Here is a 55086-nt window from a genome sequence, read left to right as displayed (position 1 = left end):
CGCCGCCGGCCACAAGGCTGCTTTCGACGCCCAGGTCATCCCCGGCGTGGCCTATACCCATCCGGAAGTGGCGTGGGTTGGCTACACCGAAGACCAGGCCAAGAAGGAAGGCCGCAAGGTCGAAACCGCCAAGTTCCCCTGGGCGGCCAGCGGTCGCGCCATCGCCAACGGCGCCGACTACGGCTTCACCAAGCTGATCTTCGATGCCGAAACGCACCGCGTCATCGGCGGCGCCATCGTCGGCCCGTCGGCCGGCGACATGATCGGCGAAGTCTGCCTGGCGATCGAGATGGGCTGCGACGCCGTCGACATCGGCAAGACCATCCACCCGCATCCCACCCTGGGCGAAACCGTCGGCATGGCCGCCGAAGTTGCCCACGGCTCCTGCACGGACGTTCCCGCGCCGCGCAAGAAGTAAGGTCCTCTGCGTTACGCTAAGTTGTTGTATTAGCGTTCGTCTTCGGCGACGGCTCACCCCGTCGCCTTTTTTTTGTGTTGTCGCGGCAACTGGACGTTTCACAGGGTTGAGCCAGCGAAAGCCACAGGTGATGAACCGTAATCATGCCTGCTGGCGTCGAACCACCCTGCAGGCAGAACATTCGTTCATGTGTTGACTGATAGACCGGATCGCCCGAGGCCGTTGGGATTAGCGCTTGAAGCATGCCATGTAGCGCTAACTCAGTGGCAAGCTGAGCATCGCTCAAGCATGTCGCCAACCCACCCGGCAGCGAGCAAATATTACGCACGTAGCCAACCATCATGGACCTGTCCACCGCCCAAGCATAATCGCCGTTTACGAAGCGGATCAAACCCGCTCGGCAATAAATGCTCGGTAAGGGATGGATGCTGTCGATCGGTTTGCATTCGATGAAGATGGCTGCTGGAACCGAATTGGCTGTCGGAATCTGGCCGCGCAGGGGGCGAAAGGCAAGATCGGGCTGTTTATCCAGATGCCGGCCATCAAAATTCCGCATGTTTCCCTCTCTGACAGAGGTTTCGAATTTCGATAATCCGGGAATAGCCGCTTCGCCGGCGGCATGAAACTCCCCAAGAATCATGTAAAGGCGCTCGGTAATTTCGTCCTCGGTTGCGGCACATATCGAGAAAGTGCCGGCCTGCACTTCTTGCTGCAAGAGCCGCCAGGCCATGGAGAGGGCATTCTGAACAACGACAAGCAGGGATGGAGCAATCTGTGCGGGAGAGTCTGGGGCTGCTGGTCGCGACCAGTTCCGGGTCATCAGGCCACTCATCGTTTGGCACGCTCCTCAAGCAAGGCTCCGTGCGCCCACAGGATATCGGAGGCCAGCAGTCTGGTCTGGGTGTGGGTCCAGTAGCGTCGCTGATCGAGCAGGCCGATGACAATCAGCGGCTGATGAGCGTCAACGACGGTGATACGGCTGACGGCAAGGTCGTCGGCATGCTTGATCCATGTGGGTGGCAAAGCCTCTGGCAGCGTGCATTGCCCGAGGCAGACAGCGATGAATTTCCAGGGAAGTCGGCTATCGCCCGCAAGTTGCTGGACATGGACCTGATATCCACTTGCAGCCAACACGCTGGATAGCTCCTCGGCCAGACGAGCGCGGAATTGCTCGGCGCAGTGCTGACTTACCGGGCTGGAAGCGAACTGTTTGATTGCAGGGAAAGGCGAACGCGTCGCGAGCGTGTCTCCGATGGTTTCCCGATCGTAATGGCCGAGACCATAGATCGCAGCAACCGTCTGATCCAGTTCAGCCCAATCGGGTTGGCGATCAAGCAGGGCGACCGCGCAGCGATCGATTTGCTCGCGGCAGCTTGCGTTGAAGCATTCCGGCGCGACAAACGGGAAACTATCGATATCGCGCAATTGTAAGGATTCACGCTCAACGCCAAATTTGGCGCTGGTCATTAGCGCCCAATATTCGAATAGCTGGCTGTGCATCAGCACAAGCAGGTACTTGGCCAGGAATTCGCCATCAGGGTGATTGGCGGCGGAGAAACCGTAATACGATTCCGAATAGGCGATGTTCGAAAGGCTGAGCAGTGCGCGACCTTGATTGCGGTCTGATTTGTATCCTTCGCGGACCAAAACTAATGGTGCCCGATAGATTTCCGGGCTCCGTGGCCATTGCAAGCCGCCAGGCTGGTAGGGCGTCAGCGTATCAGTCTGGACCACAAAAGGATGCCTCTCATAGCGGGCACCCAGCGTCGGGTAACCCTCAAGAAACGAGTCATCATCTGTTCGCTTGGCGACTTGATACCCCTGCCCACGTAGCAATCCGTGCTCGTGATTCCAGTATTCACCGAGGGAAGTCTTTGCCCGTTCGTGAATGCGCTGAACAATAGCGGCATCAAGCACGGAACCCCGATACAAGGTCTTGATCAGCGCCGCTTGTTTGGTAACCAGATCAAGTGCGATCGGCACAGCATCACTGGCATCAATCCGCATGCGTCCTTTTTCGCTGAGTCCGGGTTGATCGTCGGGGCTGACCAGAACGAACTGATCTCCAGCCTGAGGCACTTGATTGTCCGCAAACAGCAGACAGAAAGGCTGATCGACATTGGGCCAAACCCGGGTCTGACGAACGGATGCGCCATTCAGAATACCGGTGATGGACAAAGCCCGGAAAATCGCGCTACGGGCAGAAAATCCGGCTGGCGACATCTTGAACAGCCAACGCCCCGCCAAGGCCAGTGCGATACGTCCACCCGGCCTTGCCCAATCCATGGCCCCCCATATGAAGGGCAGGTCGGTCACCTGATCCGGATTTTTATAGGTACGGTAGAGATCGAGCAGACCCCGTTGTGCGGCGATGGCACGGCAGCGTTTTGTAAACGTCCGGTCTATCGCGGCATAGGCGGGCTTGAGGCTGGTCCAAGGTGGATTGCCGATGACCAGATCGAAGGCTGAACGATATTGCGCCGACACATGATCGCCCATGCTACCGGCCATGGGGCGGATAGAGCACGGATCGGCATCAGGATCGGCAACGTCAATCAAGACCTTGCCCTCCAGTTTGCTGAAAGTCAGTTCTTCGACCGGGGCTGGGTCGGGGTCGAGCTCCAGCGCGGTGAGATACAAGGCCAAGGCGGCAAGCATGCGCGCGTGGGCATTGATGTCAAAGCCGACCAATTGCTCATTCAATATGTGCCGCAAGGCAGCGCGTTCAGGGCGTCGCCCAGTTTCCGCAAAATACAGTTCTGCGAGCTTGCGGAAGCTCGCAACCAGAAAGACACCCGCGCCGCATGCCGGGTCGAGCACCCTTGCCGCCGCACCGGCCGGATGCCGATGGAAAGCTTCGTCAACCATGTATTCGGCAATATGCGCCGGGGTGTAATAGACGCTGGTATCGTGCCGAGTCTCTGCATCGAAGCGGCACATCAATTCTTCGTAAGTTTCGCTCAGGAGACCGATTGGCAGATGGTCAAAATCCAGGTCTCCCCAGTTCAGCGACCGTTGTGAAGCACCGGGAGCGCGCGGCATGTCCAGACCGAGGATGGCCTCAAGGGGACGACTGAGGCCTTGCCCAAGCTGCAGAAAAAGATAGCGAAAATATTCCCGGTAATTCTGCGTGGGCAGTTTCAGCAGGTCGCCATTGAAGGTCTGGTCCAGCCAGGCGTTGGTTTCAACCAGGCAATCTTCACTGGCGAAACACATCTCCAGTGATTGCGCACTGGGTGAAATGGCGCTCAGATGATGTTGCTTGATAATCCCGCGCCCTATCAGGTAGCGGAAAAACAGGGCTCGTCCGGTCAACGCGATGCTTTCGCTGGTCGACATGCCCATCTCTTTCAATTCCTGACTGGCGTCCGTCATCAGCCCGAAGAGCACGCTACGCAGCAGCAGTTCAGACGGCTGGGCCAGATTTTCACCGTAAGCGAGCCTGGCGAGGACACCGAGGGCATCGGCTTGGTCGGCGAAAAAGGAGACAGGCTTGGAATCCGGTACGGGACGGAGATCCGTTGCGTAGATATCCAGGCGACCGAGGCGCAGCACGCCAAGCCAAGCGGGGTCGCCACGCATGGCCAACTTGCGGCGTAGCTCGGCGATATAACGAGCGCTGTCGGCCAAGCCGCTCAGTCGTGCCACATCAACGACATAGAGCAGCGCTTGCGCTTTGTTTTCTATAACCGTGTCGACCATGGGAGATGAGCCACCGCGAATGAGGTCGACATAACGCAGCAGACGAGGATCGTCCTGGCGGTGCAGTTCGACACAATCAACCGGACGTGCGCCGAAGTCTCCGAGTCGGTCGAGGGTTGTTCTCATCTAGCTTGGACAAGCACATCAGCAACCAGCGGCAATTCGCGCTGGGGCGGAGCGATACCGAGGTATACATTGATACGGTTACGCTCTTCCGCCATATCCAGAACCCAACCAGGTTCGCAAATCGGCGCGGCATCAATTCTGCGCGTCATTCCGTCCTCAAGGCGAATGAAAACCCATTCCTCAGCACTTACAGCCTTTGGCTCAGACAGGTAACGATGAATACCGCCGGATAATCGCCCCAGCAATCGGCTCTTGACGCAAAAGCGATCTTCCAGCGTTTGCAGGACAGCCATGGCGAGCAAGTCGGCAATGTCGAAGCGACGCGCGCTCCGCTCCGCTCCGTAGTTTCAATCAGGGAAAAAGGAGGCAACTGAGTCCACGCATGGGCGCGCGATCGGCATAGACCACCCAGAGCGCTACACACATCCTTGACGGTAAAGGAAAGGGACCGAGCCATATCTGCCTAAAATTCCATTCAAATCTGTCAGAATTCTAAAGCAGTTTACATTACCCGTACAGCGTTCCATGTCAATGACAAATTTATCGTCGATACCAAGCGAGACCCCCGGAGCCCCCCCCTTGAGTGTGACAGTCAGGAATGGGAGCTCTTCAGAGCGTTTGTTCAACTCAACCATGAAGTTCAAAAATTGCACTCTGGAGAGGGTCTGGAGATAATACTTTTCCCCGGAGCCCAAAAACAACCATGACGCCTGTAGCACTGACCCCACGCCGCTCCGCCGCAGAGCAGCAGCGACTCGAAGCCACGCTGCGCGAGATGTTCGAACACCGCATCAGTTTCAACGAAGTGCTCGGCCTCAAGGTCGCTTCCTTCGATCCAGCCGCACCGCAACTGGTTTTCGACATGCGCCCCGAACTGGTCGGCCATTACCTCTACGGCCGGCTGCACGGCGGCGCCATTGCCGCCGTCCTCGATACCGTCGGCGGTTTTGCAGCCGTTGTCGGCATCGCCGAGAAGTTCGCCGGCGAATCCGCTGAGCAGGTGGCGCACCGCTTCGGCCGCATCGGCACCATCGACCTGCGTACCGACTTCCTGCATCAGGGCATCGGCAAGCAATTCACGGCCACCGGACGGATCACCCGCCTCGGCGGGCGCATCGCCTCGATCCAGATGACGCTGGAGAATGAAAGCGGGCTGCTGATCGCAACCGGCAGCGCCGCTTACGTGGTCAGTTAAATCAGCGCCACCGACTGCTCGCCGCGTTCATAGACGACGTTGGCACGGCCGACGATCAGCGGGTCGAGATTGCCGATCCGCGCCGTGTCCTTGTTCGCATACGGCAGTTTGTGCAGCACGTAGCGCAAGGCATTCAGGCGTGCGCGCTTCTTGCAGTTCGACTTGATCACCGTCCACGGCGAATCCGCCGTATCGGTGTGGAAGAACATCGCCTCCTTGGCCTTGGTGTAGTCGTGCCACTTGTCGAGCGAAGCCATGTCGATCGGCGACAGCTTCCACTGCTTGAGCGGGTGCACCTTGCGCTCGCGGAAACGGCGGCGCTGTTCCTCCTGGCTGACCGAGAACCAGAACTTGATCAGGTGGGTGCCGTTGCGTACCAGCATGCGTTCGAATTCCGGCGCCTGGCGGACGAATTCGCCGTACTCCTGGTCGGAACAGAAGCCCATGACCCGCTCGACGCCGGCCCGGTTGTACCAGGAACGGTCGAACAGCACGATCTCGCCATTGGTCGGCAGATGCTGCACGTAACGCTGGAAGTACCATTGGCCACGCTCGATCTCGGACGGCTTTTCCAGCGCGACGACGCGTGCCCCCCGTGGATTCAGGTGTTCCATGAAACGCTTGATGGTGCCCCCCTTACCTGCCGCGTCGCGGCCTTCGAACAGGATCACCACTTTCTGCCCGGTTTCCTTGACCCAGGCCTGCAACTTCAGCAACTCGACCTGCAGCCGGTATTTCTGGCGCTCGTAGTTGGCGCGCTGCATCAGGTTCTTGTACGGATAACCGCCTTCGCGCCAGTCCTTGGCCAGTTCCTCGTCCGGGTTGACGATGGCGTCATCGACCACGATACGCTGCTGCTTGAGCAGGCTCTTGAGCAGCGTCAGCGCTTCCTCGGCCGGCGAATTGGCGAGGATGTCGCGCATCGCCGCCATTTTGGCCTCCTGGGCCGCATCGACGGCATTGTGCACGGAAAAGCCCTCGATCCCGGCCGGCGTCTGCACCGGCGGCACGTCGCCGCTGGCGACCGCGCGTTGACGGGTGGCGCGGGTGCGCGTTGCCGGTGCTGCGGCCGTGGTGGTGGCCGTCTTCTTTTTCGCTGTAACCATGGATGCCCCTTGTCTTGATTGCCAAAGGGTCTATTTCACGCCTATGGGCGGCGCTTGTCTAGTCCAGCAATTCGACCGGAATCACCGCGCGCAGCACGGTCTGCGTTTCACCCTGGCGCAGGCGGTTGCTCAACCACCAGATTGCCCCCTTCTTGATGCTCCAGTCGGCTTCATGGCCGGCCAGCAGCAGCGAGGCCAAGCGCCCGAGCGAGGGCTGATGGCCGACGATCAGCACCGAACCACGCGCATCGGGCCAGCCCGATGCGGCGATCAGTTCCGACACGCAGGCATCGGGGCCGATCTTGCGCTGGGTTTCGAATGGCAGTTTGAGGGCCTGCGCTGTCTGCTGGGTGCGGATCGCCGGACTGACGACGATACGCAAATCCTTGGGCAGGTTTTCGTGCAGCCAGGACGCCATGCGCCTGGCCTGCTTTTCACCGCGTTCGGTCAAGCGGCGTTTCAGATCGTCTTCGCCATCCTCGGCTTCGGCATGGCGCCACAGCAACAGATCCATGGTCATCTCCGGAAAAGCCGGCATCATGCCAGCGCAATGTTACGTCGGCATTGCAACGGCAATCAGACGAACAGATCGGGCTGCGGCTCGCGCAAGCTGTCGCGACTCACCGTCAGGCGCACATTGACACCTTTGCGCCCGATGGCATCGACCACCATCCGCCCCGCCCTCGCCTCGGCGACGACGATCACGTTACGCGTCTGCGCCCGCGTCCTGCCGACGTAGAGCGCCAGACTGCCGGGTTGCGGATTCCACTTGATCATGGCTGCATCATAGCGAGGGCAAAACCCGCTGTCAGCCCCCCGGCACCGGGCGGGGAAGCTGCTAAAGCAAAAGCCCCCGACTGCGGGGCAATCAGGGGCTTCTGGCATTCTGGTGGCCAATCGCGGAATCGAACCACGGACACGCGGATTTTCAATCCGCTGCTCTACCAACTGAGCTAATTGGCCTAAAGAGCGCGCATTATAGCGATAGCCCCGGGGCTCTGCAAGGGCATTGCGCAGATTTTCAGGACTCCCGGCGTCAGGGACCGAGCGGCGGCGACTGCCGGTAGAGTTCGGCGTAGTCATCCGGTGGGTTCGGTGGCGGCAGCGGCGGGTACCAGGTGGCGAAGGCCACCCGGGCAACCGCCCCCTTGCCGCGCGGATTCGGGCGCAGCGTGGCACGGGCATCGTGCTGGTTGGCGATTTCCTGGACGATGGCCAGACCCAGGCCGCTGCCCTCGCCGGCCGCATCGTCGACGCGGTAGAAACGCTCGAACACCAGTTCCGCCTGTTCGGGCGAAATGCCCACCCCGTCATCCTCGACTTCAAGCAATACGGTCTTGCCGGTGTCGATGATGCGGCAGGTCACGTGGCCGCCGGGCGGCGTGTAGCGGATGGCGTTGTCGATCAGGTTCTTGGCCAGCTCGCGCAACAGGAAGGGATTGCCGGTGATCATGGCCTTGCCGGCCGACTCGAAACCCAGGTCGATGCTCTTTTCCAGGGCAACGATGACCCAGTCCTCGACCACCTCGCGAACCAGCAGCGCGAGGTCCGTCGGTTCGTGTTTCTGCTGGCCGATTTCACTGCCTTCGGTCCGCGCCAGCGTCAGCAACTGATTGACCAGGCGACCGGCCCGGTCGACGCCGGTGGCGATCTGGCGCAAGGCGTGGCGCAGGGCGGCCGGGTCGGTTTCGCGGACGGCAAACTGGGCCTGGGTCTTCAGCCCGGTCAAGGGCGTACGCATCTGGTGCGCAGCGTCAGCGACGAAACGCTGCTGCGCCTCGACGTTGCGCTTCATCCGCTCGAGCATTTCGTTGAACGCCTCGACCAGCGGCTCCAGTTCTTCCGGCACGCGGCGCGTGGCAATCGGTGACAGGTCGGCGGGGTCGCGGTCCTCGATGGTGTTGCGCAGCCGGGTCAGCGGCCGCAGGCCGCGCGACAGGCCGAACCAGACCAGCATGACGGCCAGCGGGATGATGATGAATTGCGGCAGGATCACGCTGGCGACGATGCGGTTGGCCAGCTGCGTGCGTTTCTCGGTTGTTTCGGCGACCTCGACCAGCACCCACTCCTCGACCGGAGCCTGCGGCTCGGCAATGAAGGAATAGGCGACACGAATATCCTGGCCCTTGTACTCCATGTCGCGGAAGTAGATTTCGCCGGGCACCATCTCGGCTTGCCCGGGGAATTCGGGCACCGGCAAATCGAGGTCGCCGGCAAGCAGTTTTTTATCCTGAGTCAGGACATGGAAATAGACGCTGTCGAGTTCGTCGGCCCGCAGCATGGCACGCGTTGTCGCGTGCAGGGAGAGCACCGGCTTGCCATCGACCAGTTGCACCTGCCGGCTGATGGTGGCGACGTGCTCGCGCAGTGACTGGTCGTAGGGAAAGTTGGCAACGTTATTGGCAAAGTAGTGCGTGAAGGCGATGCTCAGCGGCCAGACGAACAACAGGGGCGCGAGCATCCAGTCGAGAATCTCGCCGAACAGCGAACGCTCGGTTTCCGGCGACAGCGGGCCGCTGGCGCCGGGCGGGTTACTCGCCTTGCGGTCGTTCAAGGCAATAGCCCAGGCCACGCACGGTGGCAATCTTGACGCCGCCGGGCTCCAGCTTCTTGCGCAGGCGATGGACGTACACCTCGATCGCGTTGTGGCTCACTTCCTCGCCCCAGCCGCACAGGTGATCGACCAGTTGGTCCTTGCTGACCAGGCGCCCCATGCGCGACAGCAGCACTTCGAGCAGACCGACTTCGCGCGCCGACAACTCCAGCGGCGAACCGTCGATATTGGCTACCCGACCGACCTGATCGTAACTCAGCGAACCACACTGGATGGTTGGCGCTGTCCCGGCCGAGCGCCGCGTCAGGGCGCGGACCCGGGCTTCCAGTTCGGCCAGCTCGAACGGTTTGACCATGTAATCGTCAGCGCCCAGGTCCAGGCCCTTGACCCGGTCGTGGGTGCCGTCAAGTGCGGTCAGGATCAGCACAGGCAACTGCGAATTGCGCGAACGCAGTCGCTTGAGCACTTCCAGGCCGGACAGTTTGGGCAGGCCGAGATCGAGGATCAGCAGGTCGTATTCGACGGTCAGCAACGCGGTGTCGGCATCCAGGCCATTGGCTGCCCAATCCACCGCGTAGCCGGCCTGGCGCAGGGAACGGCTCAGACCGTCGGCGATGATCGCATCGTCTTCGGCAATCAGAATTCGCATGTTCGACACTCCCCCCAGGAGGCGTAAGCATTTTGTAAGCCTGCCCCATTAATCTGGACGGGCTGTTCTCCTTTTATGGTCTTAGGAGTTCGAGGCGCAAGCCCCGACTCAGGGGGTGGTCCGATCCTGCACTGGACGGCCCCCTACCGTTTTTTTCCGGCACCCGGAATCCCGACAAGTCTAGCAAATAACAAAAGCGTCGGGATCGTCGCTGCGTCGAATTGACGCGGCTACTGATGCGGCCGCACGGCAACGTGACCGATACCGGTTTCCGAACGGATCAGCTGATCCTGGAACAACAGTCGCTCACGCGCCGCCTGCGGCGAACGATCGAGCAGCGACAGCAGCCAGATGGCCACGAAGGCCAGCGGCATCGAGACAATCGCCGGCGAAGCATACGGGAACGGCGCCGAACCGACCGGGTTGTGCAAGGCACTTTCCCAGACCACCGGCGACAGTAGCGTCAGCACCACCGCCGTGGCCAGCCCGAGAAAACCACCAACGGTCGCCCCGCGCGTGGTGCAGTCCTTCCACAGCACGGCCATGAACAGCACCGGGAAATTGGCCGAACAGGCAATCGAGAAAGCCAGCATCACCAGGAAGGCGACGTTCTCGTGCTCGAAGACAATACCGAGGATGACAGCCACCACACCGAGGGAAAAGGCCGTCAGCTTGGATATCCGGCGCTCGTCGCTGGCGCGGGCATTGCCTTTGCGCCACACCGTGGCGTAGAGATCGTGCGACACGGCCGAGGCGCCGGACAGGGTCAGGCCGGCCACCACCGCCAGAATGGTGGTGAACGCCACGGCCGAAATGAAGCCCAGGAAAAGATCGCCTCCCAGCGCGCTGGCCAGATGCACCGCCGCCATGTTGGCGCCCCCCTGCAAACCACCGGCAACCTTGCCGCCGACGAAATAGGGGCCGGGATTGCCGATCAGGCTGACGATGGCGCCAAAACCGATGATGAAGGTCAGCACGTAGAAGTAACCGATCCACAGCGTCGCCCAGGCCACCGACTTACGCGCCTCACGCGCATTGGCGACGGTGAAGAAGCGCATCAGGATGTGCGGCAGGCCGGCCGTACCGAACATCAGCGCCATGCCGACGGAGATCGCCGACACTGGATCCTTGATCAGGCCGCCGGGTGCCATCAGCGCGTCCTTCAGCACATGCAGGTCGCTGGCCCGGGCAAACAGCGCCTCGGGGTTGAAGCCGGCATGGAACATCACCGCCAGCGCCATCAGCGTCGTGCCGGCAAGCAGGAAAACTGCCTTGTTGATCATCACCCAAGTCGTCGAGGTCATGCCGCCGAGCAGCACGTACATCATCATCACGATGCCGACCATGATCACCGCGTAGGCGTACTCCAGCCCGAACAGGATTTTCACTAGCTGGCCGGCGCCGACCATCTGCGCGGTCAGGTAGAAAAGCACGACGACCAGCGAACCGAAGGCGGCGAAGGTGCGCACCGGACGTTGCGCGAAACGGTAGGCAGCGACGTCGGCAAAGGTGAACTTGCCCAGGTTGCGCAGGCGCTCGGCCATCAGGAAGGTGATCACCGGCCAGCCGACCAGCCAGCCGACCGAGAAGATCAGCCCATCGAAGCCGCTGACAAAAACCAGGCCGGAAATCCCCAGGAAGGACGCCGCCGACATGTAGTCGCCGGCAATCGCCAGCCCGTTCTGGAAGCCGGAAATGCCGCCGCCCGGCGAATACAGGTCGGCCGACGAACGACTGCGCACGGTCGCCAGGCGCGTCATCCACAAGGTGGCGCCAACGAAGAAAATGAAGGTGGTGATCGCCGACCAGTTGGTCGGCTGGCGCGGCCCGAGGCCGACCGAGGGCATGGCCAGCGCGGCGCCGGCAGTAGCCAGCGCGCAGGCAGCAAGAATCAGGAAACGGATGGACGGGCTCATTTCAATGCCTGGCGGCGGATTTCGGTCGTATCGGCATCGAATTCGCGGTTTGCCCGGCGCACGTAAACAGCAGTCAGGACCACGGTCAGCACGATGATCGCCAGCCCGAACAGCACGCCGGTGTTCGTCGCCATGCCGCCGAATAACGGCAGCGCCAGCCAATGCGGCGAAAACGCCAGCACCAGGATGTAGGAAAAGTAGGCCATGACGATCAGGGCAGCCAGGAAAAAAGCGAAGCGGTTCCGTTTTCTGACCAGCGCCAGAAATCGCGGATTTTCACGAATATGGCCGCAACTCGCAGCTTGTTTCTGCATGAAACCGACTCCATCGGACCACCGGTCCGGCGACGCAAAGGCCGCAAGAATAGCGCATTCCGGCGGATGTTGCGATGCCGCAAAAAGCGGGCGAAAAAAAGCCCCGCCGAAGCGGGGCCTGTGACTGGCGCGAGGCCGGCCGGGTATTACATACCCATGCCGCCCATGCCACCCATACCGCCCATGCCACCCATGTCGGGCATGCCGCCGGCCGGCTTGTCTTCAGCCAGTTCGGCCACCATGCACTCGGTGGTCAGCATCAGGCCGGCCACGGAGGCGGCGTTCTGCAGTGCGGTGCGGGTCACCTTGGTCGGATCGAGCACGCCCATTTCGACCATGTCGCCATATTCGCTGGTCGCGGCGTTGTAACCGTAGTTACCCTTGCCACGAACGACCTTGTCGACCACCACGGACGGCTCGTCGCCGGCGTTGGCAACGATTTCGCGCAGCGGGGCTTCGATGGCCTTGAGGATCAGCTTGATGCCGGCGTCCTGGTCGTGATTGTCGCCCTTCAGGGTCTTGACCGCGGAACGGGCACGCAGCAGGGCAACGCCGCCGCCAGGAACGATGCCTTCTTCAACGGCGGCACGGGTGGCGTGCAGCGCGTCTTCGACACGGGCCTTCTTTTCCTTCATTTCGACTTCGGTGGCAGCGCCAACCTTGATCACGGCAACACCGCCGGCCAGCTTGGCCACACGTTCCTGCAGCTTCTCGCGGTCGTAGTCGGAGGAGGCTTCCTCGATCTGGATGCGGATCTGCTTGACGCGAGCCTGGATCGAAGCTTCGTCGCCGGCGCCGTCGATGATGGTGGTGTTTTCCTTGCCGATCTCGATGCGCTTGGCCTGGCCCAGATCCTTCAGGTCGGTCTTTTCCAGCGACAGGCCGGTTTCTTCGGAAATGACGGTACCGCCGGTCAGGATGGCGATGTCTTCCAGCATGGCCTTGCGACGGTCACCGAAGCCCGGGGCCTTGACGGCGACGGTCTTGAGGATGCCACGGATGTTGTTCACCACCAGGGTGGCCAGGGCTTCACCATCGACGTCTTCGGCGATGATCAGCAGCGGACGCGAGGACTTGGCAACCTGTTCCAGCACCGGCAGCAGATCGCGGATGTTGGAGATCTTCTTGTCGAAGAGCAGGATGAACGGGTTGTCGAGCAGGGCGACCTGCTTGTCCGGGTTGTTGATGAAGTACGGCGACAGGTAGCCACGGTCGAACTGCATGCCTTCGACGACGTCGAGTTCGTTGGCCAGGGACTTGCCGTCTTCAACGGTGATGACGCCTTCCTTGCCGACCTTTTCCATGGCTTCGGCAATGATGTCGCCGATCGAGGAATCGGAGTTGGCCGAGATCGAACCAACCTGGGCGATTTCCTTGGTCGTGGTGCACGGCTTGGAGATCTGCTTCAGTTCTTCGATGGTGGCGGCGACAGCCTTGTCGATGCCGCGCTTGAGGTCCATCGGGTTCATGCCGGCGGCAACGTACTTCATGCCTTCGCGGACGATGGCCTGAGCCAGCACGGTGGCGGTGGTGGTGCCGTCACCGGCGATGTCGGAGGTCTTGGAAGCAACTTCCTTGACCATCTGGGCGCCCATGTTGGCGAACTTGTCCTTCAGTTCGATTTCCTTGGCGACGGAAACGCCGTCCTTGGTCACGGTCGGGCCACCGAACGAACGCTCGAGCACGACATTGCGGCCCTTCGGGCCGAGGGTGACCTTGACCGCGTCGGCCAGGATGTTGATGCCTTCGACCATACGGGCGCGGGCGGAATCACCGAATTTGACTTCTTTGGCTGCCATGTGAATAGCTCCTGAAAATTGTTCTGTGGAATAGGTCGGATGCAGGAATTACTTCTGCAGCACGCCCATGATGTCTTCTTCACGCATGACCAGGACTTCCTGGCCATCGACCTTGACGGCCTGGCCGGCGTACTTGCCGAACAGGACGCGATCGCCAACCTTGACGTCGAGGGCGATCTGCTTGCCGTTGTCGTCGCGCTTACCCGGGCCGACGGCCAGGATTTCACCCTGATCCGGCTTTTCGCCAGCGGAATCGGGGATGACGATGCCGGAGGCAGTGGTGCGCTCGGCTTCGACGCGCTTGACGATCACACGGTCGTGCAAAGGACGGATGTTCATGGATATCGCTCCTGTAGTTTTATCTGCAAAACACTGAAATTGGCCGGGCACGCGGCTGCGGCACCGGGACCGACGCGGGCGTTTGTTAGCACTCGTCGTCAGTGAGTGCTAATAATAGTGACGCCCTTGGCCGATTTCAAGGGCAGGGTGGAAGTTTTTTGTTTTCGGCTTCCACCCGCCTACCGATTTACCAGCTCGGTTCGCGCTCCGGCGTCGCCGTGATGCGGTGGATGCTCAGGTCGGCGCCCTGGTATTCCTCTTCCTGATCGAGACGCAGGCCGAATGCGCGCTTCAGGCCGCCATAGACGACAAAACCGCCGACCAGCGCGACAACGATTGCCAGCAGAGTCATCAGCAGTTGCGACATGAAGGCAACGCCGCCGGCGCCGCCGAGCGCGGTGCTGCCGAAGATGCCGACGGCGATGCCGCCCCAGGCACCGCACAGGCCGTGCAGCGGCCAGACGCCGAGGACGTCGTCGATCTTCCAGCGGTTCTGGGTCAGCGTAAACAGGATCACGAACATCCCGCCGGCGATGGCGCCGATGACCAGCGCGCCCATCGGATGCACCAGGTCGGAACCGGCGCAGATGGCGACCAGACCGGCCAGCGGGCCGTTATGGACGAAGCCGGGGTCGTTCTTGCCGAGCACCAGCGCGGCCAGCGTGCCGCCGACCATGGCCATCAGCGAGTTGATCGCGACCAGGCCGGAAATATTCTCGATGGTCTGCGCGCTCATCACGTTGAAGCCGAACCAGCCCACCGTCAGGATCCAGGCGCCAAGCGCCAGGAAGGGAATCGATGAAGGCGGATGCGCCGACACCCGGCCGTCCTTGGTGTAACGACCATAACGCGCACCAAGAAGAAGCACCGCCGGCAGCGCGATCCAGCCGCCCATCGCATGCACCACAACGGAGCCGGCGAAGTCGTGGAAGGGCGCACCAAAAGTGGCCGTCAGCCAGTCCTGGATGCCGAAGGAACCATTCCAGGCGATGCCCTCGAAGAAGGGATAGACGAAGCCGACCAGCATGAAGGTGGCCGCCAGTTGCGGATAAAAGCGCGCACGCTCGGCGATGCCGCCCGAAATGATGGCTGGAATCGCGGCGGCGAAGGTGAGCAGGAAGAAGAACTTGGTCAGTTCATAGCCGTTCTTCTCCATCAGCGTGTCGACACCGCTGAAGAAATGAACGCCGTAGGCGATGCCGTAGCCGATGAAGAAGTAGGCAATCGTCGACACGCCGAAGTCGGTCAGGATCTTGACCAGCGCGTTGACCTGATTCTTCTTGCGCACCGTGCCAACCTCGAGGAAGGCGAAGCCGGCATGCATGGCCAGCACCATGATGCCGCCCAGAAGAATGAACAATACGTTGCTGCCAGAATGCAAAGTTTCCATGGGACCCCCAGAAAATGATCTGGGGGCTGGAAAAGCAAGCACCATTCCAGTGCATCAAATCCGTTTCAAATCAGTGCATTGGAAAATGCACCAAAACAAAACGCGCACCGCGAGCGTGCATGATACAAGGCGAACGCCCCGGCATCGTGCATCAACTCAGTCGAGCGGATAGCCCGGCGGCAGCAGAACCCACATCCGGCCGTCCTGTTTCATGCGGCCAGCCAAGGCACCCGGCTCCTTGCCGAAGCCCCAGAAAAAATCGGCGCGCACTGCACCACGGATGGCACCGCCGGTGTCCTGCGCCATCACCAGCCGGTTCAGCGGCTGCGCCGAATTGGGGCGCGTCGTCGCCAGGAAGACCGGCGCCCCCAGCGGAATCGAACGCGGATCGATGGCGATGCTGCGCTCCGGCGTCAGCGGCACGCCAAGTGCGCCGATCGGACCATCGTCGCTGGCCGGCATCTCGCGGAAGAAGACATAGCTCGGATTACTGTTGAGCAATTCGTCCAGACGCGCCGGATTGGCCCGCGCCCAGGCCTGAATGCCCTGCATCGACGCCTCTTCCAGCTTCAGGTCGCCGCGGTCGACGAGCAGGCGGCCGATCGAACGATACGGATGACCGTTCTGGTCGGCGTAATTGACCCGCATGGTGCTGCCATCGGGCAGGCGGATGCGGCCCGAGCCCTGAATCTGCAGGAAGAACAGTTCGATCGGATCATCGACCCAGGCCAGCGTCTTCGCCGGCAATTTTTCATTGGCCAGGATGTCGCCGCGCGTCCAGTAGGGCACGACCTTGTTGCCCTCGACCCGGCCGCGCACGCGCTTGCCCTTGAGTTCCGGGAAGAGGTCGCCCAGTTCGATGGTCAGCAGGTTCTCCGGCACGCCATGCACCGGAAACGCAAAGCGCTTGCCCGGCGCGCGGCTGCCCAGCAGCAGCGGTTCGTAATAACCAGTGACCATGCCGCTGACCGCCGACGTGTCGGCCGTCGACACCGCGTAAGGCTGCAGGCGGGCTTCGAAGAACTGACGCACGGCAGCATCCGACTTGCCGTCGACCGCATCGACCCCGGCGCAGATCTCGCGCCAGAACTGACCGGTATTGCGCCGCTGCAATCCGCGACAGGACTGGACGAAGGCCGGCCAGGCCGCCGCATGCTGATCGCTCTTCCAGCCTGGCAGCTCGTCCCAGTTCGCCGGCGTGAACACGCGCGAGAAGGCCGGCGGCTGCACCGGCGTTTCGACGGTCGGACACGCCGGACAGGCAGCGCAGGGCGGACAGGCCGGCGCCTTTTCTTCGGATGGCGCGGGCAAGCCGGGCAAGGTCGAACACCCGGCCAGCAGCAGGGCGACAGCAAACAGGACAACTTGGCTTTTTGACATGGCTTTGGTTAGAGTGGGCAGCTTTGCCGCACAGTATACCTGCCACCATGATCGACTCCGCCCAACTCGAACGCCTGCTGACCCGCGCCGAGCATGTGCTCGGCCGCCTCGAAGCCACGCTGCCACCGGCCCCGCCCCTGCCCGACTGGCACGCCGCCGTGGCTTTCCGCTGGCGCAAGCGCGGTGCCCGCGGCTGGTTGCAGGGTGTCGGCAAGCCGCACCCGATCCGCCTCAGCGACATCGAGACCGTCGACGACCAGAAAGCCCGCATCGTCGCCAACACCCGCCAGTTCGTCGCCGGCCAGGGCGCCAACAACGTGCTGCTGACCGGCGCCCGCGGCTGCGGCAAGTCCTCACTGGTCAAGGCCGTGCTCAACGAATTCTCGGCCGACGGCCTGCGCCTGATCGAGGTCGACAAGCACGACCTGATCGACCTGCCAGACATCGTCGACCTGGTCGACGGCCGGCCGGAAAAATTCATCATCTTCTGCGACGATCTGTCGTTCGAAGCCGGCGAAACCGCCTACAAGGCCCTGAAGTCGGTACTCGACGGCTCGGTCGCGGCGCCGCCGGACAACGTGCTGATCTACGCCACCTCCAACCGCCGCCACCTGATGCCCGAATACATGTCGGAAAACCTGGAAACCCAGCGCGTCGGCGACGAAATCCACCCCGGCGAGGCGGTCGAGGAGAAAGTCTCGCTGTCCGAACGCTTCGGCCTGTGGATTTCCTTCTACCCCTTCTCGCAGGACGATTACCTGGCCGTCTTCGCGCATTGGGCGCGGCAGTTCGGCATTAGCGACGCAGTGATCGCCGCCAGCGAACGCGAAGCGCTGAACTGGGCACTGTCACGCGGGTCGCGCTCGGGCCGCGTCGCCTGGCAATTCGCCCGCGACCTGGCCGGGCGCCAGCCGGCATGAGCGCCATCGTCGAAGTCGCTGCCGCCGTGATGCTGCGCGCCGACGGTCGCGAATTCCTGCTCGCCCAGCGTCCGGAAGGCAAGGTCTACGCCGGCTACTGGGAATTTCCCGGCGGCAAGGTCGAGGCCGGCGAAAGCGTGCGCGACGCACTGGTGCGCGAACTGCACGAAGAACTGGGGATCACCGTCACCGTCTGCCACCCCTGGCTGACCCGCGTGTTCACCTACCCGCATGCGACGGTCCGCCTCAATTTCTGGCGCGTCACCGCCTGGACCGGCGAAATCGGCATCACCGCGCCGCTCGAACACAGCGCCGTAGACTGGCAGGAACGCGGCCGTCCGGCCAGCGTGACGCCCGTGCTACCGGCCAACGACCCCATCCTGAAAGCCCTGGCGCTGCCCGACACGATGCTCATCTCGATGGCCGAGGAAAGCGGCACCGAGGCCTGGCTGGCCCGCCTCGAACGGCGACTGGGCGTCGGCCCGGCGCCGCTGATCCAGGTCCGCGACAAATCCCTGCCGGCCGCGCAGCGAGCGGCTTTCGCCGCTGCCGTGGTCGACCTCGCCCAGCGCCACGGCGCACCGGTGGTCATCAACGACGATATCGAACTAGCAAAGCTTTGCGGCGCCGACGGCGTGCACCTCTCAGCGGCAGCGCTGGCCGCCTGCGCCCAACGTCCGGATTTCGCCTGGGTCGGCGCCTCCTGCCACACGGCCGAGGAAATTGCCCGGGCCGGCGAACTGGAACTGGATTACGCGCTGCTCGGCCCGGTCCTGGCAACGCCGACCCACCCCGAGCATCCCGGCATCGGCTGGCGCCGCTTCGCCGATTACCGCGCCGGCAACCGGCTACCGGTGTTCGCCCTGGGCGGCATGCGCGAAACCCTGCGCGACAGCGCCATACACCACGGCGCCCACGGCATTGCGCTGATGCGCGGCTGGTAAGTCAGCGCTTGCTTTCGAGGAAATCGACGCCGGGCGCGGCGGTTTCCTCGTCGGTCGGCTGACCGGGAATGGTGTAGCTGCCGCTGGCCCAGGCGCCCAGATCGATCTGCTTGCAGCGCTCGGAACAGAACGGGCGCCACTTGTTCTCGGGCGCCCACAGGGAATCCTGGCCGCACTGCGGGCAGCGGACGATACGCGGCTTGGTCATGGGTGGAAAATCAGAGGTTGCAGAAAGTCAGGTCGAACTCGACATCGCGCTCGCAGCCACGCGCTTTCAGTTCATTGAGCGGTGGCTTGGTGAAGCGGATGTTGAGGAAGTACTTGTTGGCGCTGACTTCGGGGACCGCGGCTTCCTCGGGATCGACTTCGACGCGCACCATCTGCGCCGAGGTACCGCCGAGATTGAGCTGGAACTGCCCATGCACGGCGACATGGCGCTTAGGCCGGCCGCTCGAACGCAGCAGGCGCAGGACGATGGCCGACGCGTCACGCAGCGCGAACATCGGCTTGCTCCAGCCTTCCAGCGCCGCCCGCCGGGTTTGCGGGTCGCGGTGCAGCCACCAGTGATACGAGGGCAGGTCGAATTCGCAGACGCCGCCGGGAATGGCAGCGCGGCTCTTGATGCTCATCAGCCAGTCGTTGTCGCGCAGATACTGGCCAATCTTGCCGCTCATGCCGAGTAACGCGGCCGACGACTGCTCGATTTCGTAGAGCGCGCCGGACAGGGCTTCTTCGGAAATATCGGGGTTGTTGCGAAAGGCCAGCAAGGTCTGCCGCTGCCGTTCGAGTTCCTGGATCAGGTCCATCTTGAGGTCGGCACGCCCCGATGCCTCGAGGATTTCGAACAGGGCGACAAGCGCCGCATGGTGTTCGTGCTGACCGTCCGCCCGGGCGAAGTAAGCCGTCTTCTCGAAGAGGTCTTCGAGACGCAACAGCGTGCGGATGCGCTCGTTGAACGGATATTCGTAGGTAATCACTCGGCCCGGTTCCGGTAATCGGAAAATTGTGCTGAATTCTGAGCCATTTGCATGCAAATCTCAACAGTTTGCATTAGGTTTTTTCAGGGCAGAGGCGAGATATTTCCGATGCAGGGCAGCGATCTGTGCGTCGAGATTTGCCTTGTCGCCGCCGTTGTCGATGACATCGTCGGCAATCGCCAGGCGCTGCTGACGACTGGCCTGGGCCGCCAGAATGGCTTCGACCTCGGTCCGCGACAGCCCGTTACGGGCCATGACGCGTTCGATCTGCAGGCTTTCCGGGCAATCGACGACGGCGATGCGGTCGCAGCGTTCGCGGTACTGCCCTGACTCGACCAGCAGCGGCACCGCCAGGATCACGTAGGGCGCCGTCGCGGCACGGCAACGCTGATCCGACAGCTCGCGGATCAGCGGATGGAGGATGGATTCGAGGCGCGTTCGGGCCGAGGCGTCGGCAAAGACCAGACGGCGCATCGCCGCCCGGTCCAGCGCACCGTCCGGGGTGGCGATAGCGTCGCCGAAAGCCTGGCGCAGCAGCGGCATGGCCGCACCGTCGGCAGCCGTCAGCTCATGGGCGATGGCATCGGTATCGACCAGCGCCGCCCCCGCCTCGACAAAGCGGTCGGCGACCGTCGTCTTGCCGCTGCCGATCCCGCCCGTCAGACCGACGACGTAATGACTCACTCGCAGTCTTTCGGCGGATTCTTCGGCAGCGCCTCAAGCAGCGCCGCCTGCAGCATGGCCCTGCGCTCGGCCGGACCGCGCAGCTCGACCTGCAGGTTGCCTTCCTTGTCCGGACGCGCGCCCACCCTGGCTGACCGCACGCCCAGCGCCTGCAGTTTGGCCAGGTGCTCCTGGGCCCCCTTCTCGCTGCTGAAAATACCCAGCGAGATGGCGTTGCGCGAGGGTCCGTCCTGGACGATGAAATACTCGCTGACGCCCAGCGTCTTCAGTTCCTGAGCCTTCTTGTCGGCTGCGGCACGGTTGGCCAGCGGCGGAATGTGCACCCACCAGCCGCTGCCTTCGCCGGCAACCGTCTTCCGGGTCATGGTGAAATCGGCAAAGCCGCCACCGACAACCCGTCCGACGCGCTCCGCCTCAACCTTGGCCAGCGAAACCCAGCGCAGGCAGACCGGCGCTACCACCTCTGCCGCAGCCTCGGTCGTGGCAACTTCAACCGGCACCGGCTCGACCGGCGCTGCCTGAGGTGCAGCAGGCGCCGGCGGCTCGCCGCTGGCGACGATGCGGATCCGCTCGGGATGCAACTGCAGCCCGACCCGGTTGCTCTCGTTGCTCCCGCCCGTATCGATCAATCCCGTCGAAAACGCGTAGAACAACAGGTTGGCGAGAACGAGGAGGAAGACGAGGATTTTCACGATTTCAGCCGACCTTGGGCAGGTGCTTCAGCGATTCGACGATGGCTTCGGCCGGATACTCGTAGTCTTCCAGCTTGCCGGAGAAATACTTGTCGTACGACGCCATGTCGAAGTGGCCGTGGCCGGTCAGGCAGAACAGGATGGTCTTGGCCTCACCGGTCGCCTTGCAGCGCAGCGCTTCGTCGATGGCGGCACGAATGCCGTGGCAGGATTCGGGCGCCGGGATGATGCCTTCGGCGCGGGCGAACTGGACACCGGCTTCGAAAGTTCCGACCTGCGGCACGGCGATGGCGTCGAGCAGCTTTTCATGGAACAGCTGCGAAAGCAGCGGCGAAGCACCGTGGTAACGCAGGCCGCCGGCGTGGATGCCGGGCGGCATGAAGTCGTGGCCGAGCGTGTACATCTTCATGATCGGCGTGTAACCGGAGGCATCGCCGTAATCGTAGGTGTAGGCGCCCTTGGTCAGCGTCGGGCAGGAAGTCGGCTCGACCGCGACGCAGCGCAGGTTGGCCGCGCGCTTGTCGCCGGCCGCCTTGTCGGCGAGGAAGGGGAAGGCGATACCGCCGAAGCTGGAACCGCCGCCGCAAGGCCCGAAGATCACGTCCGGGTAGAGGCCGATCTTGTCGAACTGCTTCTTGGCTTCGAGACCGATCACGGTCTGGTGCAGGAGCACGTGGTTGAGCACCGAACCCAGCGTGTAGCAGGTGTTCGGGTCGGCGGCGGCTTCCTCGACGGCTTCCGAGATCGCCAGGCCGAGCGAGCCCTGGCAGTCCGGGTCGGCGGCCAGCGCGGCGCGGCCGGCATTGGTCAGGTTGGTCGGCGAGGCGAAGACCTCGGCGCCCCAGGTCTGCATCATCGAGCGGCGGAACGGCTTCTGCTGGTAGCTGACGTTGACCATGAACACGCGCACCGGCAGGCCGAACATCTGACCGGCGTAGGAAATCGACGAACCCCACTGGCCGGCGCCGGTTTCGGTGGTCAGCTTCTTGGTGCCGGCGAGCTTGTTGTAGAAGGCCTGCGGCACGGCGGAATTGGGCTTGTGCGAACCGGCCGGCGACACGCCTTCATACTTGAAGAAAATCTTGGCCGGCGTGCCCAGCATCTGCTCCAGACGCAGCGCGCGGCACAACGGCGCCGGGCGCCATTGCGCATAAATCTGGCGAACTTCCTCGGGAATCGGAATCCAGCGCTCGGCGCTCATTTCCTGTTCGAGGATGGGGTCGGGGAAAATCGCCCCCATCGCCTCCGGCGGCACCGGGTTGCCGTCCGGCCCGAGCGGCGGCGCCGGCGGGTTGGGCATGTCGGCAACGACGTTGTACCAGTGGGTCGGGATTTCTTCTTGTTCGAGGTTGATGCGCAACGGTGTCATGTTTTTTCTCTCTCCCTGCGGTCTATGCCGCAAAGGCGCTAAATTACTCCAAAACCCCGCCCGGACCAAGGGCACAAGGATTAAAGTAGCGCCTGTTTTCGCCCTGCAATTTCGCTGTCCATGAACCTCGAATCCCTGCGCTGCCACCCTGACGGCACCCCGCCCGACGGCCTTGCCGTCGCGGTCGCCATCCGGCGCACCGACGATGGCGGCTTGCGCCTCGATTACCGGCTGACGCGGGCCTTCGTGAACCTGCTGCTGCCGGCGGCCACAACGCCCGCGCGGACCAACGAACTGTGGCGCCACACCTGTTGCGAAGCCTTCATCGCCCCGGCTGGCGGCAGCGCTTACCGCGAATTCAATTTCTCGCCCTCCAATTGCTGGGCCATCTACGATTTTGCCGATTACCGCCAGGCCTCGGCCTTGCCGCCAATCGACACGCCCCCGCACATCACCTGCCGGCGCGACGGCGACGACCTGTGGCTGTGCGCCGAACTGCCGGCGACCCTGCTGCCCCCCGGCGCCGCCCGCCTCGGCCTGACCGTCGTCGCCGAAACCCCGGCCGGCGACAAAAGCTACTGGGCGCTCGCCCACGCCGGCGAACGCCCCGATTTCCACCTTGCCGCCAGCTTCACGCTGCCCCTGCCATGACGCAAAAACTCCTGTTCGGCATCGACCGCCTGATCAACGACCGCGAACTGCGCCGCCCGCTCGCCGGCCGCCGCCTCGCCCTGCTCGCCCACCCGGCCTCGGTCACCGCCGACCTGACACACAGCCTCGACGCGCTCTCCGCCCTGCCCGACCTCAAACTCACCGCCGCTTTCGGCCCGCAACACGGGATCAAGGGCGACAAGCAGGACAACATGGTCGAGTCGCCGGACTTCGTCGATCCGCAGCACGGCATCCCCATCTTCAGCCTGTATGGCGAGGTACGCCGGCCGACCGAGGCGATGATGGCCACCTTCGATGTGCTGCTGGTCGACCTGCAGGATCTCGGCTGCCGCATCTACACCTTCATCACCACGCTGCGCTACGTGCTCGAAGCCGCCGCCGCGCATGGCAAGAGCGTCTGGGTGCTCGACCGCCCCAACCCGGCCGGCCGCCCGGTCGAGGGCTTCACCCTGCGCGCCGGCTGGGAGAGCTTCGTCGGCGCTGGACCGATGCCGATGCGCCACGGCCTGACCATGGGCGAACTCGGTCACTGGTTCATCGCCCAGCGCAAACTTGACGTCGATTACCGCGTCATCGAAATGCACGGTTGGCAGCCCGAGGCAGCGCCCGGTTACGGCTGGCCGCTCGGCGAGCGGACCTGGGTCAACCCCAGCCCGAACGCCCCCAACCTCTCGATGGCCCGCGCCTACGCCGGTACGGTGATGCTCGAAGGCACGACGCTTTCCGAAGGGCGCGGCACGACCCGACCGCTCGAGTTCCTGTTCGGTGCTCCGGACATCGACGCGTCGGCGGTGCTGGCCGAGATGCGAGCGCTCGCGCCCGACTGGCTGGACGGCTGCAAGCTCCGCGCCTGCTGGTTCGAACCGACCTTCCACAAGTTCCACGGCCAGCTCTGCCAGGCGCTGCAAATCCACACCGAAGGCCCGTATTACGAGCACGCCGCGTTCCAGCCCTGGCGCCTGCAGGCGCTGGCCTTCAAGGCGATCCGCCGCCTTTACCCGGACTACCCGATCTGGCGCGATTTCGGCTACGAATACGAATTCGAACGCCTGGCCATCGACCTGATCAACGGCTCACCGCTGCTGCGTGAATGGGTGGATGATCCGGCCGCAACCCCGGCCGACCTGGACGCCGCCGTACAGGCCGACGAAAACGCCTGGCTGGCCGAACGCGAGGTTTTCCTGATCTACCGATGATCCCGGAACTCGCCGCCCCGCTGCACGCCATCGAGACGCATCCGCTGCAGACGGCCATCGTCGCCGTCTTTGCCATCGTCTACCTCGGCATGTTCCTCGGCGGCCTGCCCAAACTGAAGCTCGACCGCAGCGGCGTCGCGCTGCTCGGCGGCATCGCCGTCGTCGGCATCGGCGCGATGAGCACCGAGGAAGCGGCGCGTGCCGTGCATCTGCCGACCATCCTGCTGCTGTTCGCCTTCATGGTCGTTTCGGCACAGATGCGCTTGGGTGGTTTCTACACCGAAGTCACCCGCCGCGTCGCCGCACTGCCGCTCGCCGAACCCTGGCTGCTCGGCGCCCTGATCTTCGTTGCCGGCGCGCTGTCGGCGGTGTTTTCCAACGACATCGTCTGCCTGGCAATGACGCCGGTGGTCGCCCGCCTGTGCATCGAACGCCGGCTCGACCCGGTGCCTTTCCTGGTCGGCCTGGCCTGCGCCGCCAACATCGGCTCGGCGGCAACGCTGATCGGCAATCCGCAGAACATGCTGATCGGCTCGGTGCTGCAACTGCATTTCGCCGACTACCTGATCAAGGCGCTGCCGCCGGTCGTCCTCAGCCTGCTCGCGCTGTGGGCCTGGCTGGTCTTCGCGCCGCGCCGCGCCACCGAGGCGCCCACCGCCGCCTCGGCCGACGAGACCCTTCCCGCTTTCGACCGCCTGCAAACGGCCAAGGGCCTGACCGTCGCCGGCTGTCTGCTGTTCATCTTCCTGTTCACCGACTGGCCGCGCGAAGTCGCTGCCCTGGTCGGCGCCGGCCTGCTGCTGCTCTCGCGCCGCTTCCATTCCTCGCACGTGATGGGCTTTGTCGACTGGGAACTGCTGGTCCTTTTCGTCGGCCTGTTCGTCGTCAACCACGCCTTCGAAACCACCGGCCTGGCCGCCGCCGCAGTCGGCTGGCTGGGTGGCCACGGCATCCACCTCGGCGACACCGGCCCGCTGTTCGCCATCGGCGTCTGCCTGTCCAACCTGGTCTCCAACGTCCCGGCGGTGATGCTCCTGCTACCCCACCTGAAAACCCCGGACGCCGGCCTCACCCTGGCCCTGGTCAGCACCCTGGCCGGCAACCTGCTGCTGGTCGGCTCGATCGCCAACCTCATCGTCGTCGACCTCGCCCGCAAACAGGGCATCGCCATCGACTGGCGCCAACACGCCCGCATCGGCATCACGGTCACCCTGCTGACGCTGGCGATTACCTGGGGCTGGCTGAGCCTGTAGACGCCGTTCCGCATGATGCTGGCCTATCCCCGGCAAATATTGCAGAATCATCCCCGTCATCCACACCATCGCCTGGCGACAGCACTGCCGGACGAACCACCGGGGAAGCACCGCATGGACTACACACCCGCCACCGGCGATGCCGACAAGTCGGCCAAGACGCTGACCACCGTCATCTACGCCCTGTACGCCGCCTCCTTCCTGATCGGCATCACGGCCATCGCCGCCATCGTCATCAACTACATCAAACGCGGCGAAGTCGCCGGCACCTGGCTCGAAAGCCACTTCCGCTGGCAGATCCGCACCTTCTGGTTCGGCCTGCTCTGGGGCATCATCGGCGCCATCCTCTTCGTGGTCGCCATCGGCTGGTTCATCCTCGTCGCCAACGCCGTCTGGATCATCTACCGCATCGTCAAGGGCTGGCTGAACCTGAACGACGGGAAGCCGATGTATTGATGCAGATGGACAGGCTGTTCATCTACGTCACGTTCGAAATTGCGCACCGGTATCCACTTGGATACAATATAGCGACATGAACACCTTTCATCGCTCCGATGAATTTGACTCTTGGCTCGCTACACTGAAAGATAAAGTGGCACGCGGTCGCATTGTTCACCGCATCCGCTCTGCCGAACATGGCAACTTTGGCGACTGCGAGCCGGTAGGTGGTGGGGTATCTGAAATGCGCGTGCATTTCGGGCCCGGCTATCGAGTCTATTTCACGCGTCGCGGCGAGGTAACCTATTTGCTTCTACTGGGTGGCGACAAGTCCTCACAGAAGCGCGATATCAAACGCGCCATTGAGATGGCGCAGGCTTTGGAGAAGGAGTAAAACATGGTCAAGTTTGCCCCCTTTGACGCCGCCGATTACCTCGACGATGAAGAAACCATTGCGGCGTACATTAGCGCCGCATTGGAAGATGCCAATCCGGATGTGTTCCTGACCGCAGTACGCGATGTGGCCCGTGCCCGAGGCATGGCCCAACTTGCAAAAGATGCCGGCCTGGGTCGAGAAAGTCTGTACAAGGCGCTCACGCCCGGGGCGAAGCCTCGGTACGACACAATGCTCAAATTACTCCACGCGCTCGGAGTAAAAATCTCGGTTTCCCCGCTACATAGCTGATCGCCCCCTTCCTCTCCGGACCGCACCGCCCGATTGTCCTCCTTCCGGCAGTTCGGCCATAATGGGCCAACTCCCGGAATCGAGACGATGGAAGCCCAGCGCAGCAATCCCGCCCTGCATCGCGTGCCCCGCTACATCCACCAGCGTCGCTGGTGGCTGATCCCGCTGTTGCTGTGGATCGGCGGTAGCGCGCTGTATTTTCTGGGGCACATGCACGATATGCGGCAGCAACTCACTGCTGTCGGCATCGAGGGGGCGCGCAACATGTTCCGTATGGTGGTGCTGACGCGCGACTGGAATTCCTCGCATGGCGGGGTCTATGTGCCGGTCACGCCGCAGATCCAGCCCAATCCCTACCTCGACCATCCTCACCGCGACGTGACGACGACCGACGGGGTGGCGATGACGATGATCAATCCGGCCTACATGACCCGCCTGATCGGCGAGATGGCGGCAGTGGACGATTCGACGGTATTCCGCCTGACCAGCCTGAAACCGATCCGCCCGGCCAACCAGGCCGATCCCTGGGAGAGCCGTCAGCTGGAACGCTTCGAGCAGGGAGTGAGTGAAAGCTGGTCGGTCGAGAGCAGCGAAGACGGCGGCCGGCAATTGCGCTACATGGCGCCGCTGGTGGTCAAGGAAAGCTGCCTGGCCTGCCATGCCGTGCAGGGCTACCGCGTCGGCGACATCCGGGGCGGCATCAGCGTGACCCAGGATTACACGCCGATCGATAGCGCGATCAGCCGGCATCGCGGCGACCTGCTGCTGAGCACGCTGGCGACCTGCCTGCTGATCTCCCTGCTCGGCTGGGCGCTGCTGGAACAGTTGCGCCGGCGCTGGATCGAACTGGCCGGCAAGATCGACGAGGTGGAATCGACCCACCGGCAGTTGCTGCAATCGGAAAAGCTGGCGGCCATCGGTCAGTTGGCGGCGGGCGTCGCGCATGAAATCAACAATCCGGTCGGCTTCGTCAATTCCAACCTCGGCACGCTCGGCAAGTACGGCCAGCAGATGATCGACCTGCTCGACAAGTGCCGCAGGGGCGAAGCCGGCGAGGCCGATTTCGCGGCCTTCGACTACGACTACCTGCGCGGCGACCTGCCCGCCCTGCTGCAGGAATCGCGCGACGGCCTCGAGCGCGTGCGGCGCATCGTCGCCGACCTCAAGGATTTCGCGCGTATCGACCAGAGCGACGCGGAGGACTTCGACCTCGACCATGGGCTGGAGAGCACGCTCAACGTGGTCTGGAACGAACTGAAGTACAAGGCGACGGTGACCCGCGAATTCGGCAAGCCGCCGCCCGTGCGCTGCATCGGCGCGCAGATCAACCAGGTGGCGCTCAACCTCTTGGTCAATGCCGGCCAGGCGATTGTCGAGCACGGCACGATCACCGTGCGTAGCGGCTTCAACGACGAAACGGTGTGGTTCGAGGTGATCGATAGCGGCTGCGGCATGTCGGCCGACGTGCTGCCGCACATTTTCGAGCCCTTCTACACGACTCGGCCGGCCGGCAAGGGAACCGGCCTGGGGCTGGCCCTGGCCTACGACATCGTGCGCAAGCACGGCGGTCGCATCGAGGTGGACAGCGAACTCGGTCGTGGCAGCCGCTTCCGCGTCACGCTGCCGCGAACCGACCGCGCCTGATCAGTCGAAGCGGCGCAGCGACAGGCTGACCGACAACTGCGCGCCGAGCCAGCCGAGAATGCCTCCGGCGGCGCAGAGCGCGGCGATTTCCCGCACCCCCGGCGCATGTAGCACGAAACTGCCGCCGTACAGCGCGGCCAGTTCGCCGACCGGGCCGGCCAGCAGATGCAGGGCGGCAAACACCAGGCCGCTGGCCACCAGCCCGCCAAGCACGCCTTGCAGTGCGCCGAAATAATGGAAGGGGCGGCGGATGAAGCTGTCGGTGGCACCAATCATCCGCGCCACTTCGATTTCGGCGGCCTGGGCCAGCACCTGCAGGCGGATGGTGTTGAAGGTCACCGCCACCAGACCGGCGCCGAACAGGCCGGCGAGCATCAGCACGGTCAGCTTGCCGAGCCGCAGGAAGGCGTCGAAGCGCTTGACCCAGGCCGAATCGAGTTGGGCGTGCGCGACCTTCGGCCAACTGGCGAGTTCCTGACGCAGTACGTCGAGGGCTTCCGGCGAGGCGTCGGCCGGCTCGACAATGAAGGCGTCGGGCAGCGGATTGCGCGGCAGACTGGCGACGATTTCGGCCATTTCCTCGCTTTTCTGCAGGCGCTTGAGCGCTTCGTCGCGCGGCACGAAGGTAAAGCGGACGCCGGGCAGGGTCTGCAGGCGGCTTTCGATTTCGGCGATGTCCTTGCGCGCCGCACCGACTTCCATGAAGACGCTGATTTCCTGCACGCCGGAGGCGCTACGGCCGAGTTCGCGCAGATTATCGAGAACGACGTAGCCGAAGGCCGGCAGGGTCAGCGCGATGCCGATGGCGAGCAGCGACAGCAGGGTGTTGAACGGTGCCGCCAGCAGGCGGCGCACCGACAGCGCCAAGGCAGCGCGATGTTGTGACAGCCAGCGTCTCATACCACCCTCCCGTGATCGAGGCGCAGCGCGTTGCCCTGGCAATGCTCGATCCACGACTGGTCGTGGGTGGCGACGACGATGGTCACGCCGACCCGGTGGAAATCGGCGAACAGCGTGCGGATGTCCTGCGCCGAGGCGCTGTCGAGATTGGCCGTGGGCTCGTCGGCGAGCAGCACGGTCGGCCGGTTGACCACGGCGCGGGCGATGGCCAGACGTTGTTGCTCACCGCCGGAGAGGGCAATCGGGTTGGCTTTTTCGCGCGCCAGCAGGCCGACCTTGTCGAGCGCCGCCTGCGCCCGGCGCACGGCCTCGCGGTGCGGCAGGCCGACGATCTGCAGCGGCAGCATCACGTTGTCGAGAGCGCTGCGGTCGAACAGCAGTTTCTGGTCCTGGAAGATCATGCCGAAATGGCGGCGCACGTAAGGAATGGCGCTACGGCGCAAGGCCGAGAGATTCTGCCCGTTGACCACCAGGCTGCCGGAAGTCGGCCGCTCGATCGAGGCGATCAGCTTGACCAGCGTGGTCTTGCCGGCGCCGGAATGGCCGGTGATCAGCACCATTTCGCCGGCACCGATCCGGAAACTGACCCCGGACAGGGCTTCGAAGCCGCCGGGATAGCGTTTGGTCAGGCTGTTGGCAACGATCATTGGTCGAACAGGGCATCCACGAAATCGCGCGCCGAGAACGGACGCAGGTCGTCGATCTGCTCGCCGACACCGATGAAGCGGATCGGCTTCGGGCACTGGCGGGCAATCGCCGCAACGACGCCACCCTTGGCGGTGCCGTCGAGCTTGGTCAGGACCAGGCCGGTGACGTTGATCGCCTTATCGAAGGCCTTGACCTGCTGCAGCGCGTTCTGGCCGATGTTGGCGTCGAGCACCAACAGGGTTTCGTGCGGGCCTTCCGGCTCGACCTTCTGGATGACGCGGCGAACCTTGGCGATTTCGTCCATCAGGTGCAGTTGCGTCGGCAGGCGACCGGCCGTGTCGGCCAGCACGACATCGATGCCGCGGGCCTTGGCGGCGGAAATGGCGTCGAAGATGACGGCCGCCGGATCGCCCGATTCCTGGGCGATGACGGTGACGTTGTTGCGTTCGCCCCAGGTCTGCAACTGCTCGCGAGCGGCGGCGCGGAAGGTGTCGCCGGCGGCCAGCAGCACGCTCTTGCCCTGGCTCTGGAAATACTTGGCCAGCTTGCCGATCGAGGTCGTCTTGCCGGCGCCGTTCACCCCGGCGATCATGATCACGTAGGGTTTGTGGGTACTCACATCGAGCGCCTGTTCGAGCGGCGCGAGAATCGCGTAGAGCGCATCCGACAGGGCCTGCTGGATGGCCTCCGGGGTTTCCAGCTTGTCGCGCTTGGCCGCCTTCTTGAGTTCGTCGAGCAGGTGGGTGGTCGCCTCGATGCCGACGTCGGAGGTCAACAGCAGGGTTTCCAGCTCTTCGAGCAGTTCGTCGTCGACCTTGCCGCGCGAGAAGATGGACTTGAGCTTGCCGCCCCACTGGGCGCGGGTCCGGGCCAGGCCCTTGAACAGGCGTTCACGCCAGGAAGCCGGGGCCGGGGTTTCGGGCGTGGCGTCGGGCTGGGCGGCCGACGTGGATTTCTTCAGGAAACTGAACATGAATGTTAAGGTCTCAGGCCTTGCTGACAGGCGGACGCTCAGTCGTTAAGATGCCGTCCGGATCGATGCAGAAACAGCCTTGGATTCTAGCAGAAAGCCCCCACTTCCCATGATCATGCGACACCTGCTTCCCGTTTTGCTGGCCCCGTGGCTGTTCTCCGCAGCCCTCGCCAACCCCTACGAAACCACGCTCGACAACGGCCTCAAGGTCATCGTCAAGGAAGACCGGCGTGCACCGACGGCGGTGCACATGGTCTGGTACCGGGTCGGCAGCATGGACGAGGTCGATGGCACCTCCGGCGTCGCCCATGTGCTCGAACACATGATGTTCAAGGGCACGCCGACGGTCGGCCCGGGCGAGTTCAACAAGCGCGTGGCCGCCGCCGGCGGACGCGACAACGCCTTTACCAGCCGCGACTACACGGCCTATTTCCAGCAGATTCCGCGCGAAAGGCTGGCCGAGATGATGGCCCTGGAGGCCGACCGCATGCGTCACCTGACTGTCGATCCCAAGGAATTCGCCCAGGAGATCAAGGTGGTCATGGAAGAGCGCCGCATGCGCACCGACGACGACCCGCAGGCCAAGCTGTTCGAGCAGATGAACGCGGTCGCCTATCAGGCCCACCCGTATCGCCGGCCGATCATCGGCTGGATGAACGACCTGGAGAACATGACCGCCGAAGACGCCCGCGCCTGGTACGACACCTGGTACGTGCCCAACAACGCGTATGTCGTCGTCTCCGGCGACGTCGACCATCAGGAAGTCTTCGCCCTGGCCCGCGAGCATTACGGCGCCCTGGCGGCCCGCCCGTTGCCGGCACGCAAGGCGCAGGTCGAGCCGCGCCAGGAAGGCACGCGCCAGCTGACGACCAAGGGACCAGCCGAACTGCCGGTGCTGATCATGGGCTACAAGGCGCCGATCCTGCGCAACCCGACGACCGACCGCGATCCCTACGCGCTGGAAATCCTCGGCGGCATCCTCGACGGCCACGACGCCGCCCGCTTCAACCGCAAACTGGTACGCGAGGACAAGCTGGCCATTTCGGCCGGCGTCAGCTACGACAGCACGGCGCGCGGCCCGGGCATGATCTACCTCTACGGCAGCCCGTCGGAAGGGCGCACGGTCGCCGAACTGGAAGCCGCGCTGCGCGCCGAGATCGCCCGCATCCAGCAGGAAGGCGTCAGCGAGGCGGAATTGAAGCGGACCAAGGCGCAACTCGTCGCCAGCCAGGTGTACAAGCTCGATTCGGTGTTCGGCCAGGCCATGGAAATCGGCCAGATGGAAGCCATCGGCCTGTCGTGGAAGGACGTGGACATCATGATCGACCGCCTGCAGCAGGTCACCGCCGCCGATGTGCAGGCGGCTGCGAAAAAATATTTCGACGACGACGCGCTGACCATCGGCATCCTCGACCCGCAACCGCTGGACGGCCTGCCGCGCCGCCAGCGCGTCCCCACCCGTCACTGAGGGAATCCGCCATGAAACGACTGCTCACCGCAGCCATCACCTTCCTTGCCGCCCAGACGGCGCTGGCCGGCGTTGCCATTGAACACTGGACGACAACCAACGGCACCCGCGTCTACTTCTCGGCCGCACCGGCGCTGCCCATGCTCGACGTGCAGATCGACTTCGCCGCCGGCTCGATGTTCGATCCGGCCGACAAGGCCGGGCTGGCCGCACTGACCCGAGGCATCCTCGACCTCGGTGCCGGCGAGCGCGACGAAACGGCAATCGCCGAGCAGCTGGCCGACCTCGGCGCCCGCCTCGGCGGCGGCGCCGACACCGACCGCGCCAGCCTCTCGCTGCGCACCCTGACCGCCGCCGACAAGCTGCCAGCGGCGCTTGCCGTGCTCACCGACGTGCTGCGCCAGCCGCATTTCGACGCCGCCATCCTGGAGCGAGAAAAGGCCCGCACCATCGCCAGCCTCAAGGATGCGATGACCCGCCCCGACAGCATCGCCGGCAAGGCCTTCTGGGAAGCGCTGTACCCGGATCACCCCTACGGTCGCCAGGCGACGCCGGACAGCGTGGCAACGCTGACCCGCGACGATCTGGTCGATTTCCACCGGCGTCTGTACACCGCCGGCAACGCCAGCATCGCCATGGTCGGCCAGCTGACGCGGGCCGAAGCCGAAACCATTGCCGAGCAATTGAGCCTGGCCCTGCCGGCCGGCACCCCGCCGGACCTGCCGAAGCCGCCGGGCACCGCCCGCGCCCGCACGGTGGCGCTGGCGCACCCGGCCAGCCAGGCCCACATCTATCTCGGCCTGCCGGCCATCGAGCGCGGGCATCCCGATTTCTTCCCGCTGCTGGTCGGCAACTACACCCTCGGCGGTGGCGGCTTCGTCTCGCACCTGGTCCAGGAAGTCCGCGACAAGCGCGGTTTCGTCTACAGCATCTACAGCTACTTTGCCCCGATGCGCCAGACCGGCCCCTTCCAGATCGGCCTGCAGACCCAGCGCAAGCAGGCCAGGGAAGCGATCAAGGTGGTCCGCCAGGTGGTCGGCGATTTCGTCGCCAAGGGACCGACCGAGGAAGAACTGGTCGCGGCCAAGGCCAATCTCTCCGGCGGCTTCCCGCTGCGCCTGGACAGCAATGCCAAATTGCTCGGCAACATCGCCGTGATCGGCTTCTACGGCCTGCCGCTCGATTATCTCGATCATTACCGGGCACGCGTCGAGGCGGTCACCGCCGACGAGGTACGGGCGGCTTTCGCCCGCCATGTCCGCCTCGGCAATATGGTCACGGTCACGGTGGCGGCAGAGTGAATTCGGTGCGTATCGTCGGCGGCGAGTTCCGCCGCCGCGTCCTGCGCTTTCCCGACAGCGAGGGTCTGCGGCCGACGCCGGACCGCGTGCGCGAAACGCTGTTCAACTGGCTCGGTCAGGAACTCGACGGCTGGCACTGCCTCGATCTGTTTGCCGGCAGCGGCGCACTCGGTTTCGAAGCCGCCTCGCGCGGTGCCACCCGCGTGCTGATGATCGAGAATTCACCGCGCGTGCTGGCGGCGTTGCATGAAAACCACGAATTGCTCCATAAGCCGGCCAGCGTGGAGATCAGGCGCGGGGATGCGCTACAATGCTTGGCTTCGGTGCACGACGCGTTCGACCTGATCTTTCTTGACCCGCCTTATCACAAGGGCTGGCTGCCGCGCCTGGCGCCGCTGCTGGACAAGGCCCTGAAAGCGGATGGCGCGCTGTACGTCGAAGCGGAACACGAAATCGATTCGCTCGCCGGGTGGCGCACCACACGCCACGGCAAGGCCGGCGGCGTCCATTACCACTTGTTGCGGCGAGCGACGGATTGAACAAACTTAACCACCGCGTAGCGATCTACCCCGGCACCTTCGACCCGATCACCCGGGGCCACGAGGATCTGGTGCGCCGGGCCGCAACCCTGTTCGACAAGCTGATCCTGGCGATTGCCGAGAGCCCTTCCAAGCAGCCGCGATTCACGCTGGCCGACCGGGTCGACATGGCGCGCGAGGTGGTCGGCGACCTGCCCAACATCGAGATCGTCGGCTTCAACACCCTGCTGATGAGCTTCGTTCATGAGATGGGTGCCAAGGTGATCGTGCGCGGACTGCGCGCCGTGTCCGACTTCGAATACGAATTCCAGATGGCCGGAATGAACCGCAGCCTCTATCCCGAGGTCGAAACGGTGTTCCTGACCCCGGGCGAGCAATACATGTTCATTTCCGCAACGATGGTGCGGGAAATTGCGCGCCTGGGCGGTGATGTAGGAAAATTCGTCCATCCTTCTGTAGAAAAGCGCCTGCGGGCAACAACCACTGCTTAAACGAGAGAGGAACTAGAGTCATGGCTCTGCTGATTACCGACGAGTGCATCAATTGCGATGTGTGCGAACCGGAATGCCCGAACGAGGCCATTTCCCAGGGCGAAGAGATCTATGTGATCGACCCGGCCAAGTGCACGGAATGCGTCGGCCACTATGACGAACCGCAATGTGTGCAAGTCTGCCCGGTCGATTGCATCCCCAAGGATCCCAGCCACGAGGAATCCGAGGACCAGCTCTGGACCAAGTACGAGAAGCTGACCGGCAACTCGCGCCCCTGAGCAGCATCACGTAAAAAAGCCCACGATTCGCGTCGTGGGCTTTTTTGCGTTAACCGCCGGGTTCAGGCGGCGCGAAGTTCTTCCATCTGTTCCGGCGACATCAGGTCGCGGACGCGGAAGTCGATGTCGTCGAGCATGGCCAGTTGCCGTTCGAGCACCTGACCGACGCTTTCGAGTTCGCTGATCCGGTCTTCCAGCGTATCGGTCGCCTGATGGATGCGCTTGATGCTTTCCAGGCGGCGCTTCAACTGGATCTGGTGCTCGCGCACCTGGGTTTCCATCGGCGCCATGATCGCCCGCAACCAGGCCTCGGCATCGCGGTTGGCACGTTCGAAGGCACGGCGGACCTGGATGGCGACTTCTTCGAAGAACTTTTGCGTGATGTTCTTCTTGTCGTGCGTCAACAGCGAGACCATGGTGTTCAGGTGGCTGTCGCACCAGGCTTCCAGACGGTCGATTTCCTTTTCGTAACGCAGCAGCGAGAAACTGGCCGGCGAGCCGAGCTTGAGCCCGTGTTCGACGGAGAACTTGCGATAGACCGCGTCCATCATCGCCAGGATTTCGCGGACCTCGTTGCCGGAATCGCTCAAGGCCTTGCGCGACTGAACGAAGAACGACTGCATTGCCGCTGACAAGCTGCGCGAGAAGGTGGCTTCGAGCATGGTGGCGCGCGTTTCGCCAGTCAGCTGGCGCAGGCGATCCATGCCGAGATGGGCGAACAGGTTGTTGGTCAGCGTCGAAAACACGCTGCGCACGGCGTAGTAACGCTGCAGGCCTTCCTCGAATTCTTCCTTCTCGGCGCGGACCTTGCCCATCATGTATTCGACGACGCCGCGATTCTTGCCACGCAATTCGGTCAATTCGCCCAGTTGCTCGCGCAGACCGTCGAGCCGGGAATCGAGCAGGGCGCGCACGCGCCGGACAACGTCGCCGAATTCGCTTTCGGTACTTTCGCAGACGATCTCGCGCTTGGCCGGAATCAATTCGCCGGACAGCGCAGCTTCGAGCGCCGGCAGGCGGCTGCGCGCCAGCAAGTCGGCATCGTCGTTGATCTTGGCCACCAGCCCCTTCTGGGCGGAAACCGGGAACACCTGCGAGGTCGGCAGATCGAGGATGGAGGCACAGCTATCCACCTGGCGCGCAATCTCGGCTTCGATTTCCGCTTCGGTCTTCAGTTCGTCCCACTGGCCGTCGATCTTGTTGAGTACGACCATGCGCCCGCGCCGGGTCGAACCGCCGGTGCAGATGTGTTCCTTCCAGATGTTCAGGTCGGACTGGGTGACACCGGTATCGGCGGCCAGGATGAACAGCACGGCATGGGCGTTCGGTAACTGGGACAGGGTCAGTTCCGGTTCGGCACCGATGGCGTTCAGCCCCGGCGTGTCGAGGATGACCAGCCCCTGCTTGAGCAGCGGATGCGGGAAATTGATCAGTGCATGGCGCCAGCGCGGCACTTCGACCAGACCGTCGTCACCGACGCGGTACAGGTCGACCTCGCCGCTACCCACCTCAAAACCCAACCGACCGGCTTCCTCGGGCGTCACCCGGGTGGTTTCGCTGACGTGGCGCAAGGCTTCCTGCAGGCTTTCCGGCGAATCGACGTCGAGCGGCAGCGTGGTCCATTCCTCGGGGAAACGCTTGTATTCGCTGACACCAGAATTCGAGGCGCGGGTCTGGATCGGCAGCAATTCGACGCCCGGCAGCTTGTTGCCATCGAACAGCAACTCGGTCGGACACATGGTCGTGCGGCCGGCCGACGAGGGCAGCATGCGGTCGCCGTAGTCGGCAAAGAAGATGGCGTTGATCAGTTCCGACTTGCCGCGCGAGAACTCGGCGACGAAGGCGACATTCAGCCGGTCTTCGCGCAGGCGCTCCTGCAATTGCGCGAGCCGCAGGTCGATCTGGCCGTCGGACAACTCGTTGTCGCCCAGCCAGCGCTGGAATTCGGCAATATCGTTGGACAGCAGCGTACGCCACGCGGTGTAAGCGGCAAATTGATTGGCAAGCGACATGGCAACGACCCCAGCGAAGAACCGAACTTCAATTTAGCATAAATTCAGCGGCTTGCCGCCGGCTTTCAATGCTGACAGCCTGGACAGTAATAGGTGCTGCGCCCGGCCTGGCGGATCTGCCGGACCACGCCGCCGCAGCGAAGACAGGGCTGCCCGGCGCGGTCATAGACGCCGGCCTGGATCTGGAAGCAGCCGGCACCGCCGTCGCTATGCACGTAATCGCGGATGCTGCTGCCACCGGCAGCAATCGCCGCCGACAGGGTTGCGCGCACGGCATCGACCAGCACGCCGCAGCGCAGACGGCTGATCCGGCTGGCCGACCGCAAAGGGGAAATACCGGCACGGAAGAGGCTTTCCGACGCGTAGATATTGCCGATGCCGACCACCAGATGCCCGTCCATCAACACCGGCTTGACCGGCGCATTGCGCCGCGACAGCGCGGCGTGCAGCCAGTCGGCCGTGAAATCGTCGGCCAGCGGTTCGAGACCGAGCACGGCGATCAGCGGATGCGCGGCGGCGGCGGCCGGCGGACCGGGCTGCCAGAGGATGACGCCGAAGCGGCGCGGATCGGCGAAGCGCAGTATCTGCGTCGGCAACATCAGGTCGAAATGGTCGTGTTTTTCCGGTGGCAGGTCGGGCGGCACGAAACGCAGGTTGCCCGACATGCCGAGATGGATGATCAGCGTTCCCGACAGCCCCTCACGCCGGCAATCGATCAGCAGGTACTTGCCGCGCCGGCGGACATCGACGATCAGGTAACCCGGCAGCCAGTCGCGCAGCCCGGGCGGAATCTCGTGGCGCAGCTTCGGTGCCCGGATGACCACACCCCGAATCTGCTGCCCCATCAGTTCCGGGGCGATCCCCAGTCGGCAAACCTCGACCTCCGGCAATTCCGGCATTGCTTGTTCCTCCGCGCATTCCCAAATAACATCGCAAACTTGTCCGTTATTATGCGTTCAAACACGCACGCCATCCGGAAAGCCATCATGTCCCCGAAGCAACTCGTCGTCGCCCTCACCCTGGCCCTCGGCCTGCCGGCCTGGGCGGCCACCCCATCCGCCGAAGAAGACCTGCTCGGACGCACGGTATTCCAGGTCCTGCTCGGCGAACTGGCCTTGCGCGAAGGCGCCGTCGACCTCAGCGTGCAGGCCTGGGCCGACCTGGCCGAACGCACCCGCGACCCGAAAGTCCTGTCCCGGGCCGTCGAGATCGCCGGCTTCGCCGGTGACAACGTCCGGGCACTGCAACTGGTCCGACTCTGGCTCGAAGTCGAACCTGAATCGAGCACGGCCCGCCAGTCGCTGGTCGCGCTGCTGATCCAGACCCGCCAGCTCGATCAATTGCGCCCGCACCTGGCCAATCTGCTCGAAGCCGACAAGGAAAACCTGGCGAACAACCTGCTGCACCTGAACCGCATGCTCGCCCGGATCACCGACAAGGCCGGCGTGCTCGACCTGCTCGACAGCGTGCTGGCCGGCTACCGCGAGCTGCCGGAAGCGCATTTCGCGCTGGCCCAGGCGGCACTGGCCGCCAATGACACCACCCGGGCGCTGGCCGAAACCGAACAGGCGCTGCGCCTGCGCCCCGACTGGGAAGCGGCCGCCATCGCCCATGCCAAGCTGCTCGGCCGCAGCAACGCCAGCACCGGCATCGACGACCTGGCGCGCTTCGTCAAACGCTACCCCAATGCCCGCGACGCCCGCCTGGCGCTGGGCCAGATGCTGGTTGCCGAGAAGCGCCTCGACGAAGCCCGCCAGCAGTACCAGCGCCTGCTCAAGGATTACCCGGACGAACCCTCGGTCCTCTATCCGGCAGCCATCCTCGCGCTGCAGGCCGGTGACCGCGACAGTGGCCGTCAACAACTGACCCATCTGCTGGAAACCGACTATCCCGACAAGAGCGGCATCCACTACCTGCTCGGCCAGATCGCCCAGGAAGCCGGCCAGCCGGATCAGGCCATCGGCCATTTCCGCCAGGTCACTGCCGGCGAGCGTTACATCGCTGCCCGCAGCCGGGTGGCGATCCTCCTGCTCAGCCAGGGCAAGCGCGACGAAGCGATCGCCCTGCTGCGCCAGACACGCGGCGCCACCCCCGGCGAACGTACCCAGCTGGCGCTGGCCGAAGCCCAGTTACTGCGCGAAAGCGGCGACGAGGCCGGCGCCTACGCCGCCCTCGAGAAGGCCCTGCTGGGCGCGCCCAACGACCCCGAACTGCTCTACGACGCGGCGCTCACCGCCGAACGCCTGGGCCGCCACGACGCGATGGAAACCCGCCTGCGCCACCTGCTCAAGCTGCACCCCGAGCATCCGCACGCCCTCAATGCGCTCGGCTATTCCTACGCCGACCGCAACATCCGCCTCGACGAGGCTGCCGTCCTGCTCACCCAGGCCATCGCCCTGGCGCCGGAAGACGCCTTCATCATGGACAGTGTCGGCTGGCTGCAGTATCGCCAAGGCAAGCTGGCCGAGGCACTGACCACGCTGCAGAATGCCTACCAGCTCAAGGCCGACCCGGAAATCGCTGCCCACCTCGGCGAAGTCCTGTGGCAACTCGACCGCCGCGACGAAGCGCGCAAGGTCTGGCAGGACGCGCGCAGCCAGCATCCGGGCAACGCCGCACTGAACGCCGTCATCCAGAAATTTCTGCCTTGAAGCGACTGTTCGCCGGCCTGCTCGGCCTTGCCTTGCTGGCCGGCTGCGCGCCGGCACCCATCCAGCCGCTGCCGGCCCGCGATGCGTTGCAGGATTTCGCCATCGAGGCGCGCTTCGCCTTGAAACTCACCCAGCCCGACGGCCGCCAGGAATCCGCTGGTGGCCGCCTGAACTGGACGCACGAAAACGGCATGGACCGCGTACTGCTGGCCAATCCGCTGGGCATCGGCCTGGCCGAAATCGACGCCGCGCCCGGCCGCGCCGTGCTGCGCACCGGTGACGGCAAGGTTTACCAGGCCGAAGAGCCCGATCAATTGCTCGCCGAGGCCACCGGCCAGCCGCTGCCGCTCAGCCGCCTGCCGGCCTGGCTGCTCGGCCGGGCAGCACCGGCCGGCACGCTGGAACGCGACGCTCACAGCCGGCCGCTGCGCCTGCAGGAGGACGGCTGGCTGATCGAATACCGCTACGGCGACGACAACCCCGATGCGCTGCCGCAACAACTGCAGGCCTCGGGCCACAATATCGAATTGCGACTGCGCATCGAAACATGGAAGACCCAACCGTGACCCACCGGGACTGGAACAGCGACTGGCCGGCACCGGCCAAACTCAATCTTTTCCTGCACGTAGTCGGCCGCCGCGCCGACGGCTATCACCTGCTGCAGACCGTATTCCGCTTCATCGATCGCTGCGACACCCTGCGCTTCTCGCCGCGCAGCGACGGCCGCATCGAACTGGCAACGCCGATTCCCGGCGTCCCGGCCGACAGCGACCTGACCGTGCGCGCCGCCCGCCTGCTGCAGCAACACACCGGTTGCCGGCAGGGCGCCACCCTCCATCTCGACAAGCGCCTGCCGATGGGCGGCGGTCTGGGCGGCGGTTCATCGGATGCCGCCACCGTGCTGCTCGCCCTCAACCACCTGTGGCAGACCCAGGTACCCCGCGCCGAACTGGAGCGCCTGGGCCTGACGCTGGGTGCCGACGTGCCGGTCTTCGTCCATGGCCGCAACACCTTCGCCGAGGGCGTCGGCGAGGCTTTCACCGATGTCGAGTTGCCGCCGGCCACCTATCTGGTGCTTCACCCTGAGGTCCAGGTGCCGACCGCGGCCATTTTCGGCGCCCCGGAACTGCGCCGCGACACGCCGGCCATCCGCCCCGCCGACTGGCGTCCGGGCGACGGCCACAACGACCTGGAAGCCGTCGCCTGCGCCCGCTTTCCGGCCGTTGCCGAACATCTGGACTGGCTGCGCCGCCAATCGCCGACGGCGATGATGACCGGCTCCGGCGCCTGCGTCTTCGCCAGCTTTGCCGACCGTGCCGCCGCCGCTGCAGCACTGGCGGCGTGCCCGGCGGGCATGAACGGCTGGCTGGCCGACGGGCTGCCGTTTCACCCATTGGCAGAAATTGTTTAAAAGGGCTGGATTTCCAAAACGCCCTCCTGTATCATTCGCGCCTCGTTCGAACGACACCCAGTTTGAACGAACCGCAGGGGAGTCGCCAAGTTGGTCAAGGCACCGGATTTTGATTCCGGCATTCGAAGGTTCGAATCCTTCCTCCTCTGCCAGTTTCCCTTCGGGCAGGTCTTCGGCCTGCCCGATTTTCATTGTATCGGGCGAATTCGCGGCGCGCGCGGAGTCCCCGGAGGAATGCGGAAATGGCCTACAACAGCCTGATGGTCTTCACCGGCAACGCCAACCCCAAACTGGCCGCCGAAGTCGCCAAGAACCTGAACGTCGATCTCGGACGCGCCAATGTCGGCCGCTTTTCCGACGGCGAAGTCAGCGTCGAACTGCAGGAACACGTCCGCGGTCGCGACATCTTCGTGCTGCAATCGACCTGCGCACCGACCAACGACAACCTGATGGAACTGCTGGTCATGGTCGATTCGCTCAAGCGCGCGTCGGCCGGCCGGATCACCGCCGCCATCCCCTATTTCGGTTACGCCCGCCAGGATCGCCGCTCGCGTTCGTCGCGCGTGCCCATCGCCGCCAAGCTGGTCGCCAACATGCTGGCCGCTTCCGGCGTAGACCGCGTGCTGACCATGGACCTGCACGCCGAACAGATCCAGGGTTTCTTCGACATTCCGGTGGACAACATCTACGCGCTGCCGATCCTGCTCGAAGACATCATGAAGCAGAATTACGAGAACCCGATGGTCGTTTCGCCCGACCACGGCGGCGTCGTCCGCGCCCGTTCGCTGGCCAAGCGCCTCGAATGCGACCTGGCAATCATCGACAAGCGCCGCCCGAAGGCCAATGTTTCCGAAGTCATGAACATCATCGGTGAAGTCGACGGCCGTACCTGCATCATCATGGACGACATGGTCGACACCGCCGGCACGCTGTGCAAGGCGGCTACCGCTCTGAAGCAGCACGGCGCCAAGAAGGTCGTCGCCTACTGCACGCACCCGGTGCTGTCCGGCCCGGCGGTCGAGCGGGTCAACGATTCCGACCTCGACGCCCTGGTCGTCACCGACACCATTCCGCTGCGCGACGATGCCGCCGCCTGCCCGCGCATCCGTCAGCTTTCCGTGGCCGACATCATGGCCGAAACCATTCGCCGGATCAGCAACGACGACTCCGTCTCGTCGCTGTTCATCGATTAAGTTTTTTCAACCTTCCCGATCTGGTCGCGGACCGGGAAACTACTGGAGTAGTACCATGCAATTTGAAGTTATCGCCAATGTGCGCAATCTGCAGGGATCGAGTGCGAGCCGCCGCCTGCGTCGCGCCGGCACCGTTCCGGGTATCGTCTACGGTGGCGATGCCGCCCCGACGGTCATCGAAACCAACCACAACGACCTGCTGCTGAAGATGAAGAAGGAAGCTTTCCATTCTTCGATCATCACGCTGAACATCGACGGCAAGAAGGAACAGGTCCTGCTGCGCGATTACCAGACGCACGCCTACAAGCCGCTGATCCTGCACGTTGATTTCCAACGCGTCGACGCCACCCATGAGCTGCACATCAAAGTGCCGCTCCACTTCGTCAATGAAGAAGCCGGCCCGGGCGTCAAGCTCAACGGCGGCCTGGTCAACCACGTTGCCACCGAAGTCGAAGTCCACTGCCTGGCCAAGGACCTGCCGGAATTCATCGAAGTCGACCTCGGCGCGCTGAACGTCGGCGACAACATCCACGCTTCGCAGCTCAAGCTGCCGAAGGGTGTTGCCGTGGTCAAGCACGGTGAAGACGACCCGATCGTCGTCAGCATCGTCGGCAAGGGTGGCGCCAAGGCTGCCGAAGGCGAAGCTGCTGCCGAGTAATTTCCGGCATTCCGCAGTCATGGCCGCCGCTGGCTTTTTGCCGCCGGCGGCCTTTTCGCATCGACACTCATGACACCTCCGCGCCTCATCGTCGGCCTCGGTAACCCCGGCCCCGAATACGAAGCCACCCGGCACAACGCCGGTTTCTGGTTCGTCGACCGACTCGCCGAGCAACTGAAGCTCAGTCTCGCCCCGCAAGCCAAGTTCTTCGGCAAGGCGGCGCGCGCCGGCGAACTGTGGCTGCTGCAACCGACCACCTTCATGAACCGCTCCGGTCAGGCGGTGGCGGCACTGGCCAACTTCTACAAGATTTCCCCGGCCGAGATCCTCGTCGTGCACGATGAACTCGACCTGCCCCCCGGCGGCATCCGCCTCAAGCAGGGCGGCGGCAACGGCGGCCACAACGGCCTCAAGGACATCCAGGCCAAACTGGGCACGCCGGACTTCTGGCGCCTGCGCCTGGGTATCGGTCACCCGCGCACGCTCGGCCTGGCGCAACAGGTTGTAGACTTCGTCCTGCACCAGCCGCGCAAGGAAGAAGCGCCCGACATCGAACACGCCCTGCACCGCAGCCTGCTGGCCTGGCCCAGAATCGCCGCCGGTGACTACACCGGCGCCCAGCAACAGTTGCACGGCAAAGCCGTCTGACCCGAACACAAGGAAAAACCATGTCTCTGAAATGCGGTATCGTCGGCCTGCCCAACGTCGGCAAATCCACCCTCTTCAACGCCCTGACCAAGTCGGGCATCGCTGCCGAGAACTATCCGTTCTGCACCATCGAGCCGAACGTCGGCATCGTCGAAGTGCCCGATCCGCGCCTGGCGCAGCTGTCGGCCATCGTCAAACCGCAGAAGATCCAGCCGGCCATCGTCGAATTCGTCGACATCGCCGGCCTGGTCGCCGGGGCCTCCAAGGGCGAAGGTCTGGGCAACCAGTTCCTGGCCAACATCCGCGAGACCGACGCCATTGTGCACGTGGTCCGCTGCTTCGACGACCCCAACGTGATCCACGTTTCCGGCAGCGTCGATCCGATCCGCGACATCGAAGTCATCGATACCGAACTGGCGCTGGCCGACCTGGCCACCGTCGAAAAAGCGCTCAACCGCTACCGCCGCCCGGCCAGCGCCGGCGACAAGGAAGCCAAGATCCTGGTCGCCGTACTGGAAAAGTGCTTTGCCCAGCTCGACCAGGGCAAGCCGGTGCGCGCCCTCGACCTGAGCAAGGAAGAGTGGGCGAGCATCAAGCCTTACTGTCTGATCACCGCCAAGCCGGTGCTCTACGCCGCCAACGTCGCTGAAGACGGCTTTGCCGACAATGCCCTGCTGGCCAAGGTCGAAGCCCACGCCGCCGCTGAAGGCGCCCAGGTGGTCGCGTTGTGCGCCGCCATCGAAGCCGAGATCGCCGACCTCGACGACGCCGACAAGATCGACTTCCTCGAATCCATGGGCCTGACCGAACCCGGCCTCGACCGCCTGATCCGCGCCGGCTACAAGCTGCTCGGCCTGCAGACCTACTTCACCGCCGGGGTCAAGGAAGTGCGCGCGTGGACCATCCACGCCGGCGACACCGCGCCGCAGGCGGCCGGCGTCATCCACACCGACTTCGAACGCGGCTTCATCCGCGCCCAGACCATCGCCTTCGACGACTTCATCCAGTTCAAGGGTGAAGCCGGCGCCAAAGAGGCCGGCAAGATGCGTGCAGAAGGCAAGGAATACGTGGTAAAAGACGGCGACGTACTCAATTTCCTCTTCAACGTCTGACACCCACGACCATGCCCGGCACCGCGCTCGCCAACACCAACCCAGCCAGTGAGTTGAGCGCGGCGGTACTGCAACGCATTTTCCTGCAGTGCAGCGAGGCCGTGCTGGTCACCGACCGCAACAACTGCATCGTTGCGGTCAACGCCGCCTTCTCGGAAATGTCCGGTTATCCGGCGGAAGAGGTGATTGGCGGCAACCCCCGGATGTTCGCTTCCGGGCGCAACGAGCCAGCTTTCTACGCCAGCATGTGGCGGGCGATCAACGAGCAGGGCGTGTGGTCCGGCGAGATCTGGGACCGGCGCAAGGACGGCCAGCTCTACCCGATCTGGCTGACGGTTTCGGCCGTGACCGACAACACCGGCGAAGTGAGCAATTACGTTGCCACCTTCACCGACATCGGCGAACGGATCGAGGCCACGCAGCAATTGCTGCACCTGGCCTATCACGATCCGCTGACCCTGCTGCCCAATCGCCTGGCCTTCGAATCGCAACTGGAACTGGCGATCCGCAGTTGCGAGCGCGACCACAAGCAGGTCGCGCTGATGCTCATCGACCTCGATCATTTCAAGACGGTCAACGACACCCTCGGCCACGCCACCGGCGACGAACTGCTGAAGAGCGTCGCCATCCGCCTGCGCGACTGCGTACGCGCCAGCGACATCGTCGCCCGGCTCGGCGGCGACGAATTCGTCGTCGTGCTGCCCGACATCGACAGCGCGATGACCGTCGCCACGCTGGCCGGCAAGGTGCAGCACCGCCTCGCCGATCACAGCCACCAGATCGGCGTGCACAGCCTGTACGCGACGCCGAGCATCGGCATCAGCATCTACCCGGGCGACGGTCGCGACCGCGAAACGCTGCTGCGCAACGCCGATGTGGCCATGTACCACGCCAAGGACCGCGGCCGGAACAACTACCAGTTTTACGCCAGCCGGATGAACGAAGCGGCCGGCGAGCGCCTGCAGATGGAAAATGCGCTGCGTCAGGCGCTGGCATCGATCACGCCGGAACACTCGCCGTTCTCGCTGCACTTCCAGCCGCAGATCAATGTCGCCGACGGCCGCGTGGTCGGCCTCGAAGCCCTGGCTCGCTGGCACGACCCGGTGCTCGGCCAGGTGCCGCCCGACCGCTTCATCCGCATCGCCGAAGACAGCGGCCTGATGCAGCCCCTCGGCGACTGGGTGTTCTGGGAGACCTGCCGGCACATCCGCCGTTTCCGCGAGGCTGGACTGAGCGGCCTGCGTGTCGCCGTCAACATCTCGGCCCAGCAACTGCGCCACGAGGCCCTGCCGATGCTGGTGCGCGGCGTGCTCGCCTGCTACGACCTGACGCCCCAGGACCTGGAACTGGAAATCACCGAAAGCACGGCGATGCAGAACCCGGACCTGACGCTGGCCATCCTCAACCAGTTCTCCGACATGGGCATCGTGCTCGCCATCGACGACTTCGGTACCGGCTATTCCTCGCTCGCCTACCTCAAGCACCTGCCCATCCACCGCCTCAAACTCGACCGTTCCTTCGTCAAGGACATCGAGACCGATGCCAACGATGCGGCGATCTGCTCGGCCACCGTCGCCCTCGGCCACAACCTGGGCCTGGAACTGGTCGCCGAGGGTGTCGAGACCGATATCCAGCGCGAATTCCTGACCCGCCTCGGCTGCGACGTGCTGCAGGGCTTCTTCTACAGCAAGCCGCTACCGGCCGACCAGATCATCGAATACCTGCGCCACTTCCAGCCGGTGACGCCTTAGGGGCGCACGCAAGTCCCTGCGCCGATTAGCAAACTTTCCCTGCGACCCCGCGTTTCTGCGAAAATAGCAGCCCTTTTTGGAAACCCGAATTCCCATGCCCCCGCATCCCGCCATTGCCTCCACCGAAGAAATCGTCGCCGAACTCAAAGCCGGCCGCATGGTCGTGCTGGTCGACGAAGAAGACCGCGAGAATGAAGGCGACCTGGTCATGGCCGCCGAGCACGTCACGCCGGAAGCGATCAACTTCATGGCCAAGTACGGCCGCGGCTTGGTCTGCCTGACGCTGACCGGCGAGCGCTGCCGCAAACTCGGCCTGAGCCAGATGGCGCGCAGCAACGGCACCCAGTTCGGCACCGCCTTCACCGTCTCGATCGAAGCCGCTGAAGGTGTCACCACCGGCATTTCGGCTGCTGACCGGGCACACACCATCCGCACCGCAGTGGCCCGCAACGCGATTGCCGACGACATCGTCCAGCCCGGCCACGTCTTCCCGATCACCGCCCGCGAAGGCGGCGTGCTGGTCCGTGCCGGCCACACCGAAGCGGGTTGCGACCTGGCCGGCATGGCCGGCCTGGAACCGGCGTCGGTGATCTGCGAGATCATGAACGACGACGGCACCATGGCCCGCCTGCCGGAACTGATCGAATTCTCGAAGCAGCACGGCCTGAAGATCGGCACCATCGCCGACCTCATCCACTACCGCGCCGCCTCGGAAAAGCTGGTCGAGCGCGTCACCAGCAAGACCATCGCCACGGCGTATGGCGAATTCCTGATGCACGCCTACGTCGACCGCGCCGGCGGCGCCACCCACCTGGCGCTGGTCAAGGGCGAGATCCCGGCCGACGGCGAAACCCTGGTCCGTGTCCATGAACCGCTGTCGGTGCTCGACTTCCTCGACCCGGCAAGCAAGCGCCAGTCGTTCTCGATTGACGAGGCGCAGGCCGCACTGGCGAAGAACGGCCACGGCGTGATCGTCCTGATGCACCGTCCGGAAGACGGCGAAGCCCTGCTCGCCCGCCTGACCACGCCGGTCGATGCGCCGCGTCAGCAACAGAAATGGGACCCGCGCACCTATGGCATCGGCGCGCAGATCCTGCGCGATGTCGGCGTCGGCCGCATGCGCCTGCTCTCCAGCCCGCGCAAGATGCCCTCCATGACCGGCTTCGGCCTCGAAGTCACCGGTTTCGTCACTTCCCCTGCGGAGCTTTGATCCATGTCCCGTTTTGACAACGTATTCGAATACGACAAGAACCTCGACGGCAACGGCCTGACCGTTGGTGTCGTCATGAGCCGCTTCAACCTGCCGGTCTGCGAAGGCCTGCTCTCGGCCTGTGTCGCCGAACTCAAGCGCCTCGGCGTGGCCGACGAGGACATGGCCATCGCCACCTGCCCCGGCGCCCTCGAAATCCCGCTGATCCTGCAGACGATGGCGCAGACCGGCGAGTTCGACGCGCTGATCGCGCTCGGCGCGGTGATCCGCGGCGACACCTACCATTTCGAAGTGGTTTCCAACGACGCCTGCCGGGCGATCATGGAACTGCAACTGCACACCGGCATCCCGATCGCCAACGGCATCCTCACCTGCGACACCGACGAACAGGCGGAAGTACGCATGCAGCCCAAGGGTACCGACTGCGCCCAGGCAGCGATCGAAATGGCCAATCTCCAGAAAGCCCTCATCAATGAGTGACCAGGAACAAACCCCGAAGGCGCCGCCCAAGTCGGCCCGCCGTCGCGCCCGCGAATTCGTCCTGCAGGGTCTCTACCAGTGGCGTGTCGGCGGTGCCGACGAAGCCGCCATCGAAGCCTATGCCCCCGAAATGGAAGGCTTCGCCAAGGCCGATCGCGAGTTCTTCGTTGGCACCCTGCGGGGCGTCATCGGCCAGCAGGCCGCCCTGACCGAACGCATCGGCGCCCACATCGACCGCCCCTTCGGCGAACTCTCGCCGATCGAGGCCAGCGTGCTGCTGATGGGCAGTTTCGAGATGGTCAACCATCCGGAAACGCCGTACCGCGTGATCATCAACGAAGCCATCGAGCTGACCAAGGCCTTCGGCGGTACCGACGGCCACAAGTACGTCAACGGCGTGCTCGACAAGATTGCCGCCGACGTGCGCGCCGCCGAGGTCGCTGCGCGGCGTAAAGGCCGCTGACCCCATGCCCGGCGAATTCGGCCTGATCGCGAAATACTTCGCCCGGCCGACGCCGTCGGCAGTCCTCGGCCCCGGCGACGACTGCGCGCTGATCCAGCCGTCGCCCGGCAAGCAACTGGCGGTGACCACCGACATGCTGGTCGCCGGCGTCCATTTCCTGCCCGATACCGACCCCGGCCGCCTCGGCTGGAAGGCGCTCGCTGTCAATCTCTCCGACCTCGCCGCGATGGGCGCAACGCCGCGCTGGGTGACGCTGGCCGGCGCCCTGCCGGCGGTCGACGAAGCCTGGATCGCCGCTTTTGCCGAAGGCTTCTTCGGCTGCGCGCGTGAATACGGCGTCGATGTGATCGGCGGCGACACCACGCGCGGGCCGCTCAACCTCTGCATCACCGCCATCGGCGAAGTCGATCCCGGCCGCGCCCTGCGCCGCGACGGCGCCAAACCCGGCGACGAAATCTGGGTGTCCGGCCGCCCCGGCCTGGCCGCGCTCGGCCTCGCCCACCTGCAGGGCAAGGTCAAGCTGCCCGAGCCCTGGCCGCGCCTGTGCGTCGCCGCCCTGGAAAAACCGCGCCCGCGCGTTGCCCTCGGCCAGGCCCTGACTGGCATCGCCAGCGCCGCCATCGACGTGTCCGACGGCCTGCTGGCCGACCTCGCCCACATCGGCGAACGCTCCGGCTGCGCCGCCGCCGTCCGCCTGGTACAACTGCCGCAACTGCGCGACCTGGCCGGCAGCGGCGACCACTACGACGCCGACCTGCGCCGCCTGGCGCTCGACTGCCAACTGGCCGGCGGCGACGACTACGAACTGGTATTCACCGTTCCCGCCGCGCTGCACACCCAACTGGGCGCCATCGCCGCCCGCCTGGAACTGCCGCTGTGGTGCATCGGCGAGATGGTCGACGGCGACGCCGGCACGGTCACCGTTTTCGACCCGGACGACCAGCCGGTCGACATCGCGCGCAAGGGATACGATCACTTTGGCCAGTAAACCGCCCAGCACCCGCTTCCTGCTCGCCCATCCGGCGCACTTCTTCGCCTGCGGCTGCGGCAGCGGGCTGACGCCGTGGGCGCCCGGCACCTTCGGCACGCTGTTCGCCTGGGCCAGCTTCATCCTGTTCCGCCCTTACTTCAGCGACGGCCAGTTGCTGTTCCTGTTCGCCGCCGCCTACCTGGCCGGCATCTGGTTCATCAACGTCGCCGGCCGCGCCCTCGGCGACCCCGACCACGGCAGCATCGTCTGGGACGAAATCGTCCCCTTCTGGCTAGTCCTGCTGATGACGCCGGCCGGCTGGCTGTGGCAACTGACCGCCTTCGTGCTGTTCCGCTTCTTCGACATCACCAAGCCGCAACCGGCCCGCTACTTCGACGAACACGTCAAGAACGGTTTCGGCGTGATGGCCGACGACCTGATCGCCGCCGGCTACACGCTGCTGATGCTGGCGCTGCTGAAGATCGTCGTTGCCTGAGCACATTTTTTTCAGGCCACCTTCCATACTAGGCTCCGCGCGGACAATCAAAGCACTGATGAACAACTGTGTGCGGGTCGGAGTAACTGGCTACTGCAACTGATACACCGCCCCCTCCGGCTGGGCCTGCACACCCATCACGGCGTCCGCCTCGACGAAGCTGCCGCGTTCGACGTCGAGCACCAGTACCTTGCCGGCCTCGATCAGGTAATGCCAGCCATGCAGGAACAGGCGACCGGCTTCGACGCCCTGGCGGACCATGGGATATTCGAGCAAGCGTTCAAGCTGCAGGACCACCGAGCGTTGTTCGGTGCGCCGTAACGCTTCCTCGCTGACGCTTACCGGCAGTACGGCCGGTCGGGCGAAGTCGAGCCAGGCATTGAGATTGGGCAGGGCTAGGTCGTGATCGTCGTAGAGTGCCCGGATGGCACCGCAATGACTGTGGCCGCAGACGACAATGTCGCGCACACCGAGCACGGCCACCGCGTACTCGACGGCGGCAGCCGTACCATGACCGACATGCTCGTCACTCCAGATCGGCACCAGGTTGCCGACATTGCGCACCACAAACAGCTCGCCCGGCCCTGCACCGGTCAGCAGATACGGCACCACGCGCGAATCGGAGCAGCCGATGAAGAGCATGCGCGGCTGCTGCCCTTTTTCGACCAGACGGCGGAAATGCTCGCGATAGCGGGGAAAGAAACGCCGTTCGAAACGGTTCAGGGATTGCAACAGGTCGTCCAAGCTCACGCCTCGGTATGCACGGTCAGCAGCGGCAGGCGCTCGCTCAGGTCGTCGCCGGGCGTGACGAAAATTTCTTCAACCGTCCCCGCGTAGGGCGAAGGAATGTCGAGCGCGACCTTGCCGGTTTCGACGACCAGGACGTTGTCGTCGGTCGCCACCCGGTCACCCGGTTTGACCAGAATTTCGAGAATGAACACGCGCCCGTTGGCGCAAGCGCCGCAGCTGCTCCAGCACGCCGGATAGCGCGGCATGTAGATCGTTCGACGCATCCCCGGCTCAGCGGAAACCGTGGTCGATGGCGTACACCGCCGCCTGCACCCGACTAGTGATGTTCAGTTTCTTGAAAATGTTCTGCACGTGGATCTTGACCGTGCTGTCGGCCAGATTCAGCAACTGGGCAATTTCCTTGTTGCTATCGCCGCGGGCGATGTGCGAAAGGATTTCCCGCTCGCGCGGCGACAACGGGTTTTCGTCTTCGCCCTTGGCCGCCTTGCGCCCGGGATTGCGCACGCCTTCGACCAGCTTGCTCGACATCTCCGGGCAGACCACGGTTTCGCCATGCGCCGCCTGGCGGATGGCGGCAACCAGGGCTTCAGTGTCGATGTTCTTCAGCAAATAACCCCGGGCCCCGGCACACAGGGCATCGATCAGGTCTTCGCCATCTTCCGAAACAGTCAGCATCAGGACCTGCGCCCGGATTTTTTCGGCCGCCAGTATCTTCAGCACCTCGACCCCGGAAATGCCCGGCATGTGGAGATCGAGCAGGATCACATCCGGGTCGAGGCTCTTGGCGAGTTTCACCCCGGCCATCGGGTCGCCGGTTTCACCCAGCAGGACGAATTCCTCGTAACGGCGCAGCAACGCGATGATGCCGCTGCGAAACAGGGTGTGATCGTCGATGATCAGCAGGGACAGTTTATTCACTTCACGCTCCGGGACTTGAGAAATGGCGCAGCAGGAGGACGATCCTTGTCCCCTCGCCGACGCGCGAATGGATCTGCACTTCGCCGCCGATACGCGCCGCGCGCTCGCGCATGATGTTCAGCCCGACATGATCTTCAGATCGCGATGCTTCCGGCGCGAAACCGACGCCGTCGTCCTCGATGACGATGCGGATGCGCGCGCCTTCATGTTCGAAACGCACAGCCACGTGCTGTGCACCGGCATGCTTGCGGATGTTGGAGAGCGCTTCCTGGACGATGTGGATGATCTGGATGCCCTCGTCCTCCGCCACCTGCAGCAGACCGACCTGGCGCTTGAAATTGACGGCCATGCCGGTCTGTACCTCAAAGCGTTGCAGCACCGTCATCAGCGCCGTTTCCAGGTCGGCGTGGCTGGCCCGGGTACGGAAATGCACCAGCAGTTCGCGCACGTCGTCGTAGCTTTCCTGCACGCCGTTGCGGATGCGCTCGGCAACCTCCTGCGCCTCGGCGGTTTCCTCATGGCGCAACGAGTCCTGCAACAACTGGGTCTGAATGTTCAGATAGGCCAGGCCCTGGGCAATCGAATCGTGCAGTTCCTGGGCCAGCAGGTTGCGTTCTTCGTAAACCGCCGCCTCCTTTTCGCGACTGCGCAGACGCAGGTTTTCGATGGCCACGCCGAGGTGCTTGCCGAGAATGTCGAGCAAGGCCATTTCCTGCGGGGAAAACTGCCGTTCCTGGCGGTAATAAAGGTTGAACACGCCGACGACCTGCTTCTGGCAAACGATGGAAAACGCGCTGGCCGTGCGAAAGCCCTCGCGCACGCAGGTTTCCCGACACATCAACGGCGGCGGATTGGCGGTATCGATCTGCTGCGACTGCCCCGAACTGAGGACCGCACCGCACAGGCATTCGCCGCAGCGCAAGCTGCTTTCCTCGGCAACAAAAGCGGCCGACAGCCCCTCGTGGGAAACCGGTTCCATGAATTCGCTATCGCGCCCGAGCAAACGGATCATGCAGGCGTCGGCCCCCATGGCCACCCGCACGCGCCGGCGAAACCCATGACAGATGTCCTGCAGCCCGACCGGCTCATTGAGAAAGGCCGTCGTTTCGTAGAGGACGCTCAGTTCCTGATTGCGCTCGGCCAGCGTCCGGGTTTTGCTGGTCACACGCTCTTCCAATGTTGCGTACAAATTCTGCAGATGCTGAACCATCTGGTTGAACCCCGATGCCAGGGCACCGAATTCGTCCCGGGACTCGAGCGGCAGGCGGACGCTGAAGTCGTCGCCCAGCATGCGCTTGATACCGCCGTGCAGGAGATCGACCGGGCGGATGACCTGGACGAAGAAGAAGCGGATCAGGATCAGGGTGCCCAGCACGGCCAGGATGATCAGGCCGACCTGCAACGTGCGCAGCAGATTGGTGTTGAATGCGTAATTGCGTTCCATGGCCTGGACCAGGCTATCGATCTGCGCAACGAAATCGCGGACTGAGGCCTGGTAGGACTGGAAGGCGCGGGTCTGCAATTCGACATCGTCGGCCCGGTCGAAATCGGCAAGCAGCGGCACGATGCGCTCGCGCCAGTCCTGTTCGACGCGCTCCAGTTGCTGGCTGATCCGGTTGTCGCGCGGCGGCGCCAGCGGGCGCAGCGGGTCGCCACGACGCAGGTCGGCCAGGATGTGTTCGAACTCCCGGATTTCCCCGGCCAGATTCGCTTGCTGGCCGGACACCGGCTCGGGATGCTGGAGCAGGTTGCCGATGCGGTAGGAGCGCATGCGCAAACTCCCGGCGTCGTTGATCGCCGCCGCACCGCCTTCGAGCTTCCAGGAAATGAGCAGCGTCATGCCGACAGCCAGCAAGGCCACCATGAAGAACACGGTGAGGATACCGATGATCTTGTTGGCGAGCTTTTGCTGGCTGTCAGGCATGTCGCTGCACGTCCCTGTGTTGGTGATGAATCAGGCCCGACGTTTGGCCCGGACGATCTGGTAAGCCCGCCCGAGGTAGTTCACCGGTGCCGTCAGGACATGCACCAGGCGGGTGAAGGGAAAGACCAGAAAGACGGTCATGCCGAAGAACAGATGGGTCTTGAAAACCGAATCCACATTATCCAGCAATTCCGGTTGCGGGTTCAGCGTCAGGATGCTCTGCACCCAGTTGGCCAGCGCCAGCATGACTTCCGGGTTGCCGTGGTTGGCGTGACCGATGGAGACGGGAATGGTCGCCAGGCCGAGCAGCAGCGTCAGCATCAGCCAGCTCAGGACGAACATGTCCGAACCGCGCCCAGCTGCCCGCACGCGGGCATTGGTCAGACGACGGAACCACAACGCCAGGCCGCCGAGCAGCATCATGCCGCCGAACACCGTACCGGCAATGATCGCCAGCCACTGGTGCTGCATGTCGGAGACGCCGAGCGCCAGCCACAGGCCGTGCGGCAATACCAGGCCGGCGAAATGCCCGGCGAAGATGGCCAGGATGCCGATATGGAAGAAATTGCTGGCGAAGACCATGCCGCCCTTCGACAGCAACTGCGTCGAGTCCGTCTTCCAGGTGTATTGCTCCCGATCGTAACGGATCCAGCAGCCGATGACGAAGACGGTCAGCACGATGTACGGATAGACCGCAAAAACGAATTTCGAAAGATTCATGTTGCTCTCCTCAGGCCGCCAGTTTCACCAGCGAGCCGAATTGGTTCACGACGCCGATCAGACGGGCATACGGGCTGGCCGCCTTGCCCAGGTTGTCGGCGATCACGCCGAGCACCTTGCCGGCGTCGCCCAGGAAAACGCGGGCTTCGTCGACCGCCAGCTCGGAAACGAACTCCAGCATCAGCGGCAGGAAGTCCGGCAACTCCTTCTCGTCGTGCTGGTAGCCGTAGCTCTTCAGGTACTCGGTCAGATCGATCAGTGCCGGGCCGCGCGTCTTCTCCTCGCCAAAAATGTGGTGAGTCAGATGCAGGCTGTGTTCCGGCGTCAGGTCGAAGGTCTGCACGTAATTGGCCTGGACCACGGTCGCCTCGTTGTCGAGCAGGTAGTCGATGACGTAGGCGACGCCAAGGTGGTTCTCGGCGCTGAGCAGCCCCTGTTCGTCGAGATTCTCGACCAGGGTCAGCGCGCTGCCGGCCTGCGCGACTTCGCGGCGCAGTTCAGCGAGCAAGGCATCATCCGGGTAATCGAGCAGTGCCGAAAGCAGTTTGAAAATCAGCATGTCCGTCTCCTCACTTCTTCTTGGCGGCCAACGGCGCCGGTTCGCGGGGTTCCATGCTCTCGGTCCGGCGTTCCGGGAAGAGCGCAAAGGGCGACTGACCGTTGGCCGAGTCGTTGCCGAAGCTGAAGCCGTTCTGCCCCTGGAAGCCGTGGTAATCGTCGAGCGAGATTTCCTGGTGCGAGGTCGGAATGACGAAACGG

General features: G+C 64.0%; 60 protein-coding genes and 2 tRNA genes (2 of these 62 only partly in view). 30 read left to right on the top strand and 32 right to left on the bottom strand.

The features are described 5' to 3' along the window. Window positions 1-418: the 3' portion of a dihydrolipoyl dehydrogenase gene (gene lpdA, locus G471_RS0107810; RefSeq protein ID WP_028994864.1), read on the top strand. 1352 nt of this gene lie to the left of the window's left edge; 418 of the gene's 1770 nt are visible here — the last part of the coding sequence; its start codon lies off the left edge, out of view; it ends in the stop codon at window positions 416-418. 16 nt (window positions 419-434) lie between these two features. On the opposite strand, the gene G471_RS0107805 is transcribed toward lpdA, so the two are convergent. The 3 genes from G471_RS0107805 to G471_RS19375 are packed head-to-tail and all read right to left on the bottom strand — an operon-like array spanning window position 435 to window position 4539. Beyond that, entirely contained in the window at window positions 435-1250 is an 816-nt protein-coding gene (locus G471_RS0107805; protein ID WP_157272466.1) for a hypothetical protein, read from the bottom strand. Then, entirely contained in the window at window positions 1247-4246 is a 3000-nt protein-coding gene (locus G471_RS0107800; RefSeq protein WP_028994862.1) for an HsdM family class I SAM-dependent methyltransferase, read from the bottom strand. The genes G471_RS0107805 and G471_RS0107800 overlap by 4 nt, the downstream gene beginning before the upstream one ends. Next, complete coding sequence (locus G471_RS19375; protein ID WP_211226404.1) at window positions 4243-4539, bottom strand: hypothetical protein; 297 nt, start codon at window positions 4537-4539, stop codon at window positions 4243-4245. The genes G471_RS0107800 and G471_RS19375 overlap by 4 nt, the downstream gene beginning before the upstream one ends. 410 nt (window positions 4540-4949) lie before the next feature. Here G471_RS19375 and G471_RS0107790 point away from each other — a divergent pair, with 410 nt between their 5' ends. Then, entirely contained in the window at window positions 4950-5441 is a 492-nt protein-coding gene (locus G471_RS0107790) for a thioesterase family protein (protein ID WP_028994860.1), read from the top strand. Here G471_RS0107790 and ppk2 read toward each other — a convergent pair. The 12 genes from ppk2 to mltA form a co-directional block, all read right to left on the bottom strand. Beyond that, the gene (gene ppk2, locus G471_RS0107785) at window positions 5438-6547 is read right to left on the bottom strand and encodes a polyphosphate kinase 2 (RefSeq protein WP_028994859.1); all 1110 of its coding nucleotides are present in this window, start codon (window positions 6545-6547) and stop codon (window positions 5438-5440) included. The genes G471_RS0107790 and ppk2 overlap by 4 nt on opposite strands. Before the next feature lie 58 nt (window positions 6548-6605). Then, window positions 6606-7061 (bottom strand): SixA phosphatase family protein, encoded by a 456-nt coding sequence (locus tag G471_RS0107780; protein ID WP_028994858.1) that lies wholly within the window; start codon window positions 7059-7061, stop codon window positions 6606-6608. Window positions 7062-7123: 62 nt separating this feature from the next. Further along, the gene (locus G471_RS0107775; RefSeq protein ID WP_028994857.1) at window positions 7124-7324 is read right to left on the bottom strand and encodes a hypothetical protein; all 201 of its coding nucleotides are present in this window, start codon (window positions 7322-7324) and stop codon (window positions 7124-7126) included. 110 nt (window positions 7325-7434) lie between these two features. Next, window positions 7435-7510: transfer RNA gene (locus G471_RS0107770), tRNA-Phe, on the bottom strand. Between the two features lie 73 nt (window positions 7511-7583). Continuing rightward, a complete protein-coding gene (locus G471_RS0107765) occupies window positions 7584-9101 on the bottom strand; it encodes a sensor histidine kinase (RefSeq protein WP_043421168.1) in 1518 nt (505 codons plus the stop codon). Then, entirely contained in the window at window positions 9079-9750 is a 672-nt protein-coding gene (locus G471_RS17025; RefSeq protein ID WP_043421166.1) for a response regulator transcription factor, read from the bottom strand. Before G471_RS17025 ends, G471_RS0107765 begins: the two co-directional genes overlap by 23 nt. A gap of 230 nt (window positions 9751-9980) precedes the next feature. Beyond that, window positions 9981-11666 (bottom strand): cation acetate symporter, encoded by a 1686-nt coding sequence (locus G471_RS0107755; protein ID WP_028994855.1) that lies wholly within the window; start codon window positions 11664-11666, stop codon window positions 9981-9983. Further along, a complete protein-coding gene (locus tag G471_RS0107750) occupies window positions 11663-11980 on the bottom strand; it encodes a DUF485 domain-containing protein (protein ID WP_043421165.1) in 318 nt (105 codons plus the stop codon). The genes G471_RS0107755 and G471_RS0107750 overlap by 4 nt, the downstream gene beginning before the upstream one ends. Before the next feature lie 146 nt (window positions 11981-12126). Continuing rightward, window positions 12127-13779, bottom strand: a complete 1653-nt coding sequence (gene groL, locus G471_RS0107745) for a chaperonin GroEL (RefSeq protein ID WP_028994853.1) — start codon at window positions 13777-13779, stop codon at window positions 12127-12129. 48 nt (window positions 13780-13827) lie between these two features. Continuing rightward, window positions 13828-14118 (bottom strand): co-chaperone GroES, encoded by a 291-nt coding sequence (locus G471_RS0107740; protein ID WP_028994852.1) that lies wholly within the window; start codon window positions 14116-14118, stop codon window positions 13828-13830. A 187-nt stretch (window positions 14119-14305) separates the two neighbouring features. Next, window positions 14306-15508, bottom strand: coding sequence for an ammonium transporter (locus G471_RS0107735; protein WP_028994851.1), 1203 nt, complete (start codon window positions 15506-15508; stop codon window positions 14306-14308). A gap of 156 nt (window positions 15509-15664) precedes the next feature. Continuing rightward, complete coding sequence (gene mltA, locus G471_RS0107730; RefSeq protein ID WP_028994850.1) at window positions 15665-16888, bottom strand: murein transglycosylase A; 1224 nt, start codon at window positions 16886-16888, stop codon at window positions 15665-15667. 47 nt (window positions 16889-16935) lie between these two features. Between mltA and G471_RS0107725 the strand changes: the two genes are divergently transcribed. Then, the gene (locus tag G471_RS0107725) at window positions 16936-17808 is read left to right on the top strand and encodes an ATP-binding protein (RefSeq protein WP_028994849.1); all 873 of its coding nucleotides are present in this window, start codon (window positions 16936-16938) and stop codon (window positions 17806-17808) included. After that, complete coding sequence (locus tag G471_RS0107720; protein ID WP_028994848.1) at window positions 17805-18752, top strand: Nudix family hydrolase; 948 nt, start codon at window positions 17805-17807, stop codon at window positions 18750-18752. The genes G471_RS0107725 and G471_RS0107720 overlap by 4 nt, the downstream gene beginning before the upstream one ends. 1 nt (window position 18753) lies before the next feature. Here G471_RS0107720 and G471_RS0107715 read toward each other — a convergent pair whose 3' ends face one another. Genes G471_RS0107715 through G471_RS0107695 form a run of 5 tightly spaced genes read right to left on the bottom strand, consistent with a single transcriptional unit; the run spans window position 18754 to window position 22474 of the window. After that, window positions 18754-18960: a DNA gyrase inhibitor YacG gene (locus tag G471_RS0107715; RefSeq protein ID WP_028994847.1), complete on the bottom strand. Its 207-nt coding sequence runs from the start codon at window positions 18958-18960 to the stop codon at window positions 18754-18756. A gap of 10 nt (window positions 18961-18970) precedes the next feature. Then, window positions 18971-19729: a cell division protein ZapD gene (zapD, locus tag G471_RS0107710; RefSeq protein ID WP_028994846.1), complete on the bottom strand. Its 759-nt coding sequence runs from the start codon at window positions 19727-19729 to the stop codon at window positions 18971-18973. A gap of 60 nt (window positions 19730-19789) precedes the next feature. Beyond that, window positions 19790-20413, bottom strand: a complete 624-nt coding sequence (gene coaE, locus G471_RS0107705; RefSeq protein WP_028994845.1) for a dephospho-CoA kinase — start codon at window positions 20411-20413, stop codon at window positions 19790-19792. After that, window positions 20410-21105 (bottom strand): SPOR domain-containing protein, encoded by a 696-nt coding sequence (locus G471_RS0107700; protein ID WP_028994844.1) that lies wholly within the window; start codon window positions 21103-21105, stop codon window positions 20410-20412. Before G471_RS0107700 ends, coaE begins: the two co-directional genes overlap by 4 nt. 4 nt (window positions 21106-21109) lie before the next feature. After that, a complete protein-coding gene (locus G471_RS0107695; protein WP_028994843.1) occupies window positions 21110-22474 on the bottom strand; it encodes a TrpB-like pyridoxal phosphate-dependent enzyme in 1365 nt (454 codons plus the stop codon). A 120-nt stretch (window positions 22475-22594) separates the two neighbouring features. Here G471_RS0107695 and G471_RS0107690 point away from each other — a divergent pair, with 120 nt between their 5' ends. From G471_RS0107690 to G471_RS18295, 7 genes are all read left to right on the top strand, one after another. Further along, window positions 22595-23125: a DOMON-like domain-containing protein gene (locus G471_RS0107690; protein WP_028994842.1), complete on the top strand. Its 531-nt coding sequence runs from the start codon at window positions 22595-22597 to the stop codon at window positions 23123-23125. Next, a complete protein-coding gene (locus tag G471_RS0107685) occupies window positions 23122-24342 on the top strand; it encodes an exo-beta-N-acetylmuramidase NamZ family protein (RefSeq protein ID WP_028994841.1) in 1221 nt (406 codons plus the stop codon). The genes G471_RS0107690 and G471_RS0107685 overlap by 4 nt, the downstream gene beginning before the upstream one ends. Beyond that, window positions 24339-25595, top strand: a complete 1257-nt coding sequence (locus G471_RS0107680; RefSeq protein ID WP_051295355.1) for an anion transporter — start codon at window positions 24339-24341, stop codon at window positions 25593-25595. Before G471_RS0107685 ends, G471_RS0107680 begins: the two co-directional genes overlap by 4 nt. A gap of 114 nt (window positions 25596-25709) precedes the next feature. Further along, the gene (locus G471_RS0107675) at window positions 25710-26051 is read left to right on the top strand and encodes a DUF4870 family protein (RefSeq protein ID WP_028994839.1); all 342 of its coding nucleotides are present in this window, start codon (window positions 25710-25712) and stop codon (window positions 26049-26051) included. Between the two features lie 76 nt (window positions 26052-26127). Then, complete coding sequence (locus G471_RS0107665; protein ID WP_028994838.1) at window positions 26128-26427, top strand: type II toxin-antitoxin system RelE/ParE family toxin; 300 nt, start codon at window positions 26128-26130, stop codon at window positions 26425-26427. 3 nt (window positions 26428-26430) lie between these two features. Continuing rightward, a complete protein-coding gene (locus G471_RS0107660; protein ID WP_028994837.1) occupies window positions 26431-26718 on the top strand; it encodes an addiction module antidote protein in 288 nt (95 codons plus the stop codon). 87 nt (window positions 26719-26805) lie between these two features. Continuing rightward, window positions 26806-28362, top strand: coding sequence for an ATP-binding protein (locus G471_RS18295; protein WP_051295354.1), 1557 nt, complete (start codon window positions 26806-26808; stop codon window positions 28360-28362). On the opposite strand, the gene ftsX is transcribed toward G471_RS18295, so the two are convergent. The 3 genes from ftsX to ftsY are packed head-to-tail and all read right to left on the bottom strand — an operon-like array spanning window position 28363 to window position 30883. After that, window positions 28363-29262: a permease-like cell division protein FtsX gene (ftsX, locus tag G471_RS0107650; RefSeq protein ID WP_028994836.1), complete on the bottom strand. Its 900-nt coding sequence runs from the start codon at window positions 29260-29262 to the stop codon at window positions 28363-28365. Then, window positions 29259-29909, bottom strand: coding sequence for a cell division ATP-binding protein FtsE (locus tag G471_RS0107645; RefSeq protein WP_028994835.1), 651 nt, complete (start codon window positions 29907-29909; stop codon window positions 29259-29261). Before G471_RS0107645 ends, ftsX begins: the two co-directional genes overlap by 4 nt. Further along, window positions 29906-30883 (bottom strand): signal recognition particle-docking protein FtsY, encoded by a 978-nt coding sequence (gene ftsY, locus G471_RS0107640; protein ID WP_028994834.1) that lies wholly within the window; start codon window positions 30881-30883, stop codon window positions 29906-29908. Before ftsY ends, G471_RS0107645 begins: the two co-directional genes overlap by 4 nt. A 109-nt stretch (window positions 30884-30992) precedes the next feature. Between ftsY and G471_RS0107635 the strand changes: the two genes are divergently transcribed. The 5 genes from G471_RS0107635 to G471_RS0107615 are packed head-to-tail and all read left to right on the top strand — an operon-like array spanning window position 30993 to window position 34960. After that, entirely contained in the window at window positions 30993-32351 is a 1359-nt protein-coding gene (locus tag G471_RS0107635; RefSeq protein WP_028994833.1) for a M16 family metallopeptidase, read from the top strand. 11 nt (window positions 32352-32362) lie between these two features. Next, entirely contained in the window at window positions 32363-33652 is a 1290-nt protein-coding gene (locus G471_RS0107630) for a M16 family metallopeptidase (protein WP_028994832.1), read from the top strand. Continuing rightward, entirely contained in the window at window positions 33649-34191 is a 543-nt protein-coding gene (rsmD, locus tag G471_RS0107625) for a 16S rRNA (guanine(966)-N(2))-methyltransferase RsmD (RefSeq protein WP_028994831.1), read from the top strand. The genes G471_RS0107630 and rsmD overlap by 4 nt, the downstream gene beginning before the upstream one ends. Beyond that, window positions 34188-34682, top strand: coding sequence for a pantetheine-phosphate adenylyltransferase (gene coaD, locus G471_RS0107620; RefSeq protein ID WP_028994830.1), 495 nt, complete (start codon window positions 34188-34190; stop codon window positions 34680-34682). The genes rsmD and coaD overlap by 4 nt, the downstream gene beginning before the upstream one ends. 20 nt (window positions 34683-34702) lie before the next feature. Then, the gene (locus tag G471_RS0107615) at window positions 34703-34960 is read left to right on the top strand and encodes a YfhL family 4Fe-4S dicluster ferredoxin (RefSeq protein ID WP_028994829.1); all 258 of its coding nucleotides are present in this window, start codon (window positions 34703-34705) and stop codon (window positions 34958-34960) included. A 62-nt stretch (window positions 34961-35022) separates the two neighbouring features. On the opposite strand, the gene G471_RS0107610 is transcribed toward G471_RS0107615, so the two are convergent. Continuing rightward, window positions 35023-36972, bottom strand: coding sequence for a dynamin family protein (locus G471_RS0107610; protein ID WP_028994828.1), 1950 nt, complete (start codon window positions 36970-36972; stop codon window positions 35023-35025). A 65-nt stretch (window positions 36973-37037) separates the two neighbouring features. Then, a complete protein-coding gene (gene mutM, locus G471_RS0107605; protein WP_028994827.1) occupies window positions 37038-37871 on the bottom strand; it encodes a bifunctional DNA-formamidopyrimidine glycosylase/DNA-(apurinic or apyrimidinic site) lyase in 834 nt (277 codons plus the stop codon). Between the two features lie 87 nt (window positions 37872-37958). On the opposite strand from mutM, the gene G471_RS0107600 reads away from it, so the two are divergent. The 14 genes from G471_RS0107600 to G471_RS0107535 all read left to right on the top strand — a co-directional run bounded on the left by G471_RS0107600 (window position 37959) and on the right by G471_RS0107535 (window position 50015). Beyond that, window positions 37959-39623 carry a tetratricopeptide repeat protein gene (locus G471_RS0107600; RefSeq protein ID WP_028994826.1) on the top strand — a complete coding sequence of 555 codons (1665 nt, stop codon included), beginning with the start codon at window positions 37959-37961 and terminating at the stop codon, window positions 39621-39623. Then, window positions 39620-40189, top strand: a complete 570-nt coding sequence (lolB, locus tag G471_RS17015) for a lipoprotein insertase outer membrane protein LolB (RefSeq protein ID WP_051295352.1) — start codon at window positions 39620-39622, stop codon at window positions 40187-40189. Before G471_RS0107600 ends, lolB begins: the two co-directional genes overlap by 4 nt. Beyond that, window positions 40171-41034 (top strand): 4-(cytidine 5'-diphospho)-2-C-methyl-D-erythritol kinase, encoded by an 864-nt coding sequence (gene ispE / locus G471_RS0107590; RefSeq protein ID WP_051295351.1) that lies wholly within the window; start codon window positions 40171-40173, stop codon window positions 41032-41034. The genes lolB and ispE overlap by 19 nt, the downstream gene beginning before the upstream one ends. Before the next feature lie 75 nt (window positions 41035-41109). Next, window positions 41110-41186: transfer RNA gene (locus tag G471_RS0107585), tRNA-Gln, on the top strand. A gap of 90 nt (window positions 41187-41276) precedes the next feature. Continuing rightward, complete coding sequence (locus G471_RS0107580) at window positions 41277-42227, top strand: ribose-phosphate pyrophosphokinase (RefSeq protein WP_028994824.1); 951 nt, start codon at window positions 41277-41279, stop codon at window positions 42225-42227. Between the two features lie 55 nt (window positions 42228-42282). Next, entirely contained in the window at window positions 42283-42885 is a 603-nt protein-coding gene (locus G471_RS0107575) for a 50S ribosomal protein L25/general stress protein Ctc (RefSeq protein WP_028994823.1), read from the top strand. Between the two features lie 69 nt (window positions 42886-42954). Next, window positions 42955-43533: an aminoacyl-tRNA hydrolase gene (gene pth, locus G471_RS0107570; protein ID WP_028994822.1), complete on the top strand. Its 579-nt coding sequence runs from the start codon at window positions 42955-42957 to the stop codon at window positions 43531-43533. A gap of 20 nt (window positions 43534-43553) precedes the next feature. Continuing rightward, complete coding sequence (gene ychF, locus G471_RS0107565; protein ID WP_028994821.1) at window positions 43554-44645, top strand: redox-regulated ATPase YchF; 1092 nt, start codon at window positions 43554-43556, stop codon at window positions 44643-44645. A gap of 11 nt (window positions 44646-44656) precedes the next feature. Next, the gene (locus G471_RS17010) at window positions 44657-46396 is read left to right on the top strand and encodes a putative bifunctional diguanylate cyclase/phosphodiesterase (protein ID WP_043421161.1); all 1740 of its coding nucleotides are present in this window, start codon (window positions 44657-44659) and stop codon (window positions 46394-46396) included. A 94-nt stretch (window positions 46397-46490) separates the two neighbouring features. Further along, on the top strand, window positions 46491-47606 hold the full coding sequence (gene ribBA, locus G471_RS0107555) for a bifunctional 3,4-dihydroxy-2-butanone-4-phosphate synthase/GTP cyclohydrolase II (protein WP_028994820.1): 1116 nt from the start codon (window positions 46491-46493) through the stop codon (window positions 47604-47606). A gap of 3 nt (window positions 47607-47609) precedes the next feature. Beyond that, window positions 47610-48086: a 6,7-dimethyl-8-ribityllumazine synthase gene (gene ribH / locus G471_RS0107550; RefSeq protein WP_028994819.1), complete on the top strand. Its 477-nt coding sequence runs from the start codon at window positions 47610-47612 to the stop codon at window positions 48084-48086. Further along, window positions 48079-48549: a transcription antitermination factor NusB gene (gene nusB / locus G471_RS0107545; RefSeq protein ID WP_028994818.1), complete on the top strand. Its 471-nt coding sequence runs from the start codon at window positions 48079-48081 to the stop codon at window positions 48547-48549. The genes ribH and nusB overlap by 8 nt, the downstream gene beginning before the upstream one ends. 4 nt (window positions 48550-48553) lie before the next feature. Further along, window positions 48554-49537 (top strand): thiamine-phosphate kinase, encoded by a 984-nt coding sequence (gene thiL, locus G471_RS0107540; protein WP_028994817.1) that lies wholly within the window; start codon window positions 48554-48556, stop codon window positions 49535-49537. Continuing rightward, window positions 49527-50015 (top strand): phosphatidylglycerophosphatase A family protein, encoded by a 489-nt coding sequence (locus G471_RS0107535; RefSeq protein ID WP_028994816.1) that lies wholly within the window; start codon window positions 49527-49529, stop codon window positions 50013-50015. Before thiL ends, G471_RS0107535 begins: the two co-directional genes overlap by 11 nt. Window positions 50016-50105: 90 nt before the next feature. Here G471_RS0107535 and G471_RS17005 read toward each other — a convergent pair whose 3' ends face one another. The 7 genes in view from G471_RS17005 to narH are tightly spaced (at most 30 nt apart) and all read right to left on the bottom strand, a layout consistent with a single transcriptional unit that may run on beyond the window. Next, window positions 50106-50765: a carbonic anhydrase gene (locus tag G471_RS17005; protein WP_081700159.1), complete on the bottom strand. Its 660-nt coding sequence runs from the start codon at window positions 50763-50765 to the stop codon at window positions 50106-50108. Continuing rightward, window positions 50762-51028, bottom strand: coding sequence for a biotin/lipoyl-containing protein (locus G471_RS0107525; RefSeq protein ID WP_028994815.1), 267 nt, complete (start codon window positions 51026-51028; stop codon window positions 50762-50764). The genes G471_RS17005 and G471_RS0107525 overlap by 4 nt, the downstream gene beginning before the upstream one ends. A gap of 7 nt (window positions 51029-51035) precedes the next feature. After that, window positions 51036-51683: a response regulator gene (locus G471_RS0107520; protein WP_028994814.1), complete on the bottom strand. Its 648-nt coding sequence runs from the start codon at window positions 51681-51683 to the stop codon at window positions 51036-51038. Window position 51684: 1 nt separating this feature from the next. Beyond that, a complete protein-coding gene (locus G471_RS0107515) occupies window positions 51685-53607 on the bottom strand; it encodes a type IV pili methyl-accepting chemotaxis transducer N-terminal domain-containing protein (RefSeq protein ID WP_028994813.1) in 1923 nt (640 codons plus the stop codon). Window positions 53608-53637: 30 nt separating this feature from the next. After that, window positions 53638-54327: a respiratory nitrate reductase subunit gamma gene (gene narI, locus G471_RS0107510; protein ID WP_028994812.1), complete on the bottom strand. Its 690-nt coding sequence runs from the start codon at window positions 54325-54327 to the stop codon at window positions 53638-53640. 10 nt (window positions 54328-54337) lie between these two features. Beyond that, window positions 54338-54886, bottom strand: a complete 549-nt coding sequence (gene narJ / locus G471_RS0107505; RefSeq protein WP_028994811.1) for a nitrate reductase molybdenum cofactor assembly chaperone — start codon at window positions 54884-54886, stop codon at window positions 54338-54340. A gap of 10 nt (window positions 54887-54896) precedes the next feature. Further along, on the bottom strand, window positions 54897-55086 hold the final stretch of the coding sequence (gene narH / locus G471_RS0107500; protein ID WP_028994810.1) for a nitrate reductase subunit beta. The gene runs 1361 nt beyond the window's last position; 190 of the gene's 1551 nt are visible here — the last part of the coding sequence; its start codon lies beyond the right edge, outside the window; the stop codon is at window positions 54897-54899.

The organism is Azonexus hydrophilus DSM 23864 (genome assembly GCF_000429605.1).
Lineage (GTDB): Bacteria > Pseudomonadota > Gammaproteobacteria > Burkholderiales > Rhodocyclaceae > Azonexus > Azonexus hydrophilus.
This window is presented reverse-complemented; position numbering and strand designations above follow the sequence as displayed.

Excerpts from the sequence above, each read along its gene's own strand:
- ppk2 (WP_028994859.1), bottom strand. The coding sequence starts at position 6,547 with ATGGTTACAGCGAAAAAGAAGACGGCCACCACCACGGCCGCAGCACCG.
- narI (WP_028994812.1), bottom strand. The coding sequence starts at position 54,327 with ATGAATCTTTCGAAATTCGTTTTTGCGGTCTATCCGTACATCGTGCTG.
- G471_RS0107635 (WP_028994833.1), top strand. The coding sequence starts at position 30,993 with ATGATCATGCGACACCTGCTTCCCGTTTTGCTGGCCCCGTGGCTGTTC.
- thiL (WP_028994817.1), top strand. The coding sequence starts at position 48,554 with ATGCCCGGCGAATTCGGCCTGATCGCGAAATACTTCGCCCGGCCGACG.
- G471_RS0107695 (WP_028994843.1), bottom strand. The coding sequence starts at position 22,474 with ATGACACCGTTGCGCATCAACCTCGAACAAGAAGAAATCCCGACCCAC.
- G471_RS0107685 (WP_028994841.1), top strand. The coding sequence starts at position 23,122 with ATGACGCAAAAACTCCTGTTCGGCATCGACCGCCTGATCAACGACCGC.
- ribH (WP_028994819.1), top strand. The coding sequence starts at position 47,610 with ATGTCCCGTTTTGACAACGTATTCGAATACGACAAGAACCTCGACGGC.
- ftsY (WP_028994834.1), bottom strand. The coding sequence starts at position 30,883 with ATGTTCAGTTTCCTGAAGAAATCCACGTCGGCCGCCCAGCCCGACGCC.
- mutM (WP_028994827.1), bottom strand. The coding sequence starts at position 37,871 with ATGCCGGAATTGCCGGAGGTCGAGGTTTGCCGACTGGGGATCGCCCCG.
- G471_RS0107725 (WP_028994849.1), top strand. The coding sequence starts at position 16,936 with ATGATCGACTCCGCCCAACTCGAACGCCTGCTGACCCGCGCCGAGCAT.
- G471_RS0107735 (WP_028994851.1), bottom strand. The coding sequence starts at position 15,508 with ATGGAAACTTTGCATTCTGGCAGCAACGTATTGTTCATTCTTCTGGGC.
- nusB (WP_028994818.1), top strand. The coding sequence starts at position 48,079 with ATGAGTGACCAGGAACAAACCCCGAAGGCGCCGCCCAAGTCGGCCCGC.
- G471_RS0107515 (WP_028994813.1), bottom strand. The coding sequence starts at position 53,607 with ATGCCTGACAGCCAGCAAAAGCTCGCCAACAAGATCATCGGTATCCTC.
- G471_RS0107575 (WP_028994823.1), top strand. The coding sequence starts at position 42,283 with ATGCAATTTGAAGTTATCGCCAATGTGCGCAATCTGCAGGGATCGAGT.
- G471_RS0107600 (WP_028994826.1), top strand. The coding sequence starts at position 37,959 with ATGTCCCCGAAGCAACTCGTCGTCGCCCTCACCCTGGCCCTCGGCCTG.
- G471_RS0107805 (WP_157272466.1), bottom strand. The coding sequence starts at position 1,250 with ATGAGTGGCCTGATGACCCGGAACTGGTCGCGACCAGCAGCCCCAGAC.
- ribBA (WP_028994820.1), top strand. The coding sequence starts at position 46,491 with ATGCCCCCGCATCCCGCCATTGCCTCCACCGAAGAAATCGTCGCCGAA.
- G471_RS0107525 (WP_028994815.1), bottom strand. The coding sequence starts at position 51,028 with ATGCGTCGAACGATCTACATGCCGCGCTATCCGGCGTGCTGGAGCAGC.
- G471_RS0107790 (WP_028994860.1), top strand. The coding sequence starts at position 4,950 with ATGACGCCTGTAGCACTGACCCCACGCCGCTCCGCCGCAGAGCAGCAG.
- G471_RS0107665 (WP_028994838.1), top strand. The coding sequence starts at position 26,128 with ATGAACACCTTTCATCGCTCCGATGAATTTGACTCTTGGCTCGCTACA.
- G471_RS0107660 (WP_028994837.1), top strand. The coding sequence starts at position 26,431 with ATGGTCAAGTTTGCCCCCTTTGACGCCGCCGATTACCTCGACGATGAA.
- G471_RS0107675 (WP_028994839.1), top strand. The coding sequence starts at position 25,710 with ATGGACTACACACCCGCCACCGGCGATGCCGACAAGTCGGCCAAGACG.
- G471_RS0107720 (WP_028994848.1), top strand. The coding sequence starts at position 17,805 with ATGAGCGCCATCGTCGAAGTCGCTGCCGCCGTGATGCTGCGCGCCGAC.
- G471_RS0107630 (WP_028994832.1), top strand. The coding sequence starts at position 32,363 with ATGAAACGACTGCTCACCGCAGCCATCACCTTCCTTGCCGCCCAGACG.
- G471_RS0107750 (WP_043421165.1), bottom strand. The coding sequence starts at position 11,980 with ATGCAGAAACAAGCTGCGAGTTGCGGCCATATTCGTGAAAATCCGCGA.
- G471_RS19375 (WP_211226404.1), bottom strand. The coding sequence starts at position 4,539 with ATGGCTGTCCTGCAAACGCTGGAAGATCGCTTTTGCGTCAAGAGCCGA.
- narJ (WP_028994811.1), bottom strand. The coding sequence starts at position 54,886 with ATGCTGATTTTCAAACTGCTTTCGGCACTGCTCGATTACCCGGATGAT.
- G471_RS0107715 (WP_028994847.1), bottom strand. The coding sequence starts at position 18,960 with ATGACCAAGCCGCGTATCGTCCGCTGCCCGCAGTGCGGCCAGGATTCC.
- G471_RS0107740 (WP_028994852.1), bottom strand. The coding sequence starts at position 14,118 with ATGAACATCCGTCCTTTGCACGACCGTGTGATCGTCAAGCGCGTCGAA.
- G471_RS0107615 (WP_028994829.1), top strand. The coding sequence starts at position 34,703 with ATGGCTCTGCTGATTACCGACGAGTGCATCAATTGCGATGTGTGCGAA.
- ispE (WP_051295351.1), top strand. The coding sequence starts at position 40,171 with ATGGAAGACCCAACCGTGACCCACCGGGACTGGAACAGCGACTGGCCG.
- mltA (WP_028994850.1), bottom strand. The coding sequence starts at position 16,888 with ATGTCAAAAAGCCAAGTTGTCCTGTTTGCTGTCGCCCTGCTGCTGGCC.
- G471_RS18295 (WP_051295354.1), top strand. The coding sequence starts at position 26,806 with ATGGAAGCCCAGCGCAGCAATCCCGCCCTGCATCGCGTGCCCCGCTAC.
- G471_RS17010 (WP_043421161.1), top strand. The coding sequence starts at position 44,657 with ATGCCCGGCACCGCGCTCGCCAACACCAACCCAGCCAGTGAGTTGAGC.
- groL (WP_028994853.1), bottom strand. The coding sequence starts at position 13,779 with ATGGCAGCCAAAGAAGTCAAATTCGGTGATTCCGCCCGCGCCCGTATG.
- G471_RS0107645 (WP_028994835.1), bottom strand. The coding sequence starts at position 29,909 with ATGATCGTTGCCAACAGCCTGACCAAACGCTATCCCGGCGGCTTCGAA.
- G471_RS0107690 (WP_028994842.1), top strand. The coding sequence starts at position 22,595 with ATGAACCTCGAATCCCTGCGCTGCCACCCTGACGGCACCCCGCCCGAC.
- G471_RS0107775 (WP_028994857.1), bottom strand. The coding sequence starts at position 7,324 with ATGATCAAGTGGAATCCGCAACCCGGCAGTCTGGCGCTCTACGTCGGC.
- ftsX (WP_028994836.1), bottom strand. The coding sequence starts at position 29,262 with ATGAGACGCTGGCTGTCACAACATCGCGCTGCCTTGGCGCTGTCGGTG.
- G471_RS17025 (WP_043421166.1), bottom strand. The coding sequence starts at position 9,750 with ATGCGAATTCTGATTGCCGAAGACGATGCGATCATCGCCGACGGTCTG.
- G471_RS0107800 (WP_028994862.1), bottom strand. The coding sequence starts at position 4,246 with ATGAGAACAACCCTCGACCGACTCGGAGACTTCGGCGCACGTCCGGTT.
- G471_RS0107680 (WP_051295355.1), top strand. The coding sequence starts at position 24,339 with ATGATCCCGGAACTCGCCGCCCCGCTGCACGCCATCGAGACGCATCCG.
- ychF (WP_028994821.1), top strand. The coding sequence starts at position 43,554 with ATGTCTCTGAAATGCGGTATCGTCGGCCTGCCCAACGTCGGCAAATCC.
- pth (WP_028994822.1), top strand. The coding sequence starts at position 42,955 with ATGACACCTCCGCGCCTCATCGTCGGCCTCGGTAACCCCGGCCCCGAA.
- G471_RS0107755 (WP_028994855.1), bottom strand. The coding sequence starts at position 11,666 with ATGAGCCCGTCCATCCGTTTCCTGATTCTTGCTGCCTGCGCGCTGGCT.
- G471_RS0107780 (WP_028994858.1), bottom strand. The coding sequence starts at position 7,061 with ATGGATCTGTTGCTGTGGCGCCATGCCGAAGCCGAGGATGGCGAAGAC.
- G471_RS0107580 (WP_028994824.1), top strand. The coding sequence starts at position 41,277 with ATGGCCTACAACAGCCTGATGGTCTTCACCGGCAACGCCAACCCCAAA.
- G471_RS0107610 (WP_028994828.1), bottom strand. The coding sequence starts at position 36,972 with ATGTCGCTTGCCAATCAATTTGCCGCTTACACCGCGTGGCGTACGCTG.